A 56,655-nucleotide genomic window follows, 5' to 3' on the forward strand; every position below is an offset into this window, starting at 1 on the left:
AGGTCACACCCGTTCCCATTCCGAACACGGAAGTTAAGCTCTTCAGCGCCGATGGTAGTTGGGGGTTTCCCCCTGTGAGAGTAGGACGTTGCCAGGCAAGAGAAGAAGATCAGCTGAAGAGCTGGTCTTTTTTGTTTGTTCTTTTTTAAATAACCGAAAGGTTATCAGAGCCTCGAATGAACAAAGGTCATTAAATGAAACCCTGAAAACAATATGGCTTTCCTTTTTTCTTCATTTTATCTGTCACTTTCTTCTTTTATCATTCAGAAGGGCCCCTTTATCGTTTACTTTAGTCATAAATACCCTTCACTTTTGAAAATTTACCCTTCACTTTCGGGATTTTTTGCAAAAATACCGTTCCCATGACTATCGTTTTCCACGCAAAATCCACGATATCGTTCACTTATGCTATAAAATAACCTGGGATTGAAAAACTCCTGTCTAACTCTTAAGGTATTTTGAATTCATATTGGAGGGTAACTCTATTTAGAGTGTCCTACAACCCCAAGAGGCAGGCCTCTTAGTTTTGGCTATTTTACGTTTTCCTTCGCTGTAACCAAAAAATCATGATGGTTCGAGGAAGGAAGAAATATTTTTAAAATGAACAATATTGTTCAAAAAGAATAAAATTAGTCAATTTAGAGAAAAGGCATTGTTTGATTAATTTCCTTTTATTTATGCAGATAACATACTTCGTTTCATCTAAAACTTAAGACAAACTCTATAAATGACAATAAAAATCTCCAATAAATTTTTTCATTATCACGTTTCTAAACAGTGTGAATAGGGTAGAAATATAGATAGATAAATCAAGTTTTTACCAAAAATTACATAATAAAATTGTTGATTCGTCTTTATTGCAAAATGAAATTAATTCACCTATAATAATAGTCAAATATAGTCAAAGTCAGACATATGGAATTTTTGACTGTATATTAAATCAAGGATTAATGATTGGAGGAGGGCGAAGTGAAGAACATATCTGATATTATTGAGGGTTATTTGAAGCAAGTATTAGATATGAGTGGTAAGGAAATCGTTGAAATTAAGCGAAGTGAGATTGCTGATAAATTTCAATGTGTTCCTTCTCAAATCAATTATGTTATCAACACTCGCTTTACTACAGAGAGAGGATATGCTGTGGAAAGTAAACGAGGTGGTGGGGGATATATCCGTATCATGAAGGTAAAGGTGTATGACCATGCCCATTTAATTGATCAGCTTATGACACTTACCTCGACCCGAATTGCCCAATCCAGTGCAGAAGATATTATCAATCGGTTAGTCGCCGAAAATATAATTAGTAGACGCGAAGCGAAAATGATGGTGAGTGTGATGGATCGCTCCGTTTTGTATATCGACTTGCCAATTCGGGATGAATTAAGGGCGAGAATGTTAAAGGCGATGCTTGAAACTCTAAAATATAAATAACTCTCTATTGGGGTGATTGCGATGATTTGTCAGGAATGTAAAGACAGACCTGCAACCCTTCATTTTACTAAAATAGTGAATGGTGAAAAAACGGAAGTTCATTTGTGTGAACATTGTGCACAGGGTAAAGGGGATACTTTCTTTATTAATGGAGGATCTGGTTTCTCTATTCATGATCTATTAGCGGGTATTTTGAATGTAGAGCCTGCTTTTCACAAAAAATCGAGTACACTCCCTTCTAATAATGAGGTTACTTGTGAAGGGTGTCATATGAGTTTTGCTCAGTTTACAAAAGTCGGTCGATTTGGTTGTTCAGAGTGTTATAAGAGCTTTAAGCGACAATTGGATCCTATTCTTAAGAGACTTCATGGAGGAAATGTTGTCCATGCAGGGAAAATACCGAAAAGAACAGGAGATGACATTACTTTAAGGAAGAAGCTAGAAAGTTGGAAGAAGCATCTTAAGGAACTTATCCAACAAGAAGAATTTGAGAAAGCTGCGGAGTTACGTGACGAGATTCGAGCCCTGGAAAGAGATATTCAACGAACTCTAGAAGGGGGAGGGTTACAATGAGCTTAGAGCGTTTCATAGAAAAAGCAGTTAGCTCTTGGATGAACGGTGAGGGTCCAAATTCAGATATAGTGTTAAGTACTAGAATCCGACTTGCACGAAATCTGAAGGATTTTTTATTCCCTACCATTTATAGTCACGAAGAAGCAGGGAAAATCGTCTCTCTTTTAGAGGAAAATATGCGTGAAAATGCTCCTGAATTCGGACTATTGGAACCAGTAAAGATGAATAATATTCAGCCACTAGAAAAAAGGGTATTAGTTGAAAAACACTTGATCAGCCCTCATTTAGCAGAACACTCTCGGGAAGGTGCATGTTTCCTATCAGAGGACGAAAAAATTAGTCTTATGGTTAATGAAGAGGATCATATACGGATTCAGTGTTTATTATCTGGTTTGCAGCTTAATGAAGCTCTTACCTTGGCCAATCAAGTGGATGATTGGATTGAACAGCGTTTGGACTACGCTTTTGATGAAAAAAGAGGCTATTTAACTAGTTGTCCCACGAATGTTGGGACCGGGCTGAGAGCTTCGGTGATGATGCATTTACCAGGGTTAGTGCTTACCCAACAAGTGAATCGACTTATTCCAGCTATTAATCAACTAGGTCTTGTTGTAAGAGGTATTTATGGAGAAGGAAGTGAAGCGGAGGGTAATCTCTTCCAAATTTCAAACCAAATGACACTTGGTAAATCCGAAGAAGATATTATTGAAGACCTGAAAAGTGTAGTTGAACAAATAATTGAGAGAGAAAGATTGGCTAGAGAAGCATTAGTCAAAACATCAAACATACAATTAGAAGACAGAGTGTTTCGCTCTTTAGGTACTCTTTCCCAGGCAAGGATTATTGAATCTAAAGAGGCAGCAAATTGCTTATCCGATGTTAGACTAGGCATTGACTTGGGATATATAAAAGACATTTCCAATACGATTCTAAATGAATTGATGATTTTAACGCAGCCGGGCGTTCTGCAACAATATGCTGGAGGTGCACTAAGGCCTCATGAGCGCGATGTACGGCGTGCGACATTTATACGAGAAAGATTAAAATTAGAGAATAACAAACAAGAGTAAGGAGGAATAAATATGATGTTTGGTCGTTTTACTGAAAGAGCCCAGAAGGTTTTAGCGTTAGCACAGGAAGAGGCAATCCGTTTGGGTCATAATAATATTGGTACTGAACATATTTTACTCGGTCTTGTTAGGGAAGGTGATGGCATCGCTGCTAAGGCATTATATGCTTTAGGATTAGGTGCCGAAAAGATTCAAAAAGAAGTGGAAAATCTAATTGGTAGAGGACAAGACACAGCACAAACCATCCACTACACACCGAGAGCGAAAAAAGTGATTGAGCTGTCCATGGATGAAGCAAGAAAATTAGGTCATTCCTATGTAGGGACAGAACATATATTACTTGGCTTAATTCGTGAAGGTGAAGGCGTTGCAGCACGAGTGTTGAACAACTTAGGGGTAAGCTTAAACAAAGCTCGTCAACAGGTTCTACAATTGCTTGGAAGCAATGAGTCAGGTGGACATCAAGGAAACGCTTCTTCTGCTGCTAGCACTCCTACCTTAGATAGTTTAGCTCGTGATTTGACAGCGATTGCTAGAGAGGGAAGTCTGGACCCGGTTATCGGAAGAAGTAAGGAAATTCAGCGTGTAATCGAAGTATTAAGCAGACGTACAAAAAATAATCCTGTATTGATTGGTGAGCCGGGTGTTGGTAAAACTGCCATCGCAGAAGGTCTAGCTCAACAAATTATTAATAATGAAGTGCCTGAAACGCTACGTGATAAGCGTGTAATGACACTAGATATGGGGACTGTAGTTGCAGGTACTAAATATCGAGGTGAATTTGAGGACCGCTTGAAAAAGGTAATGGATGAAATTCGCGCAGCAGGAAACATCATTCTATTCATTGATGAGCTCCATACCTTAATTGGTGCTGGTGGAGCAGAAGGTGCAATTGATGCGTCCAACATCCTAAAACCATCCTTAGCTCGTGGTGAATTACAATGTATCGGTGCAACAACATTGGATGAATACCGCAAATATATCGAGAAGGATGCGGCACTAGAACGTCGCTTCCAACCAATCCAAGTTGATGAGCCATCCGTTCAGGAATCCATTCAAATACTACAAGGCCTTCGTGATCGTTATGAAGCTCATCACCGTGTATCTATTACCGATGCATCTATTGAAGCGGCTGTAAAATTATCCGATCGTTATATTTCTGATCGTTTCTTACCAGATAAAGCGATTGATTTAATTGATGAGGCAGGTTCAAAGGTACGATTACGTTCCTATACAACTCCACCAAACTTGAAAGAGCTTGAAGTGAAGTTGGAAGAAGTTCGTAAGGAAAAGGATGCTGCAGTCCAAAGCCAGGAATTTGAAAAAGCCGCATCACTTCGGGATTCTGAGCAACGCTTACGTGAGCAGCTCGAAGAAACGAAAAAAACTTGGAAAGAAAAGCAGGGACAAGAAAACAGCGAAGTCACTGTGGATGATATTGCTACTGTTGTCTCAAATTGGACCGGTGTACCAGTTACTAAGCTGGCACAAACTGAATCTGAGAAGCTATTGAACATGGAAGAACTATTGCATGACCGTGTCATTGGTCAAGATGAAGCTGTTAAAGCTGTAGCGAAAGCAGTGCGTCGTGCAAGAGCAGGGTTGAAGGATCCAAAACGTCCAATCGGTTCATTTATTTTCTTAGGACCTACTGGGGTTGGGAAAACAGAGCTGGCACGCGCCTTAGCTGAATCCATTTTTGGTGACGAGGATGCCATGATTCGTATTGATATGTCAGAGTACATGGAGAAGCATTCGACGTCTAGACTGGTCGGTTCACCTCCAGGTTATGTGGGCTATGAAGAAGGTGGCCAATTAACGGAAAAGGTTCGTCGTAAACCATACTCTGTCGTACTTCTAGATGAGATTGAAAAGGCACATCCAGATGTGTTCAATATCCTTCTGCAAGTATTAGAAGATGGTAGATTGACGGATTCTAAAGGCCGTACAGTGGACTTCAGAAATACAATCTTAATCATGACTTCAAACGTAGGTGCATCTGCCTTGAAACGTAATAAGTATGTAGGCTTTAACATTCAGGAAGATGGTCAAGACTATAAAGATATGAAAGGGAAAGTGTTGGAAGAACTGAAGAAAGCATTCCGACCAGAGTTCCTGAACCGTATTGATGAAATCACAGTCTTCCATGCCCTAGAGAAGAAGCATTTGAAGGAAATCGTTACGTTGATGGCAGACCAGTTGATCAAACGTTTGAAAGAACAGGAAATTTATATTGAGCTATCTGAAGCAGCGAAAGAGAAAATCGCTGAAGAAGGTTATGATCCTGAATACGGTGCAAGACCATTGCGCCGTGCAATTCAAAAGCATATCGAGGACCAGTTATCAGAAGAATTATTGAAAGGTAACGTGGAAAAAGGTAAGAAGGTTATTATTGATGTGCAGGATGGAGAATTCAAGGTGAGACCTGCTGAGGAAGCGACTACTTCTTAATTAGAAATATTAGTTCAATCCACTCGGCTGTTTTTACAGCCGAGTTTTGCTTATTAAATAGAAATTTATTTGAACCTTTCCAAAAGTGGAAGGATAAGACACCACTAATCTATAATTTTACACATAAGAAATATGATTCTTTTACATAGAAGGAGTAGTCATGGTAAAGAAAAAAACAAAGTTTATTTGCCAATCATGTGGATATGAGTCTCCTAAATGGATGGGGAAATGTCCAGGTTGCGGAGATTGGAATAAGATGGTTGAAGAAACGGAGGTCATTAAGCCTGCAAGAAGAGGCGCCTTCGCTCATAGTGATACAGGGAAGCTTGGTATTAAACAAAAGGCCACACCCATTACGGCAATTGAAACATCTCAAGAACCAAGAATGCATACCGACCTAAAAGAACTGAATCGTGCATTAGGTGGAGGAATTGTAAATGGTTCGCTTGTTTTAATTGGAGGAGATCCGGGTATTGGGAAATCAACCTTGCTTTTACAAGTATCTGCCCAAATGGCACAAAAACAGCAAAAAGTACTCTATATTTCTGGGGAAGAATCCGTTAAACAAACCAAGCTACGAGCAGACAGACTGGGGACTGTATCCGACCATTTATATGTCTATTCAGAGACAGATATGGATTTCATTGAACAAGCGATTACGGATGTCGAACCCAAACTGGTCATTATCGACTCCATTCAAACTGTTTTCCAACCGGAAGTTACCTCTGCGCCTGGAAGTGTGTCTCAAGTGAGGGAATGTACGGCCACTCTAATGAGGATTGCGAAAACAAGAGGTATTGCAATCTTTATCGTTGGACATGTTACGAAAGAAGGCGCAATTGCAGGACCGAGATTGCTAGAACATATGGTGGATACCGTCCTATATTTTGAAGGAGAAAGGCACCATACATATCGAATTTTACGAGCTGTAAAGAATAGATTCGGTTCTACAAATGAAATGGGCATTTTTGAAATGAAGGAAAATGGCTTAGAGGAAGTGGAGAACCCTTCAGAGATATTCCTAGAGGAACGCTCACAAGGCGCTTCGGGTTCAACCGTCGTGGCATCTATGGAAGGGACTAGGCCAGTCTTGGTAGAAATCCAAGCCTTAATATCACCAACCAGTTTTGGTAACCCTAGAAGGATGGCGACTGGAATTGACCATAACCGCGTTCCGCTCCTTATGGCCGTATTGGAAAAAAGAGTAGGGCTTTTGCTTCAGAATCAAGACGCGTATTTAAAAGTTGCGGGCGGGGTAAAGCTAGATGAACCTGCGATTGATTTGGCCATCGCGGTTAGTATAGCATCTAGTTTCCGGGATAAACCTACAAGGCCTACGGATTGTATTATTGGGGAAGTGGGTCTGACGGGGGAAGTGAGACGTGTTTCCAGGATAGAGCAAAGGGTTCAGGAAGCGGCTAAGTTAGGGTTTGAACGGGTGATTCTTCCTGCTAATAACCTTGGGGGTTGGAATGAACCAAAGGGTGTAGAGCTTGTAGGGGTTTCCACAGTTGCTGAGGCATTAATGTTTACTTTAGGAGGATAATATGACTGATAGAAGAACAGATAAAGCCAAATCTGACATTTTACAGCTTGTTTCTCCAGGAACACCTTTAAGGGACGGGATAGACAATGTCCTTCGAGCGAATACAGGGGGGCTTATTGTAGTTGGCTATAATGAGAAGGTAAAGGCAATCGTTGATGGTGGTTTCAAGATTGGTTGCCCTTGCACACCTAGTTTCTTATATGAATTAGCGAAAATGGATGGTGCAATCATATTGAATGAAACAGGTGAAAAAATTATCCTGGCAAATGCCCAATTAGCTCCAGACCCTGCTATTCCATCGACAGAGACTGGAATGCGTCATCGTACGGCAGAGCGGGTTGCGAAAGAAACAAGAAGCTTGGTTATTGCCATTTCTCAACGACGCAATGTCATTACTCTATATCAAGGGAATTTCCGTTATGCCTTAAAGGATATTGGGGTGATCCTAACAAAAGCCAATCAGGCCATTGAGACGTTAGAAAAATACAAGGCGGTTTTACAAGAGAGTATTGACGGTTTAAGTGATTTAGAATTTGAAGAAATTGTGACATTTTCAGATTTGCTCCAAGTTCTGCAACGTTTTGTTATGTTTTTACGTATTAAAAGTGAGCTCCTTTCTTATTTAACTGAGCTCGGGATAGAAGGTAGGTTAATTCGGCTTCAAATGATTGAACTTATTTCATCATTGGAAAAAGAAGAGGAGCTGATAATTCGAGATTATGCACAAGGACAAGTAAAAGAAGTAAAGAACAAGTTACAGGAATTATCGCAACAGGAATTCATCGAGGATACTACTTTGCTTAAGGTAATGGGGTATACAGGCTATGTTCATTTAGATGAGTCTATTACTCCACGAGGTTATCGAATGCTACATAAAATCCCTCGATTGCCCCATTTAATCATTGAAAATTTAGTAGATCAGTTTAAAAACTTCTCGACCATTATTAAGGCATCTGTAGAAGAGCTTGATGATGTAGAGGGGATTGGGGAAGTAAGGGCAAAAAAAATAAAAGAAGGTTTGCGTCAACTTAAAAATCAGTTGAAATAAGGGGAAATTTGTCGGTTTTTGACTAGTAATGGACATTCGTTGACACCTCTATTAACAGAATGCTAGCCTTATCATATAGAGCATTTTAAATGTGTTTTGTGAATTTAAATAATTTATGCTTGGACAACGATTTGATGTCATATTGATTATTTATTACAAAAATAGTAGTAGTAGGTTTCAATTTCGAGAATTTGTTTATAATGAGTAAAAAAAGGAGGTGAAAGGATGTTAAAACGGATTATTCAAGCATGCTTTCTAATCGTCGGGGGAACATTAGGTATTTTCCTATTACCCGAATTATTGATTTTAATCAACGCTGATGATCTTGCATTTATTAACAATCCTTATGTAACGGCCATTTTAGGTGCAATCATATTTTATCTTTTAACTTTTTGGTCAATTGATTATGTGGTGAATTTTATGAAATGGATAGAGGAGCTGCTCGTTAAGGCTCCGATTACTGACATTATTTTTGGAAGCGTTGGTTTGCTTGTCGGACTTTTCGTTGCTTTTTTGATTGGTTATGCTCTAAATGCTATTCAAGTCCCTATCGTCAACACTGTCGCTCCAATCCTATTAACCTTATTGTTTGGTTATTTAGGGTATCAAGTGGGTTTCAAAAAACGTGATGAATTGTTACATCTTTTTTCTAAAAGCAATAAGAAAAAAGGATTTGAGTCAGAGGATGAAAGTAAGGATCTTGTAAAAACCTCCTATAAGATTTTGGATACTAGCGTCATTATTGATGGGAGAATCGCTGATATCTGCCAAACTGGCTTCATTGAAGGTTCGATTGTCATTCCTCAATTTGTTCTTGAGGAACTCCAGCATATTGCAGATTCTTCGGATGCGTTAAAGCGAACAAGAGGTCGACGTGGCCTTGATATTCTGAACCGAATTCAAAAAGATTTGACTGTTAAAGTGGAATTTTATGAAGGGAACTTTGATGACATTCAAGAGGTAGATTCTAAACTGGTAAAATTGGCTAAGGTCATGGGTGGTATTGTTGTGACGAATGATTTCAATCTGAACAAAGTATGTGAATTCCAAAGTGTGCCAGTCCTGAATATCAATGATCTTGCAAATGCAGTCAAACCTGTGGTCATTCCGGGAGAAGAAATGCAGGTTCTTGTCATTAAGGACGGTAAGGAACAAAATCAGGGTGTTGCCTATTTAGATGACGGAACGATGATTGTAGTTGAGGATGGACGTGACTTCATTGGCAAACAAATCGATGTTCTCGTAACGAGTGTTCTTCAAACATCTGCTGGAAGAATGATTTTTGCCAAACCCAAGTTATTGGAAAAAGCATTGTAATTAATTGTTAAACGACAGGAGAAACGGTTATGGAATATGAAGTGGTGATACCTGCAGCAGGGCAAGGGAAACGGATGAAAGCAGGAAAAAACAAACTATTTCTTGAACTGAATGGAAAACCGCTCATCGTTCATACGTTACAAGTGTTCGATACTGATCCGAATTGTAAGAGAATCATTTTATCGATAAATCCCTCAGAAGAAGAGACATTTGATGCTCTTCTTCAGTCTTTTTCTATTAAGAAAAAAACGAAATTGGTTGCAGGTGGCGAGGAAAGGCAATTCAGTGTATCAAATGGATTGAAGGAAGTGGAAGAAACGGATATAGTACTCGTCCATGACGGAGCTCGTCCGTTCATTACTCATTCCATGATTTCTACGCTGACGGAGGTTGCCTCTAAACAAGGCAGCGCGATTCCAGGGGTTCCAGTAAAAGATACAATTAAAAGGGTTGAGGATCATCTCATCATGGAAACGGTTGAACGTTCAAGCTTGTGGGCGGTACATACGCCACAAGCTTTTCGTGTTCCTGTATTGAAAAGGGCACATGAGGAAGCGGCTAAAGAAGGGTATCTTGGAACAGATGATGCTAGTCTAGTAGAGAGACTAGGTGAGCGGGTTCAAATGGTTGAGGGAGACTATACCAACCTAAAAATCACAACGCCCGAGGATATTTTTTTTGCAGAGGCAATTATTAAATTACGTGAAAAAGGAGAACGATGATGTTTCGTATAGGACAAGGATTTGATGTGCATCAGCTGGTTGAAGGCAGACCTCTTATTATTGGAGGGATCACGATTCCACATGATAAAGGATTATTGGGACATTCGGATGCGGATGTGTTATTACATACCATTGCAGACGCTTGCCTTGGAGCCATTGCTGCGGGGGATATTGGAAAGCATTTTCCTGACACTGATCCTCATTTCAAGGATGCAGATTCAGCCAAGTTACTAACACATGTGTGGGAACTAGTAAAGAATCAAGGATATGAACTAGGTAATATCGATTGCACGATTATTGCTCAAAAACCAAAAATGCGCCCGTATATTGATCAAATGAGAGAAAGAATTGCTGAATTGTTAGAAGCATCCATTGACCAAGTCAATGTTAAGGCCACAACAACTGAACAGCTTGGGTTTACAGGCAGAGGAGAAGGAATCGCTTCTCAGGCAACGGTATTGATTACAAAAAGGTCTTAATGATATTTTGGGAGGGCCCTTTTCTAAAAGATGTTGTTTTTTAATGGGTTTTATTATAGCAAAAGGTTAATAAATAGGTTGATCGGAGCGGAAGGTGCGAAATCCTCGAAAATGCATTCGCAATGTTTATTCAAGGATGCTCACCTCCTACCCCGTGGAAAGCGAGCATCCTCTCGCTGTACGAAAACATCCTTTTGGATAATAAAAACTTAGTGCTTGATATCTTTATTCTATATTAGTGAAATGGTAAAATGATTTAATGTGTATGTATACATAAATATAGTTAATGATCGCTTAGGAGGCGTAAATATATGAGCAGTGACATCCGTGTTCGATACGCACCGAGTCCAACTGGACATTTGCATATCGGTAATGCCCGTACCGCGCTATTCAATTACTTGTTTGCCCGTAATTTTGGAGGCAAATTCATCATTCGAATTGAAGATACAGATAAAAAGAGGAATATCGCAGGCGGCGAAGAAAGCCAGTTAAAATACCTAAAATGGTTGGGAATGGATTGGGATGAGAGTGTAGATAAGCCTGGTGAATACGGTCCTTATCGCCAATCTGAACGAAATGATATTTATGAACAATATTATAAAGAGCTTTTGGAAAAAGGTTCTGCATATAAGTGTTATTGTACGGAAGAGGAACTAGAAGCGGAGCGTGAAGCACAATCGGTCGATGGTGGCATGCCAATGTACTCCGGAAAATGCAGTCATCTAACGGATGATGACCGCGCTAGACTAGAAGCGGAAGGACGTCAACCAAGCATCCGCTTTGCTGTACCTGCTGGTAAGGTGTATGCCTTTGATGATATGGTGAAAGGCGAAGTATCTTTTGAATCCGATGGAATCGGTGACCATGTCATTGTGAAGAAAGATGGTACACCTACTTATAATTTCGCAGTGACAGTGGATGACTATTTGATGAAAATTTCCCATGTGCTTCGTGGGGACGATCATATTTCGAATACTCCAAAACAGTTGATGATTTATGAGGCATTCGGATGGGAGCCACCAATCTTTGGCCATATGACATTGATTGTGAATGAAAGCCGTAAAAAGTTAAGTAAACGTGATGAGTCTATCATTCAGTTTATTGAGCAATACGAGGAATTGGGGTACCTTCCTGAAGCCCTATTTAACTTCATTGGTTTGTTAGGATGGGCTCCAGGCGGTGAAGAAGAAATTTTCTCTAAAGAAGAGTTTATTCAAATCTTTGACGCAAAGCGTCTATCCAAATCTCCGGCATTGTTCGATAAGCAAAAGCTGACTTGGATGAACAACCAATATCTGAAACAATTGGATATTGAAAAGTTGGTAAAATTAACTCTTCCACAGCTTGTGAAGGCTGGTAGGGTTTCTGAAAATCTTTCTGAAGCAGAGCTTCAATGGGTGAAGGATCTATCGGTTCTTTATCAAGAAAAAATGAGCTACGGCGCTGAGATCGTTCCTTTGTCAGAGCTATTCTTCAAGGATGAAGTAGAGTTTGAAGAAGAAGCGATGGGAGTATTGGAAGAAGAGCAAGTGCCTGAAGTATTAACGGCATTTCTGCAAGAAGTGGAAGCGCTTGAGAGCTTTGAAGCTGAAGGAATTAAAAATGCGATGAAGGCTGTCCAAAAATCAACAGGTCAAAAAGGCAAAAAGCTGTTTATGCCAATCCGTGTTGCGACAACCGGGCAAACTCATGGGCCAGATTTACCACAGGCAATCGCCCTTTTAGGAAAAGAAAAGATAAAAAATCGCGTTTTACGTATTTTACATTAACAAATCAATAAGAATATAATATAGTAGTAAGTATCTATATATGTTTACGTAGATGGGGAGAAGTAAAAAGATGATGCTTTCAAGAGAGGACCATCACCGGCTGAAAGTGGTCTAAGCCGCTCATGTTTTGAAATGCACCCCGGAGTTCCTTTTCTGAACGACTATTGGTCGCTAGGAAAAGGCGGAGCTATCCGTTATCGAGTTCAAGTTGGAATCCATGCGACTTTCAAAGGTCATGGATTCAATCAGAGTGGAACCGCGTACTATACGTCTCTGTCATATATGACAGAGGCGTTTTTTGTTTTTAGAAAAATAAGGGTTACGGTTGGGAGGGGTAGACATTGTTTAAAAAGTTGAAGGAAGACATAGAGGTTGTATTTGACCAAGACCCAGCAGCCAGAAGTTATTTAGAAGTCATTCTTACTTATTCAGGATTGCATGCGATATGGGCTCATCGTGTCGCGCATGGGTTTTTTAAACGGAAATGGTTTTTCCTTGCTAGGATTATATCTCAAATAAGCCGTTTCTTTACAGGGATTGAGATTCATCCAGGTGCAAAAATAGGCCGTCGCTTCTTTATTGATCATGGAATGGGGGTCGTCATAGGAGAAACGTGCGAGATTGGGGATAATGTTACGGTTTTTCAAGGAGTCACACTTGGTGGAACAGGAAAAGAAAAAGGAAAACGTCACCCTACGATTAAAGACAATGTCCTAATCGCTACAGGAGCTAAGGTGCTTGGATCCATTATTGTTGGGGAAAACTCTAAAATTGGAGCGGGTTCAGTAGTACTAAAGGAAGTACCTGCAAATTCTACGGTTGTAGGCATTCCTGGAAAAGTCGTCATCAAAGATGGGGTCAGGGTTGAGCGAGATTTAAACCATTGTGATTTACCAGATCCAACGGGAGACCGTTTTAAAGCGTTAGAAGCTGAAATCCATCTGTTAAAACTGGAATTACAAATGCTTCAGAATCGAAAGGAGAAGGAATATGAGCATAAAAATATTTAATACAATGACTCGCCAAAAAGAAGAGTTTGAACCACTTGAAGAAGGCAAGGTAAAAATGTATGTATGCGGACCGACAGTTTACAACTTCATTCATATAGGAAATGCAAGACCACCTATTGTATTCGATACCGTTAGACGTTATTTAGAATATCGTGGTTATGACGTTCAGTACGTTTCAAATTTTACAGATGTGGATGATAAATTAATCCGAGTGGCAAACGAATTGGGGTCAGATGTTCCGACGGTAGCCCAACGCTTTATTGATGCCTACTTTGAGGATGTAACAGCACTAGGCTGCAATCGTGCAGATGTTCATCCGAGAGTCATGGAAAGTATGGATATCATCATTGAATTTATCGAAGCTTTGATTGAAAAAGGGTTTGCCTATGAGTCAGAAGGGGATGTATATTACAAGACTCGCCAATTTGAAGGATACGGGAAGCTCTCACACCAATCCATTGATGATTTAAGGGCGGGAGCTCGCATTGAGGTGGGTGAGAAGAAGCAAGACGCTCTTGATTTTGCTCTTTGGAAAGCAGCGAAAGAAGGAGAAATCTATTGGGAAAGTCCATGGGGTAAAGGTCGCCCAGGCTGGCATATTGAATGCTCTGCAATGGCAAAGAAATATTTAGGGGACAGCATGGACATACACGCTGGGGGTCAAGACTTAGCCTTCCCTCATCACGAAAATGAAATTGCTCAATCAGAGGCACTATCTGGTAAAGTCTTTTCGAAATATTGGATGCACAATGGATACATTAATATTGATAACGAGAAGATGTCAAAATCACTAGGGAATTTTGTATTGGTTCATGACATCATTAAAAAATATGACCCACAACTCCTACGATTTTTCATGCTATCGGTCCAATATAGGCACCCTATCAATTATAGTGAAGAATTATTGGAGAACACCAAAACGGGACTTGAACGTTTAAAAACATCGTACCAAAACTTAAAACATCGATTAGAATCCTCTACGGACTTATCCACTACAAATGAAGAGTGGTTAGGGAAAATCGAGCAGTTGCATCAGCAATTCATCGTGGAAATGGATGATGATTTCAATACAGCTAACGCGATTTCGGTCTTGTTCGATTTATCAAAACAAGCAAATCATTACTTGTTGGAGAAAAATACGCATCAAGAAGTCCTTAAAGCCTTTATAAAGGAATTTGAAACATTGTTCACTGTGTTGGGATTAACGTTGACAGAGGAATCAGTGTTACTGGATGAAGAAATCGACCAGTTGATCCAAGAAAGAAACCAAGCAAGAAAAGACCGTAACTTCAGCCGTTCAGATGAAATCCGCGATCAGTTGAAAGAGATGAATATCATCTTGGAAGATACGCCGCAAGGTACTAGATGGAAAAGAGGGTAAGCATGCAATTTGAAAACAAGATTAACCCGCTTTTACTTAATAGCTTAGCTCTTGCGTATATGGGGGATGCTGTATATGAAACATATATACGGCATTTCCTTGTACAAAAGGGTGGTGTCAAACCTAACTTCCTACATAGGGAAGCGACAAGGTTTGTATCGGCGAAAGCCCAGAGCAAGGTCATTCATCACTTGATCGAAGAAAACGTATTGTCTGAAGAGGAGCTTGCAGTAGTCAAAAGAGGTCGTAATGCCAAATCGGGATCTGTGCCCAAAAATACGGACGTTCAAACGTACCGATATAGTACAGCATTCGAAGCATTGTTAGGATTTCTATTTTTATCAAGTCTTACTGTAAGGATGGAAGAAATCATTCATATGGCTATTCAATATATAGAAAATGAGAAAGGAGGAGTACAAAATGACCCAGGAAATCATCATGGGAAGAAACCCTGTTCTTGAAGCTTTGAAATCTGAGCGGGACATTAATAAAATCATGATTGCAGAAGGTTCACAAAAAGGATCCATGCAACAAATCATTGCGATTGCTAACGAAAGAAAGGTATTCCTTCAATTCGTACCTAAAAAGAAAATTGATCAAATGGTGGAAGGAAATCACCAAGGGGTCATCGCACAAGTGGCAGCTTATCAGTATGCGGAACTAGATGATTTGTTTGCAGTAGCAACTAAACGGAATGAAGCTCCATTCTTTTTAATCTTGGACGAGCTGGAAGATCCTCATAACCTTGGTTCCATTATGAGAACAGCCGATGCCACAGGTGCACATGGCATCATTATTCCAAAACGGAGAGCAGTTGGCCTGACTTCCACTGTTGCAAAGGCTTCAACGGGAGCGATTGAATATATCCCTGTAGCGAGAGTAACCAATTTATCCAGAACAGTTGAAGAACTGAAAGACCGTGGCCTTTGGATTGTAGGTACAGATGCTAAAGGCAGCGACGACTACAGAAACTTGGATGGAAATATGCCAATCGGAATCATCATTGGAAGTGAAGGGAAGGGCATGAGCCGTATTCTAAAAGAAAAATGTGACTTCTTGATTCACATGCCAATGGTGGGGAAAGTTACATCTTTAAATGCTTCTGTAGCGGCTGGCTTACTTATGTATGAGGTCTATCGTAAAAGAAAACCACTAGGGAATTAATCATGAATAACGTCCTATTGGTAGATGGTTACAATATGATAGGAGCATGGCCACAGCTTCGAGATTTAAGAGATAAAGATCTAGCGGAAGCAAGGGATAAGCTAGTCGAAATAATGGCGGAATACCAAGCATTTACTGGATTCAGAGTTCTTGTCATCTTTGATGCCCACTTTGTCCAGGGACTTGAAAGGAAGTATAAAAACTACAAGGTTGAAGTCATTTTCACAAAAGAAAATGAGACAGCCGATGAACGAATCGAAAAGCTTGCCATTGAGTTAAATAACATCAAGACCCAAGTCCATGTGGCAACCTCTGATTTTACTGAACAATGGGCGATTTTTGGGCAAGGAGCGCTGCGCAAGTCTGCGAGAGAACTATTAATAGAATGCCAACTCATCCATAAAGAAATAGAAAAAACGGTAAAAATCGAAACTATTCAAAAACCAGTATCTAAGATCCCCCTTACTGATGAAGTTGCAGAAATTTTCGAAAAATGGCGTCGAGGGAAACTTTGAGTGGTTGACTTCCGAAAATTCACTACTGTATAATAATTCTAACTATTGTTTTCGGGCGGGGGGATAGGTATGATTGCAGAGGTTGGAAACAAAGTTAGTGACAGGTATTCACAGCTCGAAGATGATGCGCTTGTGGAACTAGTGCACAATGGTGAAAGTGAAGCTTTAGACTACTTGATACATAAGTATAGGAATTTCGTTCGTGCTAAAGCCCGTACCTATTTTCTTATAGGTGCCGATAAAGAGGATATCGTTCAAGAAGGCATGATTGGCTTATATAAAGCAATCAGGGATTTTAAAGAGGACAAGCTTACCTCATTTAAAGCCTTCGCTGAGCTTTGTATTACTAGACAAATTATTACTGCAATCAAAACCGCTACACGTCAAAAACATATACCTTTGAATTCTTATGTATCACTGGATAAGCCCATATATGATGAAGAGTCAGATCGAACCTTGCTGGACGTCATATCAGGTGCCAAGGTGATGGATCCTGAAGAGTTAATCATTAATCAAGAAGAGTTCGATGACATTGAGCTGAAGATGGCTGAGCTATTAAGCGACCTAGAACGGAAGGTACTGGCTTTATACCTAGATGGCCAATCCTATCAAGAGATTTCTGAAGAACTCAACCGTCATGTCAAATCAATTGATAACGCCTTACAACGAGTTAAGAGGAAACTGGAACGTTATTTAGAGGTGCGCGAAATCTCTTTATAATTGAACACCTTTAATATCATAAAGACTTATTCGAATGGTTGGACAATGGATCAGGTCCGATTTATTTCCTGACATCCAATGGGGTTCGAGTGGGTCTTTCTTTTCGATTTCCTTTGTTGGAATGTAAATAAATGAGCGATTGACATTAAAAGACAGCCATGGTACAGTTTTATGGACATAAAAGAATCATTAAGCAGGTGTTGAAACATGCGATCTAAAGTCATTCTAGCTTGTGCTGAATGCGGATCAAGGAACTATACGACGGAGAGCACCAGTGCATCTAAATCGGAACGTTTCGAAATAAAGAAACATTGCAAAACTTGCAATGCTCATACACTTCATAAAGAAACCAAATAGTGATTTACTAGAATTTGGAATAATAGATGCATTCATTGAGGGTTGGAGGTTACGAACATGCAACGCATTACTGAGTTTTTCCGCGGCGTCGTACGTGAAATGAAAAAAGTAAGCTGGCCAAAGCGTCAAGAGCTTACTAAATATACAATCACTGTACTTGCGACTGTGGTTATCATGGCATTGTTCTTTACTGTTGTTGATCTGGGCATTTCTGAACTTATTCGTTTGATTCCATAAATAATATTCTGCAATTAATATGAATAAGGTATTCGAAAAAAAGTCATAATAGTGATAGAATAATATTTAACTCAAAAAAGCCCGTTATACGGGTTTTTTATTTGTTTAAAAAACTTAATGAGAATAGTATCAATATCAATAAGGTTAACGAACTAGATCATACACAGCCTAATGATAGAATACAAGGCAGGGAGGGAAGGACATTACGTCCTATAATTCATGGAAAAAAATTGGTATGTCGTTCACACTTACTCTGGATATGAGAATAAGGTAAAAGCCAATCTAGAAAAACGTGTGGAATCAATGGCGATGCAAGATAAAATCTTCCGTGTGGTAGTTCCAGAGGAAGAGGAAACCGATATCAAAAACGGTAAGAAAAAAGTAGTGAAAAAGAAAGTGTTCCCAGGTTATGTGCTTGTTGAAATCATCATGACCGATGATTCTTGGTATGTAGTTCGTAATACTCCTGGGGTGACAGGTTTTGTTGGTTCTGCAGGTTCTGGTTCTAAGCCTACTCCACTTCTTCCAGAAGAGGTTCAAATGATCCTTAAGCGTATGGGCATGGAAGAAAGAAGAATTGAAGTTAACTTCGAACTAGGGGAGACTGTCAAAGTGAACCAAGGTCCGTTTGCTAACTTCACAGGTACAATTGAGGAGTTGGACAAAGACAAAGCGAAGTTGAAAGTCATGGTTGATATGTTCGGCCGTGACACTAAAGTAGAGCTAGACTTTGACCAGGTGGAAAAATTATAATCCAAAAAAACTTGAAATGCATTTGAAAAAGTGGTAATATTTCATAGGTCAGTATGTCTCGTTCTAGAGACCTGAACAAATTGTTTAGTTCTTTATTTTTTTATATAAAGAATGTGAAGAGTGGGAGGGGTAATGCCCCTATTACCACATCACGGACTATAAGGAGGTGTGTCTCGTGGCTAAAAAAGTTATTAAGCTTGTAAAACTTCAAATTCCTGCAGGTAAGGCTAATCCAGCTCCACCGGTTGGTCCTGCTTTAGGTCAAGCTGGTGTTAACATCATGGGCTTCTGTAAAGAGTTCAACGCTCGTACAGCAGAACAAGCTGGTCTGATTATCCCTGTTGAAATCACGGTATTCGAAGACCGTTCATTTACATTCATTACGAAAACTCCACCTGCTGCTGTTCTTCTTAAGAAAGCTGCTGGTATCGAGTCTGGTTCTGGTGAACCAAATCGTAAAAAAGTTGCAACAGTCAAGCGTGACAAGGTACGTGAGATTGCTGAAACTAAAATGCCTGATCTAAACGCTGCAAACGTTGAGTCTGCAATGCGTATGGTTGAAGGTACTGCACGAAGCATGGGTATCATCATTGAAGATTAATCCATGTAATTGATTGATGTTTGCTACGGGGGTTGCGATGTTGAAATGATTACTCGCAACCTTTATTCGTGGGAGGTTATTCCGTTAAAACCACATATTAGGAGGAAATTTTCATGGCTAAAAAAGGTAAAAAATATCTTGAAGCTACAAAGCTTGTAGATACTCAAAAAACTTACCCTGTAACTGAAGCTGTAGAGCTTGCTAAAAAAGCTAACTTCGCTAAGTTTGATGCTACTGTAGAAGTTGCATTCCGTTTAGGCGTAGACCCTAAGAAAGCTGATCAACAAATCCGTGGAGCAGTTGTACTTCCAAATGGAACTGGTAAAACTCAACGTGTATTAGTATTCGCTAAGGGTGAAAAAGCTAAAGAAGCAGAAGCTACTGGTGCAGACTATGTAGGTGATTCTGACTACATCACTAAGATCCAACAAGGTTGGTTCGATTTCGATGTAATCGTTGCAACTCCAGACATGATGGGTGAAGTTGGTAAACTTGGTCGTGTATTAGGACCAAAAGGTTTAATGCCAAATCCTAAAACTGGAACAGTTACATTTGATGTTACTAAAGCTGTGAACGAAATCAAAGCTGGTAAAGTTGAATACCGTGTTGACAAAACTGGAAACATCCATGTTCCAATCGGTAAAGTTTCTTTCGAAGACAATAAGCTAGTTGAGAACTTCACAACTATTTTTGATACATTATTAAAAGTTAAGCCTGCGGCTGCAAAAGGTACTTACATGAAGAACATCACTGTAACTACTACAATGGGCCCTGGTGTGAAAGTTGATGCTTCTACTTTCACAGCTGTAAAATAATTAACAAATTGTTGACAAGCTAAAACATGTTAGTTATAATGTGTTTTGTTGTTATAAATATGAATACCATTTGTACCGTAGACAGTAGGTGCCTAGTGCTTAATATCCTACCGAGGTAATTTCGATATATATAGTTATTGAACTATGTTTTGGAATTAACTGCCCTCATGTCTAATGTTTGATATGAGGGCTTTCTAATGTGCGGTATAAATGTGTTTCAAGCAAATCTACAGGAGGTGTAAATATGAGCAGCGCTATTGAAACTAAAAAGGTAATCGTTAATGAGATTGCTGAAAAGTTCAAAACTAGTAAAACGGCAGTTGTTGTTGACTACCGTGGATTGAAAGTTGCTGAAGTCACTGAACTTCGTAAACAACTTCGTGATGCTGGCGTAGAATTCAAAGTTTACAAAAATACTTTGACTCGTCGTGCTACGGAAGCTGTTGAACTAGGTGGATTAAATGATGCACTTACTGGTCCAAATGCGATTGCGTTCTCTGCTGACGACGTAGTTGCTCCTGCGAAAATCCTTAATGATTTCGCAAAGAAACACACTGCATTAGAAATTAAAGCTGGTGTAATCGAAGGAAACGTTGCTTCTGCTGAAGATGTTAAAGCTCTTGCAGAACTTCCATCCCGCGAAGGCTTACTTTCTATGTTGCTTAGCGTTCTTCAAGCTCCAATCCGCAACTTCGCACTTGTTACGAAGGCAGTATCAGAGCAAAAAGAAGAGCAAGGTGCATAATTACAAATTAGCATCTAAATGTACCAACCAAAAACTAATTTCCTAAAAACTAAGGAGGAACAATACAATGACTAAAGAACAAATCATTGAAGCAGTTAAAAACATGACTGTTTTAGAATTAAATGACCTTGTAAAAGCAATCGAAGAAGAGTTTGGTGTAACTGCTGCTGCTCCTGTAGCAATGATGGGTGGAGCTGGAGCTGGTGAAGCTGCTGCTGAACAAACAGAATTCAACGTAGTATTGGCTTCTGCTGGAGATCAAAAAATTAAAGTTATCAAAGTTGTTCGTGAACTTACAGGTCTTGGCCTTAAAGAAGCGAAAGAACTTGTTGACAACACTCCAAAAGCAATTAAAGAAGGCGTTACTAAAGAAGAAGCTGAAGAAGTTAAAGCTAAGCTTGAAGAAGTTGGAGCAAACGTTGAAGTTAAGTAATATCGCATAATTAAAAGCTCGCTGATTTCAGCGGGCTTTTTTAATCAATATAATTCTTCCATCTTTCTTCGAAAAGATTTCTCTTCACATGATCCTTTCAAAAGGAGGAGTATCCATTGACAGAACATTATTACTCCAAAAACCCAAACATAGAAAGTCGACCGAAATATTGGGATTTCACCCTTAGAGGCCTATCACTTAAGTTTAAAACCGATAACGGTGTATTCTCTAAAAATGAAGTAGACTTTGGATCCCGATTATTAATAGAAACATTTAGTATGCCTGAGGGTGTAGATGGTGACATCCTAGATGTCGGGTGTGGATATGGACCAATTGGATTGACGCTTGGAAAGTTATATCCTGACCGTCATGTTGAAATGGTAGATGTAAATGATAGAGCGATTGAGTTGGCGAAACATAATGCCCAAGCTAACGCGATTATGAATGTAAACATTCACGAAAGTAATGTGTACGAAAAAATCGAAGGAAGCAGGTATGCTGCTATCTTATCCAATCCACCAATACGAGCTGGTAAAAGTGTGGTTCACTCTATCTTATCTGAAAGCTACAACCATTTAGTTGAGGATGGGGAGCTTTGGATTGTGATCCAAAAGAAACAGGGAGCTCCATCGGCTATGGCGAAAATGGAAGAGATTTTTGGCAATGTTGAGATAGTGGAAAAGAAAAAAGGATATTTTATTCTTTTCTCTAAAAAAAATTGACTTGATTTTTTTGCTATGTTAGTATTATAAAATGCATATATATACTTTCCTTTTCTATGCCTATTTTTAGCTATTTCCTAAAATTAATAGTATAAGAATTGGCTAAACTGGGAAAAATATATAAATAATAGTGCGTTTTATGTGAAATATGGTTTTGAAATATAAACCATTTTCTTTTTGTCTAAGGAAATTTTATGTTTCTTTAGATGATAGATCCTTATAATGCTTGATTTGAGGGGTGAATCTGTTGACAGGTCAACTTGTTCAGTATGGACGACACCGCCAACGCAGAAGTTATGCACGAATTAGCGAGGTTTTAGAGTTACCAAACCTTATTGAAATCCAAACTTCTTCCAATCAATGGTTCTTGGATGAAGGATTACGTGAAATGTTCCAGGATATTTCACCTATCGAGGATTTCACGGGTAATCTTTCGCTTGAATTTATCGATTATAGCCTCGGAGATTCAAAATACTCCGTGGAAGAGTCGAAAGAGCGAGATGTTACATATTCTGCACCACTTCGTGTGAAGGTCCGTCTTGTTAATAAAGAAACAGGGGAAGTAAAAGACCAAGATGTATTCATGGGTGACTTTCCTTTAATGACGGAAACAGGCACATTTATCATTAACGGAGCAGAACGCGTTATCGTTTCTCAGTTAGTTCGTTCTCCAAGTGTGTATTTCAGTAAAAAAATTGATAAAAATGGTAAAAGAGGCTTCACAGCAACGGTCATTCCAAACCGTGGTGCTTGGCTTGAATATGAGACAGATGCTAAAGATGTTGTGTATGTGAGAATTGACCGTACAAGAAAGCTTCCTGTAACAGTTCTATTACGCGCATTAGGTTTTGGCTCTGATCAAGAAATCATCGATTTAATCGGTGACAATGAATATATCAGAAATACGCTAGAAAAAGATAACACAGAAAGCACTGATAAAGCATTGCTAGAAATTTACGAGCGTCTACGTCCTGGTGAACCACCAACGGTAGAAAATGCAAAAAGCTTACTTGTGTCACGCTTCTTCGATCCAAAGCGTTATGATTTAGCTAATGTTGGTCGTTATAAAATCAACAAAAAGCTTCATATTAAAAATCGCCTATTCAATCAACGTATTGCTGAAACATTAGTTGATCCTGAAACAGGTGAAATTATTGTTGAAAAAGGAACACTTCTAGACCGTCGTACACTAGACCGTATTATTCCGCATCTAGAGGCAGGCATTGGTTCAAAAGATGTCACTCTTGTAGGTGGAGTAGTAGATGAAGATGTTCGTGTTCAATCAATTAAAACTTTCGCACCTGGGGATGTAGATGGTGAAAAGGAAATTAATATTATTGGGAATGCAAACGTAATCGAGCAGATCAAGAATATTACACCTGCTGATATTGTTGCTTCCATTAGTTATTTCTTCAACCTACTTCACTCTGTTGGTGATACAGATGATATCGACCATTTAGGTAACCGCCGCCTTCGTTCAGTAGGTGAGTTGTTACAAAATCAATTCCGTATCGGTCTTTCCCGTATGGAACGTGTTGTCCGTGAAAGAATGTCTATCCAAGACACAAACACGATTACACCACAACAATTAATTAACATCCGTCCTGTTATCGCTTCTATTAAAGAGTTCTTTGGAAGCTCACAGTTATCACAGTTCATGGACCAAACAAACCCGCTTGCAGAGCTTACTCATAAGCGTCGTTTGTCTGCTTTAGGACCTGGTGGTTTAACGCGTGAGCGCGCAGGCTTTGAAGTGCGTGACGTTCACTATTCTCACTATGGTCGTATGTGTCCAATCGAAACGCCGGAGGGCCCAAACATCGGTTTGATTAACTCCCTATCCAGCTTCGCAAAAGTAAACCGTTTTGGATTCATCGAAACACCATACAGACGCGTGGATCCTGAAACAGGTAAAGTAACAGGTAAGATTGATTACTTAACTGCGGACGAAGAAGATTTATACGTAGTGGCTCAAGCGAATGTTCGTCTATCTGATGACGGTTCATTCCTTGATGAAGAAGTAGTTGCTCGTTTCCGTGGTGAAAACACGGTTGTAGCGCGTGACCGTGTAGATTACATGGATGTATCGCCGAAGCAGGTTGTATCTGCCGCGACAGCATGTATTCCGTTCTTAGAAAATGATGACTCCAACCGTGCCCTAATGGGAGCGAACATGCAACGTCAGGCTGTTCCTTTGATGCAGCCAGAAGCTCCAATTGTTGGTACTGGTATGGAATATGTTTCTGCAAAAGACTCCGGTGCTGCTGTAATTTGTAAGCACGAAGGTATTGTAGAGCATGTTGAATCAAGGGAAGTCTGGGTTCGTCGTGTAAAAGAAGTGGACGGACAAGAAGTAAAAGGCGATCTTGATAAGTATCGTATGTTAAAGTTTATTCGTTCCAACCAAGGAACTTGTTATAATCAACGCCCAATCGTAAGTGTTGGCAACCGAGTAGTAAAAGGTGAAATCCTTGCTGATGGACCTTCAATGGAGAAGGGTGAATTGGCATTAGGCCGTAACGTACTAGTTGCGTTCATGACCTGGGATGGCTATAACTATGAAGATGCGATCATCATGAGTGAGCGACTAGTAAAAGATGATGTTTACACTTCAATTCATATTGAAGAATATGAATCAGAGTCTCGTGATACGAAGCTTGGACCTGAGGAAATCACTCGTGATATTCCAAACGTAGGGGAAGATGCACTTCGCAATCTAGATGAGCGTGGAATTGTCCGTGTCGGAGCTGAAGTAAAAGACGGAGATTTGTTAGTTGGTAAAGTAACACCAAAAGGTGTAACAGAACTGACGGCAGAAGAACGTCTTCTACATGCGATTTTCGGTGAAAAGGCTCGTGAAGTTCGTGATACTTCTCTTCGTGTACCTCATGGAGGAGGCGGAATCGTACTTGACGTGAAAGTCTTTAATCGTGAAGATGGCGATGAGTTACCACCAGGTGTCAATCAGTTAGTACGTGCGTACATCGTTCAAAAACGTAAAATCTCTGAAGGGGATAAAATGGCAGGACGCCATGGTAATAAAGGGGTTATCTCCCGTATCCTTCCTGAAGAAGACATGCCGTATTTACCAGATGGTACACCTGTTGATATCATGTTAAATCCGTTGGGCGTACCTTCACGTATGAACATCGGTCAGGTATTGGAGTTGCATCTTGGAATGGCAGCTCGTGCATTGGGAATCCATGTGGCTTCACCAGTATTCGATGGTGCTCGCGAGGAAGATGTATGGTCTACTATTGAAGAGGCTGGCATGGCTCGTGATGCTAAGACTGTATTATACGATGGCCGTTCGGGTGAACCGTTTGATAACCGTGTATCCGTCGGTGTCATGTATATGATTAAACTTGCTCACATGGTTGACGATAAGTTACATGCTCGTTCAACTGGTCCTTACTCACTTGTTACTCAACAACCGCTTGGAGGTAAAGCTCAATTCGGTGGACAACGTTTCGGTGAGATGGAGGTTTGGGCACTTGAAGCATATGGTGCGGCATACACTCTACAAGAAATTCTTACTGTCAAATCCGACGATGTCGTTGGTCGTGTGAAGACATACGAAGCAATTGTTAAGGGTGAAAATGTACCAGAACCAGGTGTTCCTGAATCATTCAAAGTATTAATTAAAGAGCTTCAAAGCTTAGGTATGGATGTTAAAATCCTATCAAGTGATGATAAAGAAATCGAAATGCGTGATACAGAAGATGACGAAGACATTCACCAGGCGGATGCTTTATCATTAGAACCGGAAATTAAAACCGACTCTGTACCTCTTGAGGAAACAGAAGTTAAATAACCTTTCACTATAGGCATTAAGGGTATAACCTGGAGATAATAAGGGAGGTAGGCCCCTTGATAGACGTTAATAATTTTGAGTATATGAAAATTGGTCTAGCTTCACCCGACAAGATTCGTTCTTGGTCATTTGGTGAAGTGAAAAAACCGGAAACAATCAACTATCGTACGTTGAAACCGGAAAAAGACGGTTTGTTCTGCGAGCGTATTTTCGGTCCACAAAAGGACTGGGAATGTCACTGTGGAAAATATAAACGTGTTCGTTATAAAGGCGTTGTCTGCGACCGATGCGGAGTAGAAGTTACTCGTGCAAAAGTTCGTCGTGAGCGCATGGGACACATCGAGCTTGCTGCTCCTGTATCCCACATTTGGTATTTCAAAGGTATTCCAAGCCGTATGGGACTTGTCCTTGACATGTCCCCTAGGGCCCTAGAAGAAGTTATTTATTTCGCGTCTTATGTTGTAACTGAATCTGGTGATACAGCATTAGATAAGAAGCAACTTCTTTCAGAAAAAGAATACCGTGCTTATCGTGAAAAATACGGAAATAAGTTCCAAGCATCAATGGGTGCTGAAGCAATTCGTAAGCTTCTTTCAGACATTGACACTGAAAAAGAGGTTGAGGTCTTAAAAGAAGAGCTTAAGACTGCACAGGGACAACGCCGTACAAGAGCGATTAAGCGTTTGGAAGTGTTAGAAGCATTCCGTAACTCTGGAAATGAACCTTCTTGGATGATCTTAGAGGTTCTACCGGTAATCCCGCCAGAATTACGTCCAATGGTGCAATTAGATGGTGGACGTTTCGCAACATCCGACCTCAATGATTTATATCGTCGAGTAATTAACCGTAACAATCGTTTGAAGCGTTTATTAGATTTAGGCGCTCCAAGCATTATTGTTCAAAATGAGAAGCGTATGCTTCAAGAAGCTGTTGATGCATTGATCGACAATGGTCGTCGTGGCCGACCTGTAACTGGACCGGGTAACCGTCCATTGAAATCTTTGTCCCATATGCTGAAAGGGAAGCAAGGGCGCTTCCGTCAAAACTTACTTGGTAAACGTGTAGACTATTCAGGTCGTTCCGTTATCGTAGTAGGTCCAAACTTAAAAATGTACCAATGTGGTCTTCCGAAAGAAATGGCTTTGGAATTGTTCAAACCATTCGTCATGAAAGAGCTTGTAGGCAAAGGTCTTGCGCATAATATCAAGTCTGCTAAGAGAAAGATCGAAAGACTTTCACCTGATGTATGGGATGTACTAGAATCTGTTATTAAGGAGCATCCAGTTCTATTGAACCGTGCCCCTACTCTACACAGATTGGGTATCCAAGCATTTGAACCAACATTGGTAGAAGGCCGTGCAATCCGTCTTCATCCACTTGTATGTACTGCATACAATGCGGACTTTGACGGTGACCAAATGGCTGTCCACGTTCCACTTTCATCTGAAGCACAAGCAGAAGCTCGTCTTCTTATGTTGGCGGCACAAAATATCTTGAACCCTAAAGATGGAAAACCTGTTGTTACACCATCACAGGATATGGTATTAGGAAACTACTACTTAACCCTGGAAAGAGCAGGAGCAGTCGGTGAGGGAATGGTGTTTAAAGATACAAACGAAGCACTTATTGCATATCAAAATGGATATGTACACTTGCATACGCGTGTAGCAGTACATGCCTCAACTTTAAATAACCAAACATTCACTGAAGAACAAAAGCAAATGCTATTGATGACAACAGTAGGGAAGTTGATATTCAATGAAATCCTTCCTGAAACTTTCCCTTACATCAATGAGCCTACAAAAGAAAACTTAGAGGTGAAAACACCTGAGCGTTTCTTCATTGAAAAGGGTCAAAACGTAAAAGAAACTATTGCGGCGCAACCAATCATTGAGCCGTTTAAAAAGAAAATCCTTGGTAACATTATTGCGGAAGTATTCAAACGTTTCAAAATCACTGAGACGTCTAAGATGCTTGACCGCATGAAAGACCTTGGATTCAGACATTCCACAAAAGCTGGTATTACAGTTGGTGTGGCAGATATCGTAGTATTGAAGGAAAAGAATGTTATTATCGAAGAAGCTCAAACAAAAGTAGATAACGTTATGAAGCAATTCAGACGTGGATTAATTACTGAAGATGAGCGTTATGATCGTGTAATTTCAATCTGGAGTATTGCTAAGGATGATATTCAAGCAAAACTGATGAAGTCCTTGGATAACCGTAACCCTATCTTTATGATGAGTGATTCAGGTGCCCGTGGTAACGCATCTAACTTTACACAGTTAGCTGGTATGCGTGGTCTGATGGCCAACCCGGCTGGCCGAATCATTGAACTTCCTATCAAATCAAGTTTCCGTGAAGGTCTGACTGTACTAGAGTACTTCATTTCTACACATGGAGCGCGTAAAGGACTTGCTGATACAGCCCTAAAAACTGCAGACTCAGGTTACCTAACTCGACGTCTCGTTGACGTTGCCCAGGACGTAATTGTTCGTGATGACGACTGTGGAACTGACCGTGGATTACGCGTCGAAGCCTTGAGAGATGGAACAGAAATCATCGAACGTCTTGAAGAGCGTTTAATTGGAAGATATGCTAGAAGATCAATCAAACACCCTGAAACAAAAGAAATTATTGTTCCAGAAAACGGATTGATCACAGAAGATCTTGCGATACAAATTGAAGAACTTGGCATTCAGTCTGTATGGATTCGTTCTGCATTTACATGTAACACTCGTCATGGTGTATGTAAGAAATGTTATGGACGTAACCTAGCTACTGGCCAAGAGGTTGAAGTTGGTGAGGCTGTAGGTATTATCGCTGCACAATCCATCGGGGAACCAGGAACGCAGTTAACAATGCGTACCTTCCATACAGGTGGGGTTGCTGGAGACGATATCACTCAAGGTTTACCGCGTATTCAAGAAATCTTCGAAGCGAGAAATCCAAAGGGGCAAGCAGTTATTTCTGAAATTGATGGTACGATAATTGCGATCAATGAAGGAAAAGACAAGCAACAGGAGATTGTTGTTCAAGGTGAAGTTGAATCTAGAACATATACAGCTCCATATACAGCTCGTCTTAAAGTGACTGTCGACTCTAAAATCGCTCGTGGTCAAGAAATGACTGAAGGGTCTATCGATCCTAAAGAGTTATTAAAAATTAAAGATACTCTTGCTGTACAAGAATACTTGCTACGTGAAGTACAACGTGTTTACCGTATGCAAGGGGTAGAAATTGGGGATAAGCACGTAGAAGTAATGGTTCGTCAAATGCTTCGTAAAATTCGAGTGCTTGATGCTGGTGAAACTGATGTATTACCAGGAACATTACTGGATATCCACCAATTTACAGATGCAAATACAAATGCTCTTCTTGAAGGTAAAATTCCTGCTACAGGAAGACCGATCCTTCTTGGTATTACAAAAGCTTCTCTTGAAACAGACTCCTTCTTGTCTGCGGCATCCTTCCAAGAAACTACGAGAGTTCTTACGGATGCGGCGATCAAAGGCAAGCGTGATGAGCTACTTGGTCTTAAGGAAAATGTTATCATTGGTAAGTTAGTACCAGCTGGAACTGGAATGCAGCGCTACCGCAAAGCAACTCCAGTATTCGCAGAGGAATCAAATGAAGATGCTATCACTGTTGAATAAATAATATACAAGGCCGGTGTTTTCACCGGTCTTGTATTTATGAATTAAACCTTGAAACTTATATCTTTAACAAATACACAAAAAAATATTTTGGTATAGTTGACATGTAAGTATAAAAGGTGTTATTATTGCAAAGGTGTTCCTATGATATCCTGTACCTTTGGAGGATTGACATATGTCGTATGAAAAAGTCATACAGGCGAAAGAGATTGTTATAGGATCAAAACAAACAGCTAACGCATTAAGGAATCAGGAAGTTTCAGAGCTAATAATAGCAAAGGACGCTGACATGAAATTGAAGGCGGACCTGGTGAAAATAGCATCAGAACAGAATGTGACCATAACATATGTTGACTCCATGCAAAAGCTTGGTAAAGCGTGCAAGATCGACGTAAAAGCTGCAGCTGTTGCAATTAAAAAGTAAAACTGTTTTTGCGTTAAAATGCAAAAACTTTGTTTTTGCTCATTTTTGAACCACCTGGATGTGTGGGACTAGAACCAACTAGCGAAAGGAGGAAGAATAATGCCTACTATTAATCAATTAGTGCGTAAGGGTCGTGAGTCTAAGGAAGTTAAATCAAAGTCTCCTGCTCTTAACAAAGGCTATAACAGCTTCAAAAAATCTCAAACTAACGTATCATCTCCACAAAAACGCGGTGTTTGTACTCGTGTTGGTACAATGACTCCGAAGAAACCAAACTCAGCGTTACGTAAATATGCGCGTGTTCGTTTGACAAACGGTATCGAGGTAACTGCTTACATTCCTGGTATCGGTCATAACCTACAAGAGCACAGTGTAGTATTGATTCGTGGAGGACGTGTAAAAGACTTACCAGGGGTACGTTATCATATCGTACGTGGTGCGTTGGATACAGCTGGTGTTAATAACCGTATGCAAGGTCGTTCTAAATACGGTACTAAGCGTCCGAAAGCTCCAAAGAAATAATAAAGCAAACCATACAATATAGATTCGTTGAAAGGAGGAAATAACATGCCTCGTAAAGGACCTGTTGCAAAAAGAGACGTATTACCAGATCCAATTTATAATTCAAAATTAGTTACTCGTTTAATCAACAAAATGATGATTGACGGTAAAAGAGGTACATCCCAACAAATCATCTACTCCGCTTTCGAACTTATTCAAGAGCGTTCAGGCAAAGAGCCTATGGAAGTATTTGATGCAGCACTAAAAAACATCATGCCAGTATTAGAGGTAAGAGCACGCCGTGTAGGTGGAGCAAACTACCAAGTACCAGTTGAGGTGCGTCCTGACCGTCGTACAACTCTTGGTCTTCGCTGGTTAACAAACTACACTCGCCTTCGTGGAGAAAAAACGATGGTTGAGCGTTTAGCTAACGAGATTCTTGATGCTGCTAACGGTGCTGGTGCATCAGTTAAAAAGCGTGAAGATACTCATAAGATGGCTGAAGCAAATAAAGCATTTGCTCACTATCGTTGGTAGGATCCAAAAAATAATAATAAAACCAAACTCATATAAGGAAGGAGAAAGACCCAATGGCAAGAGAGTTCTCCTTAGAAAAAACACGTAATATTGGTATCATGGCTCACATTGATGCTGGTAAAACAACAACTACTGAGCGTGTACTTTATTACACAGGTCGTATCCACAAAATTGGTGAAACACATGAAGGTGCTTCACAAATGGACTGGATGGAACAAGAACAAGAGCGTGGTATCACAATCACTTCCGCTGCAACTACTGCACAATGGAAGAACCACCGCGTAAACATCATCGATACACCAGGACACGTAGACTTCACAGTTGAAGTTGAACGTTCCCTGCGTGTACTTGACGGTGCAGTAGCAGTACTTGATGCTCAATCTGGTGTTGAGCCTCAAACTGAGACTGTTTGGCGTCAAGCTACAACATATGGTGTACCACGTGTTGTATTCGTAAACAAAATGGACAAAATCGGTGCGGATTTCCTTTACTCTGTAAAGACTTTGCATGATCGTCTACAAGCTAACGCACACCCAATCCAACTTCCAATCGGTGCTGAAGATCAATTCTCTGCTATCATTGACCTTGTAGAAATGAACGCAACTTTCTACGGCAATGACCTAGGAACTGACATTGAAGTGCGAGAAATTCCAGAAGAACACATGGAATTAGCCCAAGAATGGCGCGAAAAGCTAGTTGAAGCGGTTGCTGAGCTTGATGAAGACTTAATGGAAAGATACCTTGGTGGAGAAGAAATCACTAACGAAGAGCTAAAAGCTGCTATTCGTAAAGGTACTGTTAATGTTGAATTCTATCCTGTAATCTGTGGATCAGCTTTCAAAAACAAAGGTGTACAATTAATGCTTGATGCAGTTATTGAGTACCTTCCATCTCCAGTAGATGTACCTGCTATCAAAGGTACTCTTCCTGATTCAGATGAGGAAGTACTTCGTCCTTCTAGCGACGAAGCTCCATTCTCTGCATTAGCATTTAAAGTTATGACTGACCCTTATGTCGGGAAATTAACTTTCTTCCGTGTATACTCTGGTACATTGAGCTCAGGTTCTTATGTACAAAACTCTACTAAAGGTAAGCGTGAGCGTGTAGGACGTATTCTACAAATGCATGCTAACTCTCGTGAAGAGATTTCAATGGTATACGCTGGAGACATCGCAGCTGCTGTAGGTCTTAAAGATACTACAACAGGTGATACTCTATGTGATGAAAAGAACCTAGTAATCCTAGAGTCTATGCAATTCCCTGAGCCAGTTATCCAATTATCTGTTGAGCCGAAGTCAAAAGCAGACCAAGACAAAATGTCTACTGCTCTTCAAAAGCTTCAAGAGGAAGATCCTACTTTCCGTGCTCACACAGACCAAGAAACTGGACAAACTATCATCGCTGGTATGGGTGAGCTTCACCTTGATATCATCGTTGATCGTATGAGACGTGAATTCAAAGTAGAAGCTAACGTTGGTGCACCTCAGGTAGCATACCGTGAGACTTTCCGTGGAAGCGCACAAGTCGAAGGTAAATTCGCTCGTCAATCTGGTGGACGCGGTCAATTCGGTCACGTTTGGATTGAGTTCTCTCCTAACGAAGAAGGAAAAGGATTCGAGTTTGAAAATGGTATCGTAGGTGGAGTTGTTCCACGTGAATACATCCCTGCAGTACAAGCTGGTCTTGAAGATTCTCTTGATCGTGGTGTACTTGCTGGTTACCCACTAGTTGACATCAAAGCAAGACTATTCGATGGTTCTTACCATGATGTTGACTCCAGTGAAATGGCGTTTAAAATTGCCGCTTCAATGGCTCTTAAAAACGCAGCTACTAAATGTAAGCCTGTAATTCTTGAACCTATCATGAGGGTTGAAGTTGTTATCCCTGAAGAATATATGGGAGACATTATGGGTGGTATTACTTCTCGTCGTGGACGTGTAGAAGGTATGGAAGCTCGCGGTAACGCACAAGTTGTTAAATCTATGGTTCCACTTTCTGAAATGTTTGGATATGCAACATCCCTACGTTCTAACACACAAGGTCGTGGAGTATTCTCTATGCACTTCGATCACTACGAAGAAGTTCCAAAGAGCATTTCTGAGGAAATTATCAAAAAAAATAAAGGTGAATAATTGATTTTCGCCTCTTATTAAAGTATAACTACTTATGTAAGCTATGAAAGCAGGTCTCTGCTTTCATAGCAACATATACGATTTAAAAAATACTTACTTTTAAAAATCAAGGAGGAATTCCTAATGGGTAAAGCTAAATTTGATCGCTCTAAGCCACACGTTAACATCGGAACAATCGGTCACGTTGACCATGGTAAAACTACTTTAACTGCTGCTATCACTACTGTTCTTGCAAAAGCTGGTGGTGCTGAAGCACGTGCATACGACCAAATCGACGCTGCTCCAGAAGAGCGTGAGCGTGGAATCACTATCTCAACTGCACACGTTGAGTATGAAACTGCTACTCGTCACTATGCGCACGTTGACTGCCCAGGCCATGCTGACTATGTTAAAAACATGATCACTGGTGCTGCACAAATGGACGGCGGTATCTTAGTAGTATCTGCTGCTGATGGTCCAATGCCACAAACTCGTGAGCACATCCTTCTTTCTCGTCAAGTAGGTGTACCTTACCTTGTTGTATTCATGAACAAATGTGACATGGTAGACGATGAAGAGTTACTTGAGTTAGTAGAAATGGAAATCCGTGACCTACTATCTGAATATGAATTCCCTGGTGATGATATCCCAGTAATCAAAGGTTCTGCTCTTAAAGCTCTTGAAGGAGACGCTGCTTGGGAAGAGAAAGTTATCGAACTAATGAACGCTGTTGATGAGTACATCCCAACTCCTGAGCGTGACAACGCTAAGCCTTTCATGATGCCAGTTGAGGACGTATTCTCAATCACTGGTCGTGGAACAGTTGCTACAGGTCGTGTTGAGCGTGGACAAATTAAAGTTGGTGAAGTAGTTGAAATCGTTGGTTTCACTGAAGAAGCAAAATCTACTACTGTTACTGGTGTAGAAATGTTCCGTAAGCTTCTTGATTTCGCTGAAGCTGGAGACAACATTGGTGCTCTTCTTCGTGGGGTTTCTCGTGACGATATCGAACGTGGACAAGTTTTAGCTAAGCCAGGTTCAATCAAACAACACACTAAATTTAAAGCGGAAGTTTACGTTCTTTCTAAAGAAGAAGGTGGACGTCATACTCCATTCTTCACAAACTACCGCCCACAATTCTATTTCCGTACTTCTGACATTACAGGTATCTGTAACCTTCCAGAAGGCGTTGAAATGGTTATGCCTGGCGACAACATCGAAATGACTGTTGAGCTTATCGCTCCAGTAGCTATCGAAGAAGGTACTAAGTTCTCTATCCGTGAGGGTGGGCGTACTGTAGGCGCTGGCGTAGTTGCTACAATCCAAGAATAATTAATTGATCTAAAGAAGCAGGGAGGACGCTCTCTGCTTCTTTTTTTTTGCGTTTAAAACCATGAAGGTAATTACTAGAAATTCAATAGATCGTAGAAGTGAATATATAATAGAAGAAACACGTCACAATTGGGAAATTCTATTATTAAACATTCACTTGAATTATATACATTAGGTATGTATAATAGAAAAAGTGTGCGACATAAAGATAATATTTATATTTAAGTTTAGTTTTAACTTTAACTTGCTATTACTTTATGTTTTATGTATAATAGACAATGTTGGTCTTTGACCGCGATGAAGTGAGAGGTTGCTGACACACCCGGCCGCTTTGCCATGGCGGTGTGTGGGAAATTTTCACTGAGAACTGTCTATTTTAAAAATAGGCGAAAAGGAGGGAAAATAATGGCAAAACAAAAAATTCGTATCCGTTTAAAAGCATATGATCACAGAATCCTTGATCAATCTGCTGAGAAAATTGTTGAAACTGCAAAGCGTTCTGGTGCTGCTGTTTCTGGTCCAATTCCGTTACCAACTGAAAGATCAGTTTACACAATCCTACGTGCGGTTCATAAGTACAAAGATTCTCGTGAGCAATTCGAGATGCGTACACACAAACGTCTAATCGACATCGTGAACCCAACTCCACAAACAGTTGATTCATTAATGCGTTTAGATCTACCATCAGGCGTAGATATCGAAATTAAATTATAATCCATAAATTAAAACATTTCAGGAGGTGTGACTCATGACCAAAGGAATCTTAGGAAGAAAAATCGGTATGACGCAAGTATTTGCTGAAAACGGCGAACTAATCCCTGTAACTGTAGTAGAAGCTGCTGCTAACGTAGTACTTCAAGTTAAAACAGTTGATGTAGATGGTTACGAAGCGATCCAATTAGGTTTTGATAATAAGCGTGAAAAGCTTTCTAACAAACCTGCAAAAGGACACGTTGCTAAAGCAAACACTGCACCTAAGCGCTTCATTCGCGAACTTCGCGGAGTAAACCTTGGCGAGTACGAGGTAGGTCAAGAAGTCAAAGTTAACATTTTTGCTGAAGGCGAAACTGTTGATGTAACAGGTGTATCAAAAGGTAAAGGATTCCAAGGCTCAATCAAGCGCCACGGACAATCTCGCGGACCAATGTCCCACGGTTCACGTTATCACCGTCGCCCTGGTTCAATGGGACCTGTAGCGCCTAACCGCGTATTCAAAAACAAACTTTTACCAGGACGTATGGGCGGAGAACAAGTAACTGTTCAAAACCTTACTGTTGTAAAAGTTGACGCTGAACGCAACCTACTTTTAATCAAAGGAAACGTACCTGGTGCGAGAAAATCCTTAGTTCAAGTTAAAAGTGCGGTAAAAGCGAAATAATTTAATAGGAAAGGAGGAGCATTAGAAAATGCCAAAAGTTACATTATTTGACCAAAAGGGTTCTAATAAAGGCGAAATCGAACTTAACGAATCTATTTTTGGTATCGAACCTAATCAGCATGTTTTATTCGAAGCAATCATTATGCAAAGAGCTTCCTTACGTCAAGGAACTCATAAAGTTAAAGGTCGTTCTGAAGTAGCAGGCGGTGGACGTAAACCATGGCGTCAAAAAGGTACTGGACGTGCTCGTCAAGGATCTATCCGTTCTCCACAATGGCGTGGTGGTGGTACTGTATTTGGACCAACTCCTAGATCATATAGCTACAAATTACCTAAGAAAATGCGTCGTTTAGCTCTTAAATCTGCATTGTCTGCTAAGGTAATTGAAGAAAGCCTATTAGTTTTGGAAGGTCTTACTTTCGAAGCTCCAAAAACAAAAGAATTCAAAGCTGTACTTAACGGTTTATCAGTAGATACAAAAGCATTGTTCGTAACTGATACTCTAGATGAGAAAGTTGCTTTATCTGCTCGTAACCTTCCTGGGGTTACTGTAGTAGACGCGGCTGGCCTAAGTGTTTTAGATCTTGTTGCTCACAACAAACTAATCATGACTAAAGCTGCTGTTGAAAAAGTAGAGGAGGTGCTTGCATAATGGATGCTCGCGATATCATTAAGCGCCCCGTAATCACTGAACGTTCTTCTGACCTTATGGGTGAAAGAAAATATACGTTTGAAGTTGATGTAAGAGCTAACAAAACACAAGTTAAAGACGCTGTGCAAGAAATCTTCGGCGTTAAAGTTGAAAAAGTAAACATCATGAACTACAAAGGTAAGTATAAGCGTATGGGTCGTCATGCTGGTTATACTAACAAGCGTCGTAAAGCGATTATTACTTTAACAACTGAAAGCAAAGAAATCGAATTTTTTGAAGCGTAATCTACTAGAGAAGGAGGGAATTACACATGGCGATTAAAAAGTACAAACCTACCACAAATGGTCGACGTAACATGACTAGTTCTGATTTTGCTGAAATCACTACTGACAAACCAGAAAAGTCATTACTTGCTCCTCTAAAGAGAAAAGGCGGCCGTAATAACCAAGGTAAGTTAACTGTTCGTCATCAAGGTGGCGGCCACAAGCGTCAATATCGTATTATCGATTTTAAACGCGATAAAGATGGTATACCTGGACGCGTTGCCACTGTCGAATACGATCCAAATCGTTCGGCAAACATTGCACTAATTAACTATGTTGATGGTGAAAAGCGTTACATCCTAGCTCCTAAAAACCTACAAGTTGGTATGGAGATTATGTCTGGTCCTGAGGCTGACATTAAAGTAGGTAACTCACTTCCACTAGCTAACATTCCAGTGGGTACAGTTATCCACAATATCGAATTAAAACCTGGTAAAGGTGGACAGTTAGTTCGTTCTGCTGGTACATCTGCACAATTACTTGGTAAAGAAGGACGTTACGTTCTAGTTCGTTTAACTTCTGGTGAAGTACGTATGATCTTAGCGACATGCCGCGCATCTATCGGTCAAGTTGGTAACGAGCAACACGAACTTATTAACATTGGTAAAGCTGGACGTTCTCGTTGGTTAGGCAAGCGCCCAACTGTACGTGGTTCTGTAATGAACCCAGTTGATCACCCACACGGTGGTGGTGAAGGACGCTCACCAATCGGACGTAAATCTCCAATGTCACCTTGGGGCAAACCAACTCTTGGTGCTAAAACTCGTAAAAAGAAAAACAAGTCCGATAAATTCATCGTACGTCGTCGTAAAAAATAACGGGGTTGAGCTACGGTTCAACAACCGAACCGTAGAACAATCACGAAGGGAGGTACACACATGGGTCGCAGCCTAAAAAAAGGTCCATTTGTTGATGATCATTTAATGAAAAAGGTTGAGAATTTAAATGAAACTGAGAAGAAACAAGTAGTTAAAACTTGGTCTCGTCGTTCTACAATCTTCCCACAATTTATCGGTCATACTATCGCTGTATATGATGGACGTAAACACGTTCCTGTATATATTACAGAAGATATGGTAGGCCACAAACTTGGTGAATTCGCACCAACACGCACATATAAAGGTCACGCTAGTGACGACAAGAAAACAAGACGTTAATGAGAGGAGGGCATCTCATGCAAGCTAAAGCTGTTGCTAACACAGTTCGTATTGCTCCTCGTAAAGTTCGTTTAGTAGTTGATCTAATTCGAGGCAAGCAAGTAGGTGAAGCGGTTGCTATCCTTCGTCATACTCCGAAATCTGCTTCTCCAGTAGTAGAGAAAGTTTTGAAATCTGCTATGGCTAACGCAGAGCATAACTACGAGATGGATATCAATAACCTAGTAGTTACTGAAGCGTATGTAAACGAAGGACCAACTTTGAAGCGTTTCCGTCCACGTGCTATGGGTCGTGCAAGCGCAATTAATAAACGTACAAGTCATATTACAATCGTATTATCAGAGAAGAAGGAGGGGTAATCTGTGGGTCAAAAGGTGAATCCGGTCGGTTTGCGTATTGGTGTCATCCGTGATTGGGAGTCAAAGTGGTACGCAGATAAAGACTACGCAGTTCTTTTACACGAAGATCTTAAAGTTCGTGAATATATCGCGAAACGTTTAAGTGATGCTTCTGTATCTAAAGTTGAAATTGAACGTGCTGCAAATCGCATCAACGTTTCTGTCCATACTGCAAAGCCAGGAATGGTTATCGGTAAAGGTGGTACTGAAGTTGAAGCTCTTCGCAAAGCGTTGAACCAGTTAACTGGAAAACGCGTTCATATCAACATCATTGAAATCAAGAAAGCTGATCTAGACGCTAAACTTGTTGCAGAAAACGTTGCTCGTCAATTAGAAAACCGTGTTTCTTTCCGTCGTGCTCAAAAGCAAGCTATCCAACGTACTATGCGTGCTGGTGCACAAGGTATTAAAACAATGGTTTCTGGTCGTCTTGGCGGTGCAGATATTGCTCGTTCTGAACATTATAGCGAAGGAACAGTTCCACTACACACACTTCGCGCTGACATCGACTATGCTACGGCTGAAGCTGATACTACTTACGGTAAGTTAGGCGTGAAAGTTTGGATCTACCGTGGAGAAGTCCTTCCTACTAAGAAGAAATCCGAGGAAGGAGGAAAATAATATGTTATTGCCTAAACGCGTAAAATATCGTCGTGAACACCGCGGTAAGATGAGAGGCCGTGCTAAAGGTGGTACTGAAGTACATTTTGGTGAGTTTGGTTTACAATCACTAGAAGCTTCTTGGATCACTAACCGTCAAATCGAGGCTGCTCGTATCGCTATGACTCGTTACATGAAACGTGGCGGTAAAGTTTGGATTAAAATTTTCCCAAGCAAACCTTACACTGCTAAACCACTAGAAGTGCGGATGGGTTCCGGTAAAGGGGCTCCTGAAGGATGGGTGGCTGTTGTTAAGCCTGGTAAAGTAATGTTTGAAATTGCAGGTGTATCTGAAGAGATCGCTCGCGAAGCATTACGTCTTGCGTCACACAAACTACCAGTTAAGTGTAAGTTTGTAAAACGAGAAGAAATTGGTGGTGAATCAAATGAAAGCTAATGAAATTAAAGACCTTACCACTGCCGAAATTGAACAAAAAGCTAAATCATTAAAAGAAGAACTATTTAATCTTCGTTTCCAGTTAGCAACTGGACAACTTGAAAATACTGCACGTATCCGTGAAGTACGTAAATCGATCGCTCGAATGAAAACTGTTATTCGTGAAAGAGAGATCAGTGCTAACAATCGATAATAGAGGGGAGGTTTGCTGAATGAGCGAACGCAACCAACGCAAAGTCTACACTGGCCGCGTAGTATCCGACAAAATGGATAAGACTATTACGGTACTTGTAGAAACTTATAAAACGCATAAGTTATACGGTAAGCGCGTTAAGTACTCTAAGAAATTCAAGGCTCATGATGAGCAAAGCGAAGCAAAAATTGGCGATATCGTGAAAATCATGGAAACTCGTCCACTTTCTGCGACAAAACGCTTCCGTCTTGTAGAGGTAGTAGAAAAAGCTGTTATCATCTAATATAACTGTTCGGATTACGTTAATTCCGAAGGGAGGTTTCGTACATGATTCAACAAGAATCACGTTTAAAAGTCGCTGACAATTCAGGTGCTCGTGAGGTTTTAACTATCAAAGTTCTTGGTGGTTCTGGTCGTAAGACTGCAAACATCGGTGATATCATCGTGTGCACAGTAAAACAAGCAACACCTGGTGGCGTTGTTAAAAAAGGCGATGTAGTAAAAGCTGTTGTTGTTCGAACTAAATCAGGTGTACGTCGTCCTGACGGTTCTTACATCAAATTTGACGAAAATGCTTGTGTAATTATCCGTGACGACAAGGGCCCACGTGGAACTCGTATCTTCGGACCTGTTGCTCGTGAACTTCGTGACAACAATTTCATGAAGATCGTTTCTCTAGCTCCAGAAGTATTGTAATGCATAAAACTTGTAAAAGGCCTTTCAAGGAGGTGCGACTCTAATGCATGTAAAAAAAGGTGACAAAGTTGTAGTCATCTCTGGTAAGGACAAAGGCAAACAAGGTGTAATCCTTGAAGCATACCCGAAGAAAAACCGTGTATTGGTTGAAGGTGTGAACATCGTTAAGAAGCATTCAAAGCCATCTCAAGCTAATCCTCAAGGAGGAATCATTAGCAAAGAGGCAGCTGTTCATGCTTCTAACGTAATGCCGATTGATCCTAAAACTGGAACTCCAACGCGTGTTGGCTACAAAACGGTTGATGGTAAAAAAGTACGTGTTTCTGTAAAATCAGGTGAATCCTTAGATAAATAAGTCATTAACGAAGGGAGGTACTATTCATGAACCGCCTAAAGGAAAAGTATGTAAAAGAAATTACTCCTGCTCTAATGAGCAAATTTGGATACCAATCCATCATGCAAACTCCAAAGATTGAGAAAATCGTAATCAACATGGGTGTTGGCGACGCTGCTGCTAATGCAAAAGCTTTAGACAATGCTGTGGAAGAATTAACTCTAATCACTGGTCAAAAACCAATGATTACAAGAGCAAAAAAATCAATCGCTGGCTTCCGTCTACGTGAAGGTATGCCGATCGGTGCGAAAGTAACTCTTCGCGGCGAGCGCATGTACGAATTCCTAGACAAGTTAGTAGCTGTTTCTTTACCACGTGTACGTGACTTCCGTGGGATTTCTAAGAAGGCATTTGACGGCCGTGGAAATTATACATTAGGTGTAAAAGAACAATTGATCTTCCCTGAAATTGACTACGATAAAGTGAGCAAAGTTCGTGGTATGGATATCGTTATCGTAACGACTGCTAATACTGACGAAGAATCTCGTGAATTACTTACTCAATTCGGAATGCCGTTCCAGAAGTAATCGATAAAAGAGGGAGGCGTAAACGTGGCAAAAAAATCAATGGTCGTGAAACAAAAGCGCGGACCGAAGTTTAAAGTACAAGAATATACACGTTGTGAGCGTTGTGGACGTCCACATTCTGTATACCGTAAGTTTAAGCTTTGCCGTATTTGTTTCCGTGAACTTGCATATAAAGGACAAATTCCTGGCGTGAAAAAAGCTAGCTGGTAAAACCCGAGTTTGGGAAGGAGGTAAAATATAATGGTCATGACAGATCCAATTGCAGATATGCTTACTCGCATCCGTAATGCGAACATGGTACGTCACGAGAAGCTAGAAATCCCTGCTTCTAAGATTAAGACAGAAATTGCTGAAATCTTAAAGCGTGAAGGTTTCGTTCGCGACGTTGAGTTAATCGAAGATAACAAACAAGGTATCATCCGTATTTTCCTTAAGTACGGTGCAAATAACGAGCGTGTAATCACTGGATTAAAACGTATCAGTAAGCCTGGTTTACGTGTATATGCTAAAGCAGGAGATGTTCCACGCGTTCTTAACGGTTTAGGTATCGCAATCGTTTCTACTTCTCAAGGAGTTTTAACTGATAAAGAAGCTCGTGCTAAACAAGCTGGTGGAGAAGTATTAGCGTACGTTTGGTAATAATTTTTTTCACGAATGGAGGTGCACTAGATGTCTCGCGTAGGTAAAAAACCAATTGAAATTCCAACTGGAGTTACAGTTACAATTGCAGACGACAACACAGTCACTGTAAAAGGACCTAAAGGCGAATTAACTCGCTCTTTTAATACAGATATTACAATCAGCCAAGAAGAGAACTTGATCACAATCACTCGTCCTTCTGATGAAAAGATCCACCGTGCTTTACATGGTACGACTCGTGCTGTTCTTTCAAACATGGTTGAAGGCGTTTCTAAAGGCTTCGAAAGAGGTCTTGAGCTTATCGGTGTCGGTTACCGTGCTCAAAAACAAGGAACTAAACTTGTCTTGAACGTTGGTTATTCTCACCCTGTTGAGATCGAGCCAGAAGCTGGACTTGAAGTTGAAGTTCCAACAAACACTAAAATCATCGTAAAAGGTGCGAACAAGGAGCGCGTTGGAGCTTTAGCTGCTAACATCCGCGGTGTTCGTCCTCCAGAGCCTTATAAAGGCAAAGGAATCCGTTATGAAGGCGAATTCGTTCGTCGTAAAGAAGGTAAAACAGGTAAGTAAGCCGCATAGGTAAACGAAAGGAGTGACCCAAATGATTACGAAGCAGGATAAAAACTCTGTTCGTAAGAAAAGACATGCACGTGTTCGTGCTAAACTTTCTGGAACTGAATCTCGTCCTCGTTTAAATGTGTTCCGTTCAAACACACACATTTATGCTCAACTAATTGATGATGTGAACGGCAAAACAATTGCAAGTGCTTCTACTCTAGATAAAAATCTAGGATTGGAAGGAACAAGCAACATCGAAGCAGCTAAAAAAGTTGGCGAAGCAATCGCAAAAAATGCATCTGAAAAAGGTTATACTTCTGTGGTTTTCGACCGCGGCGGTTACCTCTACCATGGTCGTGTGAAAGCTTTGGCAGAAGCTGCTCGTGAAAACGGCTTAGAATTTTAATGGAAAAAGGAGGGACATATAAAGATGCGTCGTATCGATCCTAATAAATTAGAACTTGAAGAACGTGTAGTTACGGTTAATCGCGTAGCGAAGGTTGTAAAAGGTGGACGTCGTTTCCGTTTCACTGCACTAGTAGTAGTTGGAGACAAAAACGGTCATGTAGGTTTCGGAACTGGTAAAGCACAAGAGGTTCCAGATGCTATCCGTAAAGCAATCGAAGATGCGAAGAAAAACTTAATTACTGTACCTATGGTAAATACAACAATCCCACACCAGGTTCTTGGTCAATTTGGTGCTGGAGAGATCCTTTTGAAGCCTGCTTCTGAAGGTACTGGGGTTATCGCTGGTGGACCGGTTCGTGCGGTACTTGAATTAGCTGGTGTTAGCGATATTCTTTCTAAATCTCTTGGCACAAACACACCAATCAACATGGTTCGTGCTACTATGGACGGGTTAAAGCAATTAAAACGTGCTGAGGACGTAGCAAAATTACGTGGTAAATCAGTAGAAGAACTGTTAGGATAAGGAGGGAAAATCAAATGGCAAACAAATTAGAAATTACCCTCACTCGCAGCTTGATTGGTCGTCCTGAAGATCAACGCGTGACAGTAAATACGCTTGGTTTACGAAAAATGCATCAAACAGTTGTTCATAATGATAACCCTGCGATTCGCGGTATGATTAATAAGGTTTCTCACCTTGTTACTGTCAAAGAACAATAATTCTATTTTTCTCTTAACAAGGAGGTGCCAAAATGAAACTTCATGAATTAAAACCTGCAGAAGGATCCCGTCAAGAACGCAAACGTAAAGGTCGCGGCATCGGGTCTGGTAATGGTAAAACAGCTGGTAAAGGTCATAAAGGTCAAAACGCACGTTCAGGTGGAGGAGTACGTCCTGGATTCGAAGGTGGTCAAACACCTTTATTCCAACGTCTTCCAAAACGCGGTTTCACGAACATTAACCGTAAAGACTACGCTGTTGTTAATTTAGATACTCTGAATCTTTTCGAAGATGGTACTGAAATAACTCCAGCTTTATTGATCGAAACAGGTGTTGTGAAGAAAGAAAAAGCAGGAATCAAAATTCTTGCTAAAGGTAAGGTTGAGAAAAAGCTTACTGTCAAAGCTCACAAATTCTCCTCAGCTGCAAAAGAAGCTATCGAAGCTGCTGGCGGTCAAACTGAGGTGATTTAATGTTTCGCACGATCTCCAATTTTATGCGCGTGGGTGAAATCCGTAACAAGATATTATTCACCCTATTAATGTTAATAGTATTTCGCATTGGAACCTTTATCCCGGTTCCACATGTGAATGCAGACTTCCTAAAAGCCCAAGATGCTGTAAGTGTATTCGGAGTACTGAATACCTTTGGCGGAGGTGCTTTACAGAACTTCTCAATTCTTGCAATGGGAATCATGCCGTACATTACTGCATCGATTATCATTCAGTTGTTACAAATGGATGTTGTTCCTAAGTTCACTGAATGGTCCAAGCAAGGTGAAGTAGGTCGCCGCAAATTAGCTCAGTTTACCCGCTATGGAACAATTGTGCTAGGTTTTATCCAGGCGCTTGGAATGTCCTACGGCTTTAATAACATGGCTGGTGGTATGTTAATTGAAAAACCAGGTATCAGTACGTATTTGTTAATCGCAACAGTTTTAACTGCAGGAACAGCATTCTTGATGTGGCTTGGTGAACAAATTACATCAAAGGGTGTTGGGAATGGTATTTCGGTCATCATTTTTGCTGGTATCGTAGCTGGTATTCCAACAACGGCTAACCAAATCTACGCGCAACAGTTTGAAAATGCTGGAGATCAGTTATTCCTACGAATTGTAACGGTTGTACTTATCATCCTTGCAGTTCTTGCGATTTTAGTTGGTGTTATTTTCATCCAACAAGCACTACGTAAAATACCGATTCAGTACGCTAAACGTGCTGCAACCGGTCGTTCTACGACAGGTGGTCAATCTACCCATCTACCTTTAAAAGTGAATGCAGCAGGAGTTATTCCTGTTATTTTTGCGATATCATTCATTGTTACACCTCCAACAATTGCTGGGTTCTTTGGTCCAAACGATGTTACTCGATGGATAACGAGTACGTTTGACTATACTAAGCCTGTTGGTATGATCCTTTACATTGCCTTAATCGTTGCTTTCTCATATTTCTACGCATTTATTCAGGTTAACCCTGAACAAGTTGCTGAAAACTTGAAGAAGCAAGGGGGTTATGTTCCTGGTATCCGTCCAGGGAAGAACACTGAAGAGTATTTAACTCGTGTGTTATATCGCTTGACGTTTGTGGGTTCATTATTCCTTGCACTAATAGCTGTTCTACCAGTCTTCTTCATTAAGTTCGCTGGACTTCCACAATCTGCACAAATTGGTGGCACAAGCTTACTGATTGTCATTGGGGTTGCTCTTGAAACTATGAAGCAGTTGGAAGCTCAACTAGTTAAGCGTCATTATAAAGGATTTATAAAATAATTGGTTTTGGGAACAGCCAGTTCCCTTAACCCATTATAGAGTTTGAGGGGGAAATAAAATGAATTTAGTTCTAATGGGGCTACCGGGTGCAGGTAAAGGTACTCAAGCTGAAAAGATTGTTGAAAAATACAATATCCCTCATATCTCAACTGGAGATATGTTCCGAGCAGCCATTAAAGATGGTACGGAACTTGGTTTACAAGCAAAATCTTTTATGGATCAAGGCGCTTTAGTACCTGATGAGGTTACAATTGGTATTGTTCGTGAAAGGCTTGCTAAGCCGGATTGCAAAAACGGTTTCTTATTAGATGGTTTCCCTAGAACTGTTGCTCAAGCAGAGGCTTTGGAAAACATGCTTTCTGGATTGGAAAGACCAATCGACTTCGTCATCCATGTCGATGTTGATCAGTCAATCCTGATGGAAAGACTAACAGGTCGTCGTATTTGTAAAGATTGTGGTGCTACTTATCATCTTGTATTCAATCCACCTGCGAAGGATGGGGTTTGTGATCGTTGTGGTGGAGAACTTTACCAGCGCGCAGATGATAATGAAGAGACGGTTCAAAACCGCCTTGAAGTTAACATGAAGCAAACGCAGCCACTTTTATCATTTTATGAAGATAAAGGCTATCTACGTAAAATCAATGGTCAGCAAGATATTAATATAGTATTCACAGATATCGAAGAACTGCTTGGGGGATTGCGCAAATGATCATTTGTAAAACCCCGCGCGAAATCGAAATCATGCGTGAAGCTGGTAAGATTGTAGCTTTAACTCATCAAGAGTTAAAAAAACATATCGTAGCTGGCATCACGACATTAGAGCTGGATGCAATTGCCGAAAGCTTTATTCGTAAACATGATGCAATTCCTTCTTTTAAAGGATATAATGGTTTTCGCGGTAGCATTTGCGCTTCTGTAAATAATGAATTGGTACACGGTATTCCAGGTGCTAGAGTCCTTAATGAAGGTGATATAATTAGTATCGATATCGGTGCGAAGTATAACGGCTATCATGGTGATTCCGCTTGGACGTATGCTGTTGGATCAATTGATGAAGAATCGCAAAGACTCTTAGATGTAACCGAAGAGTCCTTATATAGAGGGTTGAAAGAAGCTATGCCAGGCGTGCGTCTTTCAAACATCTCCCATGCCATTCAAACCTATGTGGAGGAAAACAAGTTCTCGATCGTTCGAGAGTATGTTGGACACGGAATCGGTCAAGACTTACATGAGGATCCTCAGATTCCTCACTACGGTCCTCCAAATAAAGGTCCTCGTTTAAAACCTGGTATGGTGTTATGCATTGAACCAATGGTGAATGCAGGTAGCCGATACGTTAAGACCTTAGAGGATGATTGGACTGTTGTAACAATTGACGGGAAAATGTGTGCTCACTTTGAACATACTATTGCAATTACTGAAAATGGTTATGAAATATTGACCAAAATCTAATTCTCTATAATGTTCAAAATAGGTTGAGGTTGGAAGGTAGCAAAGAGACTTTTTGTCTTTTAAAGAAGGGAGACGTAAATCATGGCAAAAGATGATGTAATTGAAATCGAAGGCACTGTTCAAGAAACTTTGCCAAATGCAATGTTTAAGGTAGAATTAGAAAATGGTCATACTGTTCTAGCTCATGTGTCAGGTAAAATCCGCATGCACTTCATTCGCATTCTACCTGGTGATAAAGTCACAGTAGAGCTTTCACCGTATGATCTAACTCGCGGCAGAATCACTTACCGATTTAAATAAATCTGGTTACACTCCGATCTGTATAAGGAGGTTAGGTATCAATGAAAGTGAGACCATCAGTTAAGCCAATCTGCGAAAAATGTAAAGTTATTCGTAGAAAAGGTAAAGTAATGGTTATTTGTGAAAACCCTAAGCATAAACAAAAACAAGGTTAATACTGAAGGAGGTGCACTCTAGATGGCACGTATTGCTGGTGTGGATGTTCCACGTGACAAGCGTATTGTTATTTCTTTAACATATATCTATGGTATTGGAAAAATCACTGCTCAAAAAATCTTAGCAGAAGTGGGTATCTCTGAAGATACTCGTGTGCGCGATTTGACTGAGGATGAATTAAACAAAATCCGTGAAAGCATTGACAAGTTGAAGGTTGAAGGTGATCTTCGTCGTGAGATCTCATTAAACATCAAACGTTTAATGGAAATCGGTTGCTACCGTGGTCTTCGTCATCGTCGTGGTCTTCCTGTTCGTGGTCAAAATACTAAAAACAATGCTCGTACGCGCAAAGGCCCTCGTCGTACTGTAGCTAACAAGAAAAAATAATCTGTAAAGGAGGGACTTATTCATGGCTCGTAAAACAAATACTCGTAAGCGTCGTGTGAAAAAGAATATTGAAACTGGTATCGCTCATATCCGTTCTACTTTCAATAACACTATTGTTACGATTACAGATTCTCACGGGAACGCTCTTTCTTGGTCAAGTGCTGGTGCTCTTGGTTTCAAAGGATCTCGTAAATCTACTCCATTCGCAGCTCAAATGGCAGCTGAAACTGCAGCTAAAGCTTCGATTGAACATGGTATGAAAACTCTTGAAGTAACTGTAAAAGGACCTGGTTCTGGACGTGAAGCTGCTATCCGTGCACTTCAAGCTGCAGGATTAGAAGTTACAGCTATTAAAGACGTTACTCCAGTTCCACATAACGGATGCCGTCCACCAAAACGTCGCCGTGTTTAATTTTTCTGTATAGAATTTGTATCCCTGTCAATAATGGGATATGATAGAAACTATGCGTTATTACAGAATGATTAATTCAGTTGTTGCGCACAATTGGGAAAGTAAACATGGGGAATTTCGGTTAGTTTAGTGTTTAGTTGATCACTAGCCGAGGTTTTGACGTTTTGAAGGAGGGTTTATTGAATGATTGAAATAGAAAAACCAAAAATCGAAACGGTTGAAATCAACGATGACGCCAAGTTCGGTAAGTTCGTCGTCGAGCCACTTGAGCGTGGGTATGGTACAACTCTAGGTAACTCCTTGCGTCGTATCCTATTATCCTCACTCCCAGGTGCCGCTGTCACATCTATTCAGATAGATGGAGTACTGCATGAGTTCTCAACAATTGAAGGCGTCGTAGAAGATGTTACTTCTATTATTCTGAATGTGAAAAAGCTAGCTCTTAAGATTTATTCCGATGAAGAAAAGACGCTAGAAATTGATGTGCAGGGTGAAGGAGTTGTCACGGCTGCTGATATTACACATGACAGTGATGTGGAAATCTTAAATCCTGATTTACACGTTGCCACTATTGGCAAAAACGGTCATTTACGTATGCGTTTAACTGCTCGTCGTGGACGCGGTTATACTCCAGCAGACCAAAACAAGAGAGAGGATCAACCGATTGGTGTAATTCCTATCGACTCTATCTATACTCCAGTTTCACGTGTTTCCTACCAAGTAGAAAATACACGTGTAGGCCAAATGACAAACTATGACAAGCTAACGCTTGATGTATGGACTGATGGAAGTACTGGTCCTAAAGAAGCGATAGCACTTGGATCCAAGATTTTAACAGAGCATTTGAACATTTTTGTCGGTTTAACTGATGAAGCTCAACATGCTGAAATCATGGTTGAAAAGGAAGAAGACCAAAAAGAAAAAGTTCTTGAAATGACTATTGAGGAACTAGATCTTTCTGTTCGTTCTTACAATTGCTTAAAACGTGCTGGAATCAATACCGTTCAAGAGCTTGCTCATAAAACGGAAGAAGATATGATGAAGGTTCGTAACTTGGGACGTAAATCACTTGAAGAAGTGAAAGCGAAACTTGAAGAGCTAGGCTTAGGTCTTCGTAAAGACGACTAAGTTGACTAAATAGATAATGACTTCAACAAAGGAGGGAATCTCTCAATGGGTTACAGAAAGTTAGGACGCACAAGCGCACAACGTAAAGCATTACTTCGTGATTTGACTACTGACCTAATTATCCATGAGCGTATCGAAACAACAGAAACTCGTGCGAAAGAACTTCGTTCTGTTGTGGAAAAAATGATCACTCTTGGTAAACGTGGTGACTTACATGCACGTCGTCAAGCTTCTGCTTACGTTCGTCATGAAGTGGCTGATGCTGAAAACGGTACAGATGCAGTTCAGAAGTTATTCGGTGATATCGCTACTCGCTACCAAGAGCGTCAAGGTGGATATACTCGCATCATGAAAATGGGTCCTCGTCGTGGAGACGGAGCTCCAATGGTGATTATTGAGTTAGTTTAATATAACTCTTTAAAAGGGCGGGGACAGTTTATAACTAACTTGTCTTTGCCCTTTTTTAATAGGTATTCTACATGGTAGAGTACTTGTTACTTGGAAGTGTACGTCAGACTTCCATAATAAGAAATACGCATTGAGTGATACGATGGCTGCATATTCATTTATGCTTCGCGTCTAGCTCTTGTACCCCTCCTATCTCTTTCAATCGGAAAGAGTTATACGATATTCAGAGGAATCTGAATGAAGCTGCTATTCAACTAAGGAATGTATGTTTCTTTAGGAGGGGTGCAGCGTTTTTTTATATTGTCAAAAATATAGATGAGAATAGATATAGCTAAGTTGAGTTTAGGGGATGATCTTATGAAGAAAGAGCTTGTCACTGTTGAAGAGGTCTATTTTAAATACGAAGGTCAAAGTGGATATGCTTTGACTAATGTTTCATTATCAGTATTTGAAGGGGAATGGCTGGCTATTGTAGGGCATAATGGTTCAGGTAAGTCCACGATGGCAAAACTTCTCAATGGTCTTCAATTTCCTGAAAAGGGTAAGATACGAGTTAAAGGAATGGAGTTGTCTTCCACTACGGTTTGGGATATACGGAAAGAAGTAGGAATGGTTTTCCAAAACCCTGATAATCAGTTTGTTGGAACGACGGTTCAGGATGATGTGGCTTTTGGTTTAGAAAACGCAGGGATTCCACAACTAGAAATGAATCAACGTGTTATGGAATCACTTTCCAAAGTTAAGATGAGTCAATTTCTCAATCAAGAGCCGCACCATCTTTCAGGTGGTCAAAAGCAACGTGTAGCCATTGCTGGGGTGTTAGCCCTTCAACCTAGCATTATTATTTTAGATGAAGCGACATCAATGCTAGATCCTAGGGGTAGAGAAGAAGTACTTGAAACCGTTAGAGAACTGATGAATAACAAATCCTTAACGGTCATATCGATCACTCATGATCTAGAGGAAGCTGCTAAGGCTGATCGTATTATCGTCATGAATCGTGGAATGAAATATCAGGAAGGCACACCAGCTGATATTTTTAAGTTAGACGAAGAATTGGTTTCGCTTGGCCTTGATATCCCATTTTCCATCAAACTTTCAAAACAGCTTTTAGAACAAGGGGTATTAAAATCAAACCGGTATTTATCGAAAGAAGAGTTGGTGAGTGAGCTATGCAAGTTGAACTGAAAGATGTAGAGCACCGTTATCAGGCAAATACCCCTTTTGAACGTTTAGCCCTTTATGATGTGAATTTGGCCATTTCAGAAGGTTCATACATTGCTATAATCGGACATACGGGTTCAGGTAAGTCTACCTTGCTTCAACATCTAAATGGTCTTTTAAAACCTACTAAAGGCAGAGTGGTGATTGGCGATCGAACAATTGAGGCTGGTAAAAAGGAAAAACATTTAAAGCCTATTAGAAAGAAAGTAGGAATAGTATTTCAGTTTCCTGAACATCAGTTGTTTGATGAAACGGTGGAAAAAGATATTTCATTCGGTCCAATGAATTTTGGTGTATCTGAAGAAGAAGCTAAGAAGCTTGCTCGTACAGCCTTAAAACAAGTCGGATTAGAAGAAGCCATCCTTGAAAAGTCTCCGTTTGATTTATCAGGAGGACAAATGAGAAGAGTAGCCATTGCAGGCGTGTTAGCCATGGAACCAGAGGTCCTCGTCTTAGATGAACCCACCGCTGGACTTGACCCTAGAGGACGCCAAGAAATCATGGACATGTTTGCTGATCTTCATAAAAAGCATGGAATCACTACGATACTTGTAACTCATAGTATGGAAGATGCTGCGAAGTATGCGGATGAGATTGTCATTATGCATCAAGGAACAGTGTTTAAAAAGGGAACCCCTAATGATATTTTCTCTCAGCCTGAACAGTTAATGGAACTTGGCTTGGATGTCCCAGAAACAGTCCGTTTCCAGCTGACCCTTCAGAAAGAGATGGGCATTCGATTCGATCAGCCTTGTCTAACCGTAGAGTCTTTAGCAAAAGAAATTGGACAAGTGTTACAAAGGGGGAATCGACCATGATGGATAAAATGATATTTGGTCGTTATGTCCCTTCAGAATCTATCATTCATCGGCTTGATCCTAGATCGAAGCTATTATTAGTCTTCTTCTTTGTTTGTATAGTATTTCTTGCTAATAACGCTGTGACATACGGAATACTAGGTTTATTTACCGTGGTGGTTCTGTTGTTATCTAAAATTCCACTTCGTTTCTTAGTGAACGGTTTAAAACCAATATTGTGGTTAATCTTGTTTACCTTCCTGCTTCATGTGTTTTTCACCAAAGAAGGAGAATTGCTCTATAAGCTTGGATGGCTAGAGGTATACGAGGGTGGGATTCGCCAAGGTATTTTTATATCGATGCGTTTCACATTTCTTATTCTAATTACATCGTTACTGACTTTAACTACGACCCCCATATCCATTACTGATGGAATGGAACAATTATTAAATCCATTAAAGAAGTGGAAGCTACCCGTGCATGAACTGGCATTAATGATGTCAATTTCCTTGCGATTTATCCCGACCCTTATGCAAGAAACGGATAAAATCATGAAAGCTCAAGCTGCCCGTGGAGTGGATTTTACGAGTGGGCCGATTAAAGAGAGGGTCCAATCAATCGTCCCTTTGCTTGTCCCACTTTTTGTGAATTCTTTCAAACGGGCAGAAGAGTTGGCGATTGCAATGGAAGCAAGAGGGTACAGAGGTGGAGAAGGAAGAACCAAATATCGACTGCTTCAATGGGGAAAATATGATTCCATCCTCTTGATGTCAATGCTTGTTTTAACAGCATTGCTTATTTTAATGAGAAATTGATGGGTGAATGTATGCATAGAGTAAAATGTACAATTTCTTATGATGGTACCTTATTTTCTGGCTATCAAGTACAAGTGGATAAAAGAACTGTGCAAAGCGAGTTCGAAAAAGTTCTTAAGCACATTCACAAAGGATCAACAGTTCGAATAGCTGCTTCTGGTAGAACGGATGCCGGAGTCCATGCAAAAGGACAAGTCATTCATTTTGATACGAACCTGATGATTCTACCAGCCAATTGGAAGAAAGCATTGAATTCAACGCTACCTGAGGATATTTCGGTAATGGATGTTGAAATAGTAGATAACCATTTTCATTCCAGGTTTGATGCAAAAGGAAAGGAATATCGGTACTATATCGATTTAAGTAAGGAAAGAAATCCATTTAATCGAAACTATGCATTTCATTACCCATATCCTCTTGATGTGAATAGAATGGTCCAAGCTTCCTCCTATCTGATTGGTACACATGATTTCACTAGTTTTTGCTCTGCTAAAACAGATGTGGAGGATAAAGTCCGAACGATCATGAATATTGAATGTATTCAAAATGAATCTCAATTAACCCTTTGCTACAGGGGGAACGGATTCTTATATAATATGGTCCGTATCTTGACGGGAACTTTGCTAGAAATTGGAGCTGGCGCTCGAGAGCCGGAGGATTTACCTAACATACTAGAAGCAAAGAACCGTAATCGGGCAGGTAAGACAGCGCCAGCACAGGGACTGTTTTTATGGGAAGTTTTTTATTAAAGCATGCGAAAAACGTTTTTTTGAAAAAAAATCACATGACAACTATTCCTGGTGTAACATTCGCTTGACAATAGGGGTACAAGGCGATAATATAATATGGTATGTATTTTAATCCCACGATAAGCCCCGGAAGTTTATTGTGATTGAAAATAAATATATCGAACAGATTTTTCTAGGAGGTAAAACAATGCGTACGACATTCATGGCGAAAGCAAATGAAATCGATCGTAAATGGTACGTTATTGACGCTAAGGGACAAACTTTAGGTCGTCTTGCTAGTGAAGTAGCATCCATCTTACGTGGTAAAAACAAACCAACTTTCACACCACACGTTGACACTGGTGATCATGTAATCATTATCAATGCTTCAGAAATCCACTTAACAGGTAAGAAATTATCTGACAAGATTTACTACCGTCACACTAATTTCCCTGGTGGTCTTAAGCAAAGAACTGCTCTTGAAATGAGAACTAACTACCCAACGAAAATGTTGGAGCTTGCTATCAAAGGTATGCTTCCAAAGAATTCTTTAGGTCGTCAAATGTTCAAAAAATTACACGTATACGCTGGTCCTGAGCACAAGCAACAAGCTCAACAACCAGAAGTATATGAATTACGCGGATAATTTTTAAGGAGGTAACTACTTTGGCACAAGTTCAATATTATGGCACTGGTCGTCGTAAGAGCTCTGTTGCTCGTGTACGTTTAGTACCAGGCGACGGTCGCATCGTTATCAACGGTCGTGAAATCAATGAATATATCCCATTCGAAGCTTTAATCCTTGTAGTTAAGCAACCACTTGTTGCTACTGAAACAACTGGAAGCTACGATATCCTTGTAAATGTAAACGGCGGTGGATTCACTGGCCAAGCTGGCGCTATCCGTCATGGTATCGCTCGCGCATTATTACAAGCTGATCCAGAATACCGTGGAGCATTAAAAGCTGCTGGCTTATTAACTCGTGACGCACGTATGAAAGAGCGTAAGAAATACGGTCTTAAAGGTGCTCGTCGTGCTCCTCAGTTCTCAAAACGTTAATCTTTTGCGTTTTCAAAGACTCTCAACTATTTTGGTTGGGGGTCTTTTTTTTTGTTGTAAACTATAGTTCTTTATTATTTTTGTCGAATAAAGCCTCGTAAATCCACTATTTACTAATTTCTGAAAATTATCATTTCCTCCTACATTCTAACGTTTTATCGTAAATTCCCCCAAGATTCGATAGCGTAAAACATTAATATATCAACAAAAGTTAGAATTATATATTCATTTAAGCGATAAAATCCTTCAATTTTTAACAATTCAACATCAAATTCCCCCAATTTACTATGCCAAAAACCTCAACTACTATATGTAATAGTTATCTAAATATTTTAATAAAAGAAACATTCGTACAGGGGGAGAGGAATTTGGGGAAAAATAGGTTTAAAAAAAATCTGATAAAGACAACATTAAGTTGTTTAATTATGTCTACAGTCATTCCATTAAATGTTATGGCAGAAAATTCAATCCCAAGCACTATTGAAGGTAAGGTTTCAGGTAGTCAATCTCTAACAGGGAAATTTAATTTAACACCAGAGCAGTTAGAGGCAATGAACAAAATTAGCACTGAGAGTGAATTAAAAATTTCTCCACAAATCAACCTCAGCAGCCCTGAGCCCGTTCGCGTAATTGTAGAATTTAAACAAGCACCAGCAAAAGTAGCAGTCCTTCAGCAGCAAATAGCTGGAGACGAAATTTCGTTAAAAGACGCTACTAAAGCGGTCAATGATACGCATCAAAAGTTTAAAGATTTTGTTCAAACAAAAGCTAGGCAAAAAGCAGGAGTTAGTGCAATCACTCCGTTTAATACTACTTCACAGCCTAAAATTCAGATTACTCAAGAATACAAGCATGCGTTCAACGGAGTAGCAATGACACTTCCGGGAACAGATGTTGGAAAACTATTAGAGTCAGGCTTAGTCAACCGAATTTTTAATGATCATGTTGTGAAAATTGATCCAATCGGACCAGAAGGCTCCAATGCTAATAATTTGAAAGCAGATAATGCACAATCGACAACTACGACTTCGCGGACAGAGAAGGTAAATGTGTCTGCGCAAAATACTTCTACAAATACGTTGAAAGAGAATTCCATTCCTCTTCCAGGTATTGAAGGTTTGCATACAGAAGGCGTTACAGGTGCAGGAATTAAAGTCGGTGTCCTTGATACAGGTATTGATTACAACCATCCAGATTTAAAGAATGTATATAAAGGATATCGTAAAACAGATGGAGAAGATCCAACGACGGTGGAACAAACAGCGGTAAAGGGTTGGGATTTTGTCGATAATGATGCTGACCCAATGGAGACGACGTATCAAGATTGGTTAAATTCAGGCGAACCTGATTATGGTGAACAGAAGTATTATACTTCCCATGGTACTCACGTATCAGGTACGATTGCAGGTCAAGGAGAAAATACGGTTGATTATCCGGCTTTAGGTGTTGCTCCGGATGTTGATTTATATGGTTACCGTGTATTAGGTCCATATGGTAGTGGATCTTCAAGCAGCATTATTGGTGGTATTGATAAAGCGGTCCAAGATGGAATGGATGTCATCAACTTATCACTAGGTGTTCAACTGAATGACCCGCTACTTGCAGAGTCCGTTGCGATTAATAATGCTACACTTGCTGGTGTTACATGTGTCATTGCAGCAGGAAACGCAGGTTCAGGAGAGAAAACGCTTGGTTCACCAGGGACAGCGGCACTAGGCATTACTGTTGGAGCAAGCGACTTCCCAATGGGGATCCCTACAGCGTCGGCGACTGTTGGCAGTGAAAACTTTGACAACATGATGCTGTTAGGAAAAGGTTTTAAAGATAACTTAGATACGTTATTGAACCAATCGTATCCTATCGTCTTTGTTGGATTAGGTGGACAGGACGATTACAAAGACGAGAATGGTCAACCACTCGATTTAGCAGGAAAAGTCGCATTAGTGGAGCGTGGAACGCACTCATTTGTGGACAAAGTTACAAACGCGAAAAATGCGGGTGCAGCTGCTGTTATTATTTATAACAATGTAGATGGTAAAATCGACAGTTATTTATCACAAGATACAAACTTTATTCCAGCGTTCCGTATCACAAAAGAGGATGGAGAACGTTTAAAAGCAGCAGTATCTTCTCCAATTACTTTTAGTAATATAGGTTCTGTTGTAACGGATGGGAATCATCTAGCTGATTTCAGCTCAAGAGGGCCTACTACGAAAAACTATGACATTAAACCTGATGTAGTGGGGCCGGGTGTATCTGTGTATTCCACCTATCCAGAATACGTTCATAGTCCAGAAGAAGGTATTGATTATTCATCAGCTTACGCTCGTATTTCTGGAACATCTATGGCAACGCCTCATGTAGCGGGTATTGCAGCACTTATTTTACAAGCACATCCAGACTACACACCATTTGATGTGAAAGCGGCGTTAATGAATACAGCGGATAAGTTATCTAGCGACTATTCTGTATATGAAGTAGGAGCAGGATTAGTGGATGTAAAAGAAGCAGTTCACGCAGATGTATCTATTAAAGTCATGGACAAAACACAAAACATTGATCAAAATGGTTCAATCGTCACAATTGACGAAGAAACAGGTTCCATTGCTTATGGTACGATCTATAGAAAAGAAAAAGATATGAATGAAGAAAGTCGAAAAATCGTTATTAAAAATAAAGGTGCC

At 40.2% G+C, this 56,655-nt stretch carries 68 protein-coding genes, 1 rRNA gene and 2 other annotated features (1 of these 71 only partly in view); all 69 genes read left to right on the top strand.

The genetic code is table 11. From position 1 onward, the window contains the following. Positions 1 to 97, top strand: a 5S ribosomal RNA gene (rrf, locus tag G3O09_RS17315); the annotation flags it as partial. Positions 98 to 1,020: 923 nt separating this feature from the next. Beyond that, positions 1,021 to 1,431, top strand: coding sequence for a CtsR family transcriptional regulator (locus tag G3O09_RS17320; protein WP_420850357.1), 411 nt, complete (start codon positions 1,021 to 1,023; stop codon positions 1,429 to 1,431). Between the two features lie 21 nt (positions 1,432 to 1,452). Further along, entirely contained in the window at positions 1,453 to 2,004 is a 552-nt protein-coding gene (locus G3O09_RS17325) for a protein-arginine kinase activator protein McsA (protein WP_163102724.1), read from the top strand. Beyond that, positions 2,001 to 3,074, top strand: a complete 1,074-nt coding sequence (locus tag G3O09_RS17330) for a protein-arginine kinase McsB (RefSeq protein WP_163102725.1) — start codon at positions 2,001 to 2,003, stop codon at positions 3,072 to 3,074. The genes G3O09_RS17325 and G3O09_RS17330 overlap by 4 nt, the downstream gene beginning before the upstream one ends. A gap of 12 nt (positions 3,075 to 3,086) precedes the next feature. Then, positions 3,087 to 5,525, top strand: coding sequence for an ATP-dependent protease ATP-binding subunit ClpC (gene clpC, locus G3O09_RS17335; RefSeq protein ID WP_163102726.1), 2,439 nt, complete (start codon positions 3,087 to 3,089; stop codon positions 5,523 to 5,525). 160 nt (positions 5,526 to 5,685) lie between these two features. Continuing rightward, complete coding sequence (gene radA / locus G3O09_RS17340) at positions 5,686 to 7,071, top strand: DNA repair protein RadA (protein ID WP_163102727.1); 1,386 nt, start codon at positions 5,686 to 5,688, stop codon at positions 7,069 to 7,071. A gap of 1 nt (position 7,072) precedes the next feature. After that, positions 7,073 to 8,119 (top strand): DNA integrity scanning diadenylate cyclase DisA, encoded by a 1,047-nt coding sequence (gene disA / locus G3O09_RS17345; protein WP_163102728.1) that lies wholly within the window; start codon positions 7,073 to 7,075, stop codon positions 8,117 to 8,119. A 225-nt stretch (positions 8,120 to 8,344) separates the two neighbouring features. Beyond that, entirely contained in the window at positions 8,345 to 9,436 is a 1,092-nt protein-coding gene (locus G3O09_RS17350; RefSeq protein WP_163102729.1) for a PIN/TRAM domain-containing protein, read from the top strand. 29 nt (positions 9,437 to 9,465) lie between these two features. Beyond that, entirely contained in the window at positions 9,466 to 10,158 is a 693-nt protein-coding gene (gene ispD, locus G3O09_RS17355) for a 2-C-methyl-D-erythritol 4-phosphate cytidylyltransferase (protein WP_163102730.1), read from the top strand. After that, complete coding sequence (gene ispF / locus G3O09_RS17360) at positions 10,158 to 10,637, top strand: 2-C-methyl-D-erythritol 2,4-cyclodiphosphate synthase (RefSeq protein ID WP_163102731.1); 480 nt, start codon at positions 10,158 to 10,160, stop codon at positions 10,635 to 10,637. The genes ispD and ispF overlap by 1 nt, the downstream gene beginning before the upstream one ends. A 311-nt stretch (positions 10,638 to 10,948) precedes the next feature. Further along, entirely contained in the window at positions 10,949 to 12,406 is a 1,458-nt protein-coding gene (gltX, locus tag G3O09_RS17365; protein WP_163102732.1) for a glutamate--tRNA ligase, read from the top strand. A gap of 40 nt (positions 12,407 to 12,446) precedes the next feature. Then, positions 12,447 to 12,684, top strand: a binding site (T-box leader). A gap of 63 nt (positions 12,685 to 12,747) precedes the next feature. Next, a complete protein-coding gene (cysE, locus tag G3O09_RS17370; RefSeq protein ID WP_163102733.1) occupies positions 12,748 to 13,416 on the top strand; it encodes a serine O-acetyltransferase in 669 nt (222 codons plus the stop codon). Further along, entirely contained in the window at positions 13,397 to 14,797 is a 1,401-nt protein-coding gene (gene cysS, locus G3O09_RS17375) for a cysteine--tRNA ligase (RefSeq protein WP_163102734.1), read from the top strand. Before cysE ends, cysS begins: the two co-directional genes overlap by 20 nt. Before the next feature lie 2 nt (positions 14,798 to 14,799). After that, positions 14,800 to 15,258 carry a Mini-ribonuclease 3 gene (locus G3O09_RS17380; protein ID WP_240338481.1) on the top strand — a complete coding sequence of 153 codons (459 nt, stop codon included), beginning with the start codon at positions 14,800 to 14,802 and terminating at the stop codon, positions 15,256 to 15,258. Further along, complete coding sequence (rlmB, locus tag G3O09_RS17385) at positions 15,218 to 15,961, top strand: 23S rRNA (guanosine(2251)-2'-O)-methyltransferase RlmB (protein WP_163102736.1); 744 nt, start codon at positions 15,218 to 15,220, stop codon at positions 15,959 to 15,961. Before G3O09_RS17380 ends, rlmB begins: the two co-directional genes overlap by 41 nt. Positions 15,962 to 15,963: 2 nt before the next feature. Further along, positions 15,964 to 16,476, top strand: a complete 513-nt coding sequence (locus G3O09_RS17390; RefSeq protein ID WP_163102737.1) for an NYN domain-containing protein — start codon at positions 15,964 to 15,966, stop codon at positions 16,474 to 16,476. A 69-nt stretch (positions 16,477 to 16,545) separates the two neighbouring features. Continuing rightward, entirely contained in the window at positions 16,546 to 17,196 is a 651-nt protein-coding gene (gene sigH, locus G3O09_RS17395; RefSeq protein WP_163102738.1) for an RNA polymerase sporulation sigma factor SigH, read from the top strand. 207 nt (positions 17,197 to 17,403) lie between these two features. Next, a complete protein-coding gene (gene rpmG / locus G3O09_RS17400) occupies positions 17,404 to 17,553 on the top strand; it encodes a 50S ribosomal protein L33 (RefSeq protein ID WP_163102739.1) in 150 nt (49 codons plus the stop codon). A 57-nt stretch (positions 17,554 to 17,610) separates the two neighbouring features. Then, complete coding sequence (gene secE, locus G3O09_RS17405) at positions 17,611 to 17,790, top strand: preprotein translocase subunit SecE (RefSeq protein WP_163102740.1); 180 nt, start codon at positions 17,611 to 17,613, stop codon at positions 17,788 to 17,790. 219 nt (positions 17,791 to 18,009) lie between these two features. After that, the gene (nusG, locus tag G3O09_RS17410; RefSeq protein ID WP_163102741.1) at positions 18,010 to 18,543 is read left to right on the top strand and encodes a transcription termination/antitermination protein NusG; all 534 of its coding nucleotides are present in this window, start codon (positions 18,010 to 18,012) and stop codon (positions 18,541 to 18,543) included. Between the two features lie 175 nt (positions 18,544 to 18,718). Next, positions 18,719 to 19,144 carry a 50S ribosomal protein L11 gene (gene rplK / locus G3O09_RS17415; protein WP_157951008.1) on the top strand — a complete coding sequence of 142 codons (426 nt, stop codon included), beginning with the start codon at positions 18,719 to 18,721 and terminating at the stop codon, positions 19,142 to 19,144. 113 nt (positions 19,145 to 19,257) lie between these two features. After that, on the top strand, positions 19,258 to 19,959 hold the full coding sequence (gene rplA / locus G3O09_RS17420; RefSeq protein ID WP_163102742.1) for a 50S ribosomal protein L1: 702 nt from the start codon (positions 19,258 to 19,260) through the stop codon (positions 19,957 to 19,959). 57 nt (positions 19,960 to 20,016) lie between these two features. Next, positions 20,017 to 20,164, top strand: a sequence feature (ribosomal protein L10 leader region). Positions 20,165 to 20,203: 39 nt separating this feature from the next. Then, the gene (rplJ, locus tag G3O09_RS17425) at positions 20,204 to 20,704 is read left to right on the top strand and encodes a 50S ribosomal protein L10 (RefSeq protein ID WP_163102743.1); all 501 of its coding nucleotides are present in this window, start codon (positions 20,204 to 20,206) and stop codon (positions 20,702 to 20,704) included. 67 nt (positions 20,705 to 20,771) lie between these two features. Beyond that, on the top strand, positions 20,772 to 21,137 hold the full coding sequence (rplL, locus tag G3O09_RS17430) for a 50S ribosomal protein L7/L12 (protein ID WP_163102744.1): 366 nt from the start codon (positions 20,772 to 20,774) through the stop codon (positions 21,135 to 21,137). A gap of 116 nt (positions 21,138 to 21,253) precedes the next feature. Then, on the top strand, positions 21,254 to 21,859 hold the full coding sequence (locus tag G3O09_RS17435; protein WP_163102745.1) for a class I SAM-dependent methyltransferase: 606 nt from the start codon (positions 21,254 to 21,256) through the stop codon (positions 21,857 to 21,859). 247 nt (positions 21,860 to 22,106) lie between these two features. Further along, entirely contained in the window at positions 22,107 to 25,673 is a 3,567-nt protein-coding gene (gene rpoB / locus G3O09_RS17440; RefSeq protein ID WP_163102746.1) for a DNA-directed RNA polymerase subunit beta, read from the top strand. A gap of 56 nt (positions 25,674 to 25,729) precedes the next feature. After that, positions 25,730 to 29,329: a DNA-directed RNA polymerase subunit beta' gene (rpoC, locus tag G3O09_RS17445; protein WP_163102747.1), complete on the top strand. Its 3,600-nt coding sequence runs from the start codon at positions 25,730 to 25,732 to the stop codon at positions 29,327 to 29,329. 175 nt (positions 29,330 to 29,504) lie between these two features. Further along, positions 29,505 to 29,753, top strand: coding sequence for a 50S ribosomal protein L7ae-like protein (locus tag G3O09_RS17450; RefSeq protein WP_163102748.1), 249 nt, complete (start codon positions 29,505 to 29,507; stop codon positions 29,751 to 29,753). 99 nt (positions 29,754 to 29,852) lie between these two features. Next, entirely contained in the window at positions 29,853 to 30,275 is a 423-nt protein-coding gene (gene rpsL, locus G3O09_RS17455) for a 30S ribosomal protein S12 (protein ID WP_108672020.1), read from the top strand. A gap of 45 nt (positions 30,276 to 30,320) precedes the next feature. Then, positions 30,321 to 30,791, top strand: coding sequence for a 30S ribosomal protein S7 (gene rpsG / locus G3O09_RS17460; RefSeq protein WP_163102749.1), 471 nt, complete (start codon positions 30,321 to 30,323; stop codon positions 30,789 to 30,791). A 53-nt stretch (positions 30,792 to 30,844) separates the two neighbouring features. Then, positions 30,845 to 32,923 carry an elongation factor G gene (gene fusA / locus G3O09_RS17465; protein WP_163102750.1) on the top strand — a complete coding sequence of 693 codons (2,079 nt, stop codon included), beginning with the start codon at positions 30,845 to 30,847 and terminating at the stop codon, positions 32,921 to 32,923. 123 nt (positions 32,924 to 33,046) lie between these two features. After that, on the top strand, positions 33,047 to 34,234 hold the full coding sequence (gene tuf, locus G3O09_RS17470; protein ID WP_163102751.1) for an elongation factor Tu: 1,188 nt from the start codon (positions 33,047 to 33,049) through the stop codon (positions 34,232 to 34,234). 405 nt (positions 34,235 to 34,639) lie between these two features. After that, on the top strand, positions 34,640 to 34,948 hold the full coding sequence (gene rpsJ / locus G3O09_RS17475; protein ID WP_019244375.1) for a 30S ribosomal protein S10: 309 nt from the start codon (positions 34,640 to 34,642) through the stop codon (positions 34,946 to 34,948). 34 nt (positions 34,949 to 34,982) lie between these two features. Continuing rightward, complete coding sequence (rplC, locus tag G3O09_RS17480; RefSeq protein ID WP_163102752.1) at positions 34,983 to 35,612, top strand: 50S ribosomal protein L3; 630 nt, start codon at positions 34,983 to 34,985, stop codon at positions 35,610 to 35,612. 28 nt (positions 35,613 to 35,640) lie between these two features. Next, positions 35,641 to 36,264 carry a 50S ribosomal protein L4 gene (gene rplD, locus G3O09_RS17485; RefSeq protein WP_163102753.1) on the top strand — a complete coding sequence of 208 codons (624 nt, stop codon included), beginning with the start codon at positions 35,641 to 35,643 and terminating at the stop codon, positions 36,262 to 36,264. Further along, entirely contained in the window at positions 36,264 to 36,548 is a 285-nt protein-coding gene (gene rplW / locus G3O09_RS17490; protein WP_163102754.1) for a 50S ribosomal protein L23, read from the top strand. The genes rplD and rplW overlap by 1 nt, the downstream gene beginning before the upstream one ends. A gap of 26 nt (positions 36,549 to 36,574) precedes the next feature. Further along, positions 36,575 to 37,405, top strand: a complete 831-nt coding sequence (rplB, locus tag G3O09_RS17495) for a 50S ribosomal protein L2 (RefSeq protein WP_163102755.1) — start codon at positions 36,575 to 36,577, stop codon at positions 37,403 to 37,405. Between the two features lie 60 nt (positions 37,406 to 37,465). Further along, positions 37,466 to 37,744, top strand: coding sequence for a 30S ribosomal protein S19 (gene rpsS, locus G3O09_RS17500; protein WP_108672013.1), 279 nt, complete (start codon positions 37,466 to 37,468; stop codon positions 37,742 to 37,744). Positions 37,745 to 37,761: 17 nt separating this feature from the next. Then, positions 37,762 to 38,103, top strand: coding sequence for a 50S ribosomal protein L22 (gene rplV / locus G3O09_RS17505; protein ID WP_108672012.1), 342 nt, complete (start codon positions 37,762 to 37,764; stop codon positions 38,101 to 38,103). A gap of 3 nt (positions 38,104 to 38,106) precedes the next feature. After that, a complete protein-coding gene (rpsC, locus tag G3O09_RS17510; RefSeq protein ID WP_108672011.1) occupies positions 38,107 to 38,763 on the top strand; it encodes a 30S ribosomal protein S3 in 657 nt (218 codons plus the stop codon). Between the two features lies 1 nt (position 38,764). Beyond that, a complete protein-coding gene (rplP, locus tag G3O09_RS17515; protein ID WP_163102756.1) occupies positions 38,765 to 39,199 on the top strand; it encodes a 50S ribosomal protein L16 in 435 nt (144 codons plus the stop codon). After that, positions 39,189 to 39,392: a 50S ribosomal protein L29 gene (gene rpmC / locus G3O09_RS17520; RefSeq protein ID WP_108672009.1), complete on the top strand. Its 204-nt coding sequence runs from the start codon at positions 39,189 to 39,191 to the stop codon at positions 39,390 to 39,392. Before rplP ends, rpmC begins: the two co-directional genes overlap by 11 nt. A gap of 19 nt (positions 39,393 to 39,411) precedes the next feature. Further along, on the top strand, positions 39,412 to 39,675 hold the full coding sequence (gene rpsQ, locus G3O09_RS17525) for a 30S ribosomal protein S17 (protein ID WP_108672008.1): 264 nt from the start codon (positions 39,412 to 39,414) through the stop codon (positions 39,673 to 39,675). 44 nt (positions 39,676 to 39,719) lie between these two features. Next, on the top strand, positions 39,720 to 40,088 hold the full coding sequence (gene rplN / locus G3O09_RS17530; RefSeq protein WP_108672007.1) for a 50S ribosomal protein L14: 369 nt from the start codon (positions 39,720 to 39,722) through the stop codon (positions 40,086 to 40,088). Positions 40,089 to 40,131: 43 nt separating this feature from the next. Next, entirely contained in the window at positions 40,132 to 40,443 is a 312-nt protein-coding gene (rplX, locus tag G3O09_RS17535) for a 50S ribosomal protein L24 (protein ID WP_108672006.1), read from the top strand. Between the two features lie 26 nt (positions 40,444 to 40,469). Continuing rightward, positions 40,470 to 41,009 (top strand): 50S ribosomal protein L5, encoded by a 540-nt coding sequence (gene rplE / locus G3O09_RS17540; RefSeq protein ID WP_163102757.1) that lies wholly within the window; start codon positions 40,470 to 40,472, stop codon positions 41,007 to 41,009. A gap of 24 nt (positions 41,010 to 41,033) precedes the next feature. Next, positions 41,034 to 41,219, top strand: coding sequence for a type Z 30S ribosomal protein S14 (locus G3O09_RS17545; protein ID WP_050613643.1), 186 nt, complete (start codon positions 41,034 to 41,036; stop codon positions 41,217 to 41,219). A gap of 30 nt (positions 41,220 to 41,249) precedes the next feature. Next, positions 41,250 to 41,648, top strand: a complete 399-nt coding sequence (rpsH, locus tag G3O09_RS17550) for a 30S ribosomal protein S8 (protein ID WP_163102758.1) — start codon at positions 41,250 to 41,252, stop codon at positions 41,646 to 41,648. A 30-nt stretch (positions 41,649 to 41,678) separates the two neighbouring features. Next, a complete protein-coding gene (rplF, locus tag G3O09_RS17555) occupies positions 41,679 to 42,218 on the top strand; it encodes a 50S ribosomal protein L6 (protein WP_163102759.1) in 540 nt (179 codons plus the stop codon). Positions 42,219 to 42,249: 31 nt separating this feature from the next. After that, complete coding sequence (rplR, locus tag G3O09_RS17560) at positions 42,250 to 42,612, top strand: 50S ribosomal protein L18 (protein WP_163102760.1); 363 nt, start codon at positions 42,250 to 42,252, stop codon at positions 42,610 to 42,612. A 24-nt stretch (positions 42,613 to 42,636) separates the two neighbouring features. Then, a complete protein-coding gene (gene rpsE / locus G3O09_RS17565) occupies positions 42,637 to 43,137 on the top strand; it encodes a 30S ribosomal protein S5 (protein WP_163102761.1) in 501 nt (166 codons plus the stop codon). Between the two features lie 14 nt (positions 43,138 to 43,151). After that, positions 43,152 to 43,334, top strand: a complete 183-nt coding sequence (gene rpmD / locus G3O09_RS17570) for a 50S ribosomal protein L30 (protein WP_108672000.1) — start codon at positions 43,152 to 43,154, stop codon at positions 43,332 to 43,334. Between the two features lie 32 nt (positions 43,335 to 43,366). Next, complete coding sequence (gene rplO, locus G3O09_RS17575; protein ID WP_163102762.1) at positions 43,367 to 43,807, top strand: 50S ribosomal protein L15; 441 nt, start codon at positions 43,367 to 43,369, stop codon at positions 43,805 to 43,807. Beyond that, positions 43,807 to 45,102, top strand: coding sequence for a preprotein translocase subunit SecY (gene secY, locus G3O09_RS17580; RefSeq protein ID WP_163102763.1), 1,296 nt, complete (start codon positions 43,807 to 43,809; stop codon positions 45,100 to 45,102). The genes rplO and secY overlap by 1 nt, the downstream gene beginning before the upstream one ends. 58 nt (positions 45,103 to 45,160) lie before the next feature. Beyond that, complete coding sequence (locus tag G3O09_RS17585; RefSeq protein WP_163102764.1) at positions 45,161 to 45,814, top strand: adenylate kinase; 654 nt, start codon at positions 45,161 to 45,163, stop codon at positions 45,812 to 45,814. After that, complete coding sequence (gene map / locus G3O09_RS17590) at positions 45,811 to 46,557, top strand: type I methionyl aminopeptidase (RefSeq protein ID WP_163102765.1); 747 nt, start codon at positions 45,811 to 45,813, stop codon at positions 46,555 to 46,557. The genes G3O09_RS17585 and map overlap by 4 nt, the downstream gene beginning before the upstream one ends. 81 nt (positions 46,558 to 46,638) lie before the next feature. Beyond that, complete coding sequence (infA, locus tag G3O09_RS17595) at positions 46,639 to 46,857, top strand: translation initiation factor IF-1 (protein ID WP_108671995.1); 219 nt, start codon at positions 46,639 to 46,641, stop codon at positions 46,855 to 46,857. A 41-nt stretch (positions 46,858 to 46,898) separates the two neighbouring features. Next, positions 46,899 to 47,012, top strand: coding sequence for a 50S ribosomal protein L36 (rpmJ, locus tag G3O09_RS17600; protein WP_003156543.1), 114 nt, complete (start codon positions 46,899 to 46,901; stop codon positions 47,010 to 47,012). A gap of 22 nt (positions 47,013 to 47,034) precedes the next feature. Further along, positions 47,035 to 47,400 carry a 30S ribosomal protein S13 gene (gene rpsM, locus G3O09_RS17605; RefSeq protein ID WP_108671994.1) on the top strand — a complete coding sequence of 122 codons (366 nt, stop codon included), beginning with the start codon at positions 47,035 to 47,037 and terminating at the stop codon, positions 47,398 to 47,400. A 22-nt stretch (positions 47,401 to 47,422) separates the two neighbouring features. Further along, a complete protein-coding gene (rpsK, locus tag G3O09_RS17610; protein WP_108671993.1) occupies positions 47,423 to 47,812 on the top strand; it encodes a 30S ribosomal protein S11 in 390 nt (129 codons plus the stop codon). A gap of 183 nt (positions 47,813 to 47,995) precedes the next feature. After that, positions 47,996 to 48,940 carry a DNA-directed RNA polymerase subunit alpha gene (locus tag G3O09_RS17615; protein ID WP_163102766.1) on the top strand — a complete coding sequence of 315 codons (945 nt, stop codon included), beginning with the start codon at positions 47,996 to 47,998 and terminating at the stop codon, positions 48,938 to 48,940. A gap of 45 nt (positions 48,941 to 48,985) precedes the next feature. Next, positions 48,986 to 49,348: a 50S ribosomal protein L17 gene (gene rplQ / locus G3O09_RS17620; RefSeq protein WP_163102767.1), complete on the top strand. Its 363-nt coding sequence runs from the start codon at positions 48,986 to 48,988 to the stop codon at positions 49,346 to 49,348. Between the two features lie 357 nt (positions 49,349 to 49,705). Continuing rightward, entirely contained in the window at positions 49,706 to 50,536 is an 831-nt protein-coding gene (locus G3O09_RS17625) for an energy-coupling factor ABC transporter ATP-binding protein (protein WP_163102768.1), read from the top strand. Then, positions 50,521 to 51,390, top strand: a complete 870-nt coding sequence (locus G3O09_RS17630) for an energy-coupling factor ABC transporter ATP-binding protein (protein WP_163102769.1) — start codon at positions 50,521 to 50,523, stop codon at positions 51,388 to 51,390. Before G3O09_RS17625 ends, G3O09_RS17630 begins: the two co-directional genes overlap by 16 nt. Beyond that, complete coding sequence (locus G3O09_RS17635; protein ID WP_163102770.1) at positions 51,387 to 52,184, top strand: energy-coupling factor transporter transmembrane component T family protein; 798 nt, start codon at positions 51,387 to 51,389, stop codon at positions 52,182 to 52,184. The genes G3O09_RS17630 and G3O09_RS17635 overlap by 4 nt, the downstream gene beginning before the upstream one ends. Positions 52,185 to 52,195: 11 nt before the next feature. After that, on the top strand, positions 52,196 to 52,933 hold the full coding sequence (gene truA / locus G3O09_RS17640) for a tRNA pseudouridine(38-40) synthase TruA (protein WP_163102771.1): 738 nt from the start codon (positions 52,196 to 52,198) through the stop codon (positions 52,931 to 52,933). Between the two features lie 187 nt (positions 52,934 to 53,120). Then, a complete protein-coding gene (gene rplM / locus G3O09_RS17645) occupies positions 53,121 to 53,558 on the top strand; it encodes a 50S ribosomal protein L13 (protein WP_108671986.1) in 438 nt (145 codons plus the stop codon). Between the two features lie 20 nt (positions 53,559 to 53,578). After that, positions 53,579 to 53,971: a 30S ribosomal protein S9 gene (gene rpsI, locus G3O09_RS17650; protein WP_163102772.1), complete on the top strand. Its 393-nt coding sequence runs from the start codon at positions 53,579 to 53,581 to the stop codon at positions 53,969 to 53,971. 368 nt (positions 53,972 to 54,339) lie between these two features. Continuing rightward, positions 54,340 to 56,655: the 5' end (the start) of a S8 family serine peptidase gene (locus G3O09_RS22805; RefSeq protein ID WP_163102773.1), read on the top strand. The gene runs 2,352 nt beyond the window's last position; only the first 2,316 of its 4,668 coding nucleotides appear in the window; its start codon is at positions 54,340 to 54,342; the stop codon falls past the right edge of the window.

The sequence above is a fragment of the Peribacillus alkalitolerans genome (assembly GCF_010882125.1).
In the GTDB taxonomy this organism is placed as follows: Bacteria; Bacillota; Bacilli; order Bacillales; family DSM-1321; genus Bacillus_BN; species Bacillus_BN alkalitolerans.

What these genes read in the sequence shown, in the direction of transcription:
- G3O09_RS17320 (WP_420850357.1), top strand. Translation starts at nt 1,021, where the DNA reads ATGAGTGGTAAGGAAATCGTTGAAATTAAGCGAAGTGAGATTGCTGAT.
- G3O09_RS17325 (WP_163102724.1), top strand. Translation starts at nt 1,453, where the DNA reads ATGATTTGTCAGGAATGTAAAGACAGACCTGCAACCCTTCATTTTACT.
- G3O09_RS17330 (WP_163102725.1), top strand. Translation starts at nt 2,001, where the DNA reads ATGAGCTTAGAGCGTTTCATAGAAAAAGCAGTTAGCTCTTGGATGAAC.
- clpC (WP_163102726.1), top strand. Translation starts at nt 3,087, where the DNA reads ATGATGTTTGGTCGTTTTACTGAAAGAGCCCAGAAGGTTTTAGCGTTA.
- radA (WP_163102727.1), top strand. Translation starts at nt 5,686, where the DNA reads ATGGTAAAGAAAAAAACAAAGTTTATTTGCCAATCATGTGGATATGAG.
- disA (WP_163102728.1), top strand. Translation starts at nt 7,073, where the DNA reads ATGACTGATAGAAGAACAGATAAAGCCAAATCTGACATTTTACAGCTT.
- G3O09_RS17350 (WP_163102729.1), top strand. Translation starts at nt 8,345, where the DNA reads ATGTTAAAACGGATTATTCAAGCATGCTTTCTAATCGTCGGGGGAACA.
- ispD (WP_163102730.1), top strand. Translation starts at nt 9,466, where the DNA reads ATGGAATATGAAGTGGTGATACCTGCAGCAGGGCAAGGGAAACGGATG.
- ispF (WP_163102731.1), top strand. Translation starts at nt 10,158, where the DNA reads ATGTTTCGTATAGGACAAGGATTTGATGTGCATCAGCTGGTTGAAGGC.
- gltX (WP_163102732.1), top strand. Translation starts at nt 10,949, where the DNA reads ATGAGCAGTGACATCCGTGTTCGATACGCACCGAGTCCAACTGGACAT.
- cysS (WP_163102734.1), top strand. Translation starts at nt 13,397, where the DNA reads ATGAGCATAAAAATATTTAATACAATGACTCGCCAAAAAGAAGAGTTT.
- G3O09_RS17380 (WP_240338481.1), top strand. Translation starts at nt 14,800, where the DNA reads ATGCAATTTGAAAACAAGATTAACCCGCTTTTACTTAATAGCTTAGCT.
- rlmB (WP_163102736.1), top strand. Translation starts at nt 15,218, where the DNA reads ATGACCCAGGAAATCATCATGGGAAGAAACCCTGTTCTTGAAGCTTTG.
- G3O09_RS17390 (WP_163102737.1), top strand. Translation starts at nt 15,964, where the DNA reads ATGAATAACGTCCTATTGGTAGATGGTTACAATATGATAGGAGCATGG.
- sigH (WP_163102738.1), top strand. Translation starts at nt 16,546, where the DNA reads ATGATTGCAGAGGTTGGAAACAAAGTTAGTGACAGGTATTCACAGCTC.
- rpmG (WP_163102739.1), top strand. Translation starts at nt 17,404, where the DNA reads ATGCGATCTAAAGTCATTCTAGCTTGTGCTGAATGCGGATCAAGGAAC.
- secE (WP_163102740.1), top strand. Translation starts at nt 17,611, where the DNA reads ATGCAACGCATTACTGAGTTTTTCCGCGGCGTCGTACGTGAAATGAAA.
- nusG (WP_163102741.1), top strand. Translation starts at nt 18,010, where the DNA reads ATGGAAAAAAATTGGTATGTCGTTCACACTTACTCTGGATATGAGAAT.
- rplA (WP_163102742.1), top strand. Translation starts at nt 19,258, where the DNA reads ATGGCTAAAAAAGGTAAAAAATATCTTGAAGCTACAAAGCTTGTAGAT.
- rplJ (WP_163102743.1), top strand. Translation starts at nt 20,204, where the DNA reads ATGAGCAGCGCTATTGAAACTAAAAAGGTAATCGTTAATGAGATTGCT.
- rplL (WP_163102744.1), top strand. Translation starts at nt 20,772, where the DNA reads ATGACTAAAGAACAAATCATTGAAGCAGTTAAAAACATGACTGTTTTA.
- G3O09_RS17450 (WP_163102748.1), top strand. Translation starts at nt 29,505, where the DNA reads ATGTCGTATGAAAAAGTCATACAGGCGAAAGAGATTGTTATAGGATCA.
- rpsL (WP_108672020.1), top strand. Translation starts at nt 29,853, where the DNA reads ATGCCTACTATTAATCAATTAGTGCGTAAGGGTCGTGAGTCTAAGGAA.
- rpsG (WP_163102749.1), top strand. Translation starts at nt 30,321, where the DNA reads ATGCCTCGTAAAGGACCTGTTGCAAAAAGAGACGTATTACCAGATCCA.
- fusA (WP_163102750.1), top strand. Translation starts at nt 30,845, where the DNA reads ATGGCAAGAGAGTTCTCCTTAGAAAAAACACGTAATATTGGTATCATG.
- tuf (WP_163102751.1), top strand. Translation starts at nt 33,047, where the DNA reads ATGGGTAAAGCTAAATTTGATCGCTCTAAGCCACACGTTAACATCGGA.
- rpsJ (WP_019244375.1), top strand. Translation starts at nt 34,640, where the DNA reads ATGGCAAAACAAAAAATTCGTATCCGTTTAAAAGCATATGATCACAGA.
- rplC (WP_163102752.1), top strand. Translation starts at nt 34,983, where the DNA reads ATGACCAAAGGAATCTTAGGAAGAAAAATCGGTATGACGCAAGTATTT.
- rplD (WP_163102753.1), top strand. Translation starts at nt 35,641, where the DNA reads ATGCCAAAAGTTACATTATTTGACCAAAAGGGTTCTAATAAAGGCGAA.
- rplW (WP_163102754.1), top strand. Translation starts at nt 36,264, where the DNA reads ATGGATGCTCGCGATATCATTAAGCGCCCCGTAATCACTGAACGTTCT.
- rplB (WP_163102755.1), top strand. Translation starts at nt 36,575, where the DNA reads ATGGCGATTAAAAAGTACAAACCTACCACAAATGGTCGACGTAACATG.
- rpsS (WP_108672013.1), top strand. Translation starts at nt 37,466, where the DNA reads ATGGGTCGCAGCCTAAAAAAAGGTCCATTTGTTGATGATCATTTAATG.
- rplV (WP_108672012.1), top strand. Translation starts at nt 37,762, where the DNA reads ATGCAAGCTAAAGCTGTTGCTAACACAGTTCGTATTGCTCCTCGTAAA.
- rplP (WP_163102756.1), top strand. Translation starts at nt 38,765, where the DNA reads ATGTTATTGCCTAAACGCGTAAAATATCGTCGTGAACACCGCGGTAAG.
- rpmC (WP_108672009.1), top strand. Translation starts at nt 39,189, where the DNA reads ATGAAAGCTAATGAAATTAAAGACCTTACCACTGCCGAAATTGAACAA.
- rpsQ (WP_108672008.1), top strand. Translation starts at nt 39,412, where the DNA reads ATGAGCGAACGCAACCAACGCAAAGTCTACACTGGCCGCGTAGTATCC.
- rplN (WP_108672007.1), top strand. Translation starts at nt 39,720, where the DNA reads ATGATTCAACAAGAATCACGTTTAAAAGTCGCTGACAATTCAGGTGCT.
- rplX (WP_108672006.1), top strand. Translation starts at nt 40,132, where the DNA reads ATGCATGTAAAAAAAGGTGACAAAGTTGTAGTCATCTCTGGTAAGGAC.
- rplE (WP_163102757.1), top strand. Translation starts at nt 40,470, where the DNA reads ATGAACCGCCTAAAGGAAAAGTATGTAAAAGAAATTACTCCTGCTCTA.
- rpsH (WP_163102758.1), top strand. Translation starts at nt 41,250, where the DNA reads ATGGTCATGACAGATCCAATTGCAGATATGCTTACTCGCATCCGTAAT.
- rplF (WP_163102759.1), top strand. Translation starts at nt 41,679, where the DNA reads ATGTCTCGCGTAGGTAAAAAACCAATTGAAATTCCAACTGGAGTTACA.
- rplR (WP_163102760.1), top strand. Translation starts at nt 42,250, where the DNA reads ATGATTACGAAGCAGGATAAAAACTCTGTTCGTAAGAAAAGACATGCA.
- rpsE (WP_163102761.1), top strand. Translation starts at nt 42,637, where the DNA reads ATGCGTCGTATCGATCCTAATAAATTAGAACTTGAAGAACGTGTAGTT.
- rpmD (WP_108672000.1), top strand. Translation starts at nt 43,152, where the DNA reads ATGGCAAACAAATTAGAAATTACCCTCACTCGCAGCTTGATTGGTCGT.
- rplO (WP_163102762.1), top strand. Translation starts at nt 43,367, where the DNA reads ATGAAACTTCATGAATTAAAACCTGCAGAAGGATCCCGTCAAGAACGC.
- secY (WP_163102763.1), top strand. Translation starts at nt 43,807, where the DNA reads ATGTTTCGCACGATCTCCAATTTTATGCGCGTGGGTGAAATCCGTAAC.
- G3O09_RS17585 (WP_163102764.1), top strand. Translation starts at nt 45,161, where the DNA reads ATGAATTTAGTTCTAATGGGGCTACCGGGTGCAGGTAAAGGTACTCAA.
- map (WP_163102765.1), top strand. Translation starts at nt 45,811, where the DNA reads ATGATCATTTGTAAAACCCCGCGCGAAATCGAAATCATGCGTGAAGCT.
- infA (WP_108671995.1), top strand. Translation starts at nt 46,639, where the DNA reads ATGGCAAAAGATGATGTAATTGAAATCGAAGGCACTGTTCAAGAAACT.
- rpmJ (WP_003156543.1), top strand. Translation starts at nt 46,899, where the DNA reads ATGAAAGTGAGACCATCAGTTAAGCCAATCTGCGAAAAATGTAAAGTT.
- rpsM (WP_108671994.1), top strand. Translation starts at nt 47,035, where the DNA reads ATGGCACGTATTGCTGGTGTGGATGTTCCACGTGACAAGCGTATTGTT.
- rpsK (WP_108671993.1), top strand. Translation starts at nt 47,423, where the DNA reads ATGGCTCGTAAAACAAATACTCGTAAGCGTCGTGTGAAAAAGAATATT.
- G3O09_RS17615 (WP_163102766.1), top strand. Translation starts at nt 47,996, where the DNA reads ATGATTGAAATAGAAAAACCAAAAATCGAAACGGTTGAAATCAACGAT.
- rplQ (WP_163102767.1), top strand. Translation starts at nt 48,986, where the DNA reads ATGGGTTACAGAAAGTTAGGACGCACAAGCGCACAACGTAAAGCATTA.
- G3O09_RS17625 (WP_163102768.1), top strand. Translation starts at nt 49,706, where the DNA reads ATGAAGAAAGAGCTTGTCACTGTTGAAGAGGTCTATTTTAAATACGAA.
- G3O09_RS17630 (WP_163102769.1), top strand. Translation starts at nt 50,521, where the DNA reads ATGCAAGTTGAACTGAAAGATGTAGAGCACCGTTATCAGGCAAATACC.
- G3O09_RS17635 (WP_163102770.1), top strand. Translation starts at nt 51,387, where the DNA reads ATGATGGATAAAATGATATTTGGTCGTTATGTCCCTTCAGAATCTATC.
- truA (WP_163102771.1), top strand. Translation starts at nt 52,196, where the DNA reads ATGCATAGAGTAAAATGTACAATTTCTTATGATGGTACCTTATTTTCT.
- rplM (WP_108671986.1), top strand. Translation starts at nt 53,121, where the DNA reads ATGCGTACGACATTCATGGCGAAAGCAAATGAAATCGATCGTAAATGG.